The following is a 57,671-nucleotide window of genomic DNA, read 5'->3' on the forward strand; positions in this document are numbered from 1 at the left end:
CCTCGTACTGGACTGACCCGTTCAGAACGAGCCACCATGCACGACACTTTCGGCCATTGGTCACGACCCCGTGCTGAACGCGCCGTTCGCACAGATGTGTTCGAGCTCAACCGGGACCCGCTCATCAAAATCGGCCGCTCCGGACCACGAACGCCCTCTCGGTAACGACCGGTGGAACGTCCGCTTAACGAACATGACCTTTCTGGCAACGAACGAATTCCGGCCAACTTGTTGACGCGGTCCTGACAGGAACGTACATCGGCTGACACTCTTCCCACGTTCCGCGCACCGCCTGTTCTGCCCGGTCGGCTCACTCAGCCGCCGGTACCCCCCTCGCAGAAGGAGTCCGCGTGAGATCCACGCCCAGCCGTCGTGCCACCGCGACCGGCGCTCTGATAGCCGCAGCAGCCCTCCTCGCCGTCGGAGTCCAGGCCGGTACGGCCACGGCCACTCCCGGCAGCGCCACCGCGGCGGCGGCGACCGCCGACGCCAAACACGGCGCACTGGCCAAGCAGCTCACCCCGTCCAAGCGAGCCGAGCTGATCCGCGAGGCCAACGCGAGCAAGGCGGCCACGGCCAAGGAGCTCGGTCTCGGCTCTCAGGAGAAGCTCGTCGTCCGGGATGTCATCCAGGACAACGACGGCACCACGCACACCCGTTACGAGCGCACCTTCGCCGGCCTTCCGGTGCTCGGCGGCGACCTGGTCGTCCAGGAGACCAAGGCCGGCAGGACCGAGAGCGTCACCAAGGCGTCCAAGGTCACCTCTGCGCAGCTGAAGGCCGTCGACACCGCGGCCGACATCGCCCCGGCCAAGGCCGAGACGCAGGCTCTCGGCGCGGCCAAGGCCGCCGGTTCCAAGAAGACCGTCGCCGACCGGGCACCGCGCAAGGTGGTCTGGATGGCGCAGGGCAAGTCGCAGCTCGCCTACGAGACCGTCGTCGGCGGTCTCCAGGACGACGGCACCCCCAACGAACTGCACGTCGTCACTGACGCGTCCACCGGTGCGAAGCTCTACGAGTGGCAGGCCATCGAGACCGGTACCGGCAACACCCAGTACAACGGCCAGGTCACGCTCGGCACCGCGCCGTCGTACACGCTGACCGACACCGGACGCGGCAACCACAAGACGTACAACCTGAACCACGGCACCTCCGGCACCGGGACGCTGTTCTCCAACTCCACCGACGTGTGGGGCAACGGCACCCCGCAGAACGCCGAGACCGCGGCCGCGGACGCCCACTACGGCGCGGCCGAGACCTGGGACTACTACAAGAACGTGCAGGGGCGCGCCGGTATCCGGGGCGACGGCGTCGGCGCGTACTCCCGCGTGCACTACGGCAACGCCTACGTCAACGCGTTCTGGAGCGACAGCTGCTTCTGCATGACGTACGGCGACGGCAGCGGCAACGCCAAGCCGCTGACCTCCCTCGACGTGGCCGCGCACGAGATGACACACGGTGTCACCTCCACCACCGCCGGCCTGGTCTACAGCGGCGAGTCCGGCGGCCTCAACGAGGCGACCAGCGACATCATGGCCGCCGCAGTCGAGTTCTACTCCAACACCACCGCCGACCCGGGTGACTATCTGGTCGGCGAGAAGATCGACATCAACGGCAACGGCACCCCGCTGCGATACATGGACAAGCCGAGCAAGGACGGCGCGTCCAAGGACGCCTGGTACTCGGGCATCGGCAGCATCGACGTCCACTACTCCTCGGGCCCGGCGAACCACTTCTTCTACCTGCTCTCCGAGGGCAGCGGCGCGAAGACCATCAACGGCGTCAACTACGACTCGCCGACCTCCGACGGTCTGCCGGTGACCGGCATCGGTCGCGACAAGGCTGCCCTGATCTGGTTCAAGGCGCTCACCACCAAGTTCACCTCCACGACGAACTACGCGGCGGCTCGCACCGGTACCCTCGCCGCGGCCGGTGAGCTGTACGGCACGACCAGCGCCGAGTACAAGGCGGTCGCCGACGCCTGGGCCGCCATCAGCGTCGGTTCGCGTTCCGGCGGCACCGACCCCGGCGGCACGGTCTTCGAGAACACCACCCCCGTCGCCATCCCGGACCGCGGCGCGGCCGTCACCAGCTCGGTCAACGTCACCGGCATCACGGGCAACGCGCCCAGCACCCTCAAGGTCGGCGTGGACATCACCCACACCTGGCGTGGTGACCTGGTCATCGACCTCGTCGCCCCGGACGGTACGACCTACCGGCTGAAGAACTCCTCGATCAGCGACTCGGCGCCCAACGTCCAGACGACGTACACGGTCAACGCGTCGTCCGTGGCGGCCAACGGCACCTGGAAGCTGAAGGTCCAGGACGTCTACTCGGGTGACACCGGCAAGATCAACAGCTTCAAGCTGACCTTCTGAACCCAGCACCGCATTCCGAGAACGTGATGCGGCGAACCGCCCGGGAGGAGCTCTCATTCCTCCCGGGCGGTTCGCCGTGGGGTGGGCCGCATGATCAGGGTGCTGCTCGCCGACGACGAAAGCACGATACGCGCGGGTGTCCGGGCGATCCTCGCCACCGACCCCGCCATCGAGGTCGTCGAGGACGGGTGGTCAGCGCATCAGCAGGCCCGCACCGTCGCCCGTCGCCTCCGTCGGCAGTGCGACCAGGCCGAGTTCCGCGCTGGTTGCCAGCAACGGGTGAGCGGGAAGCACGCGGACCGTATAGCCGTAGGGGCCGGTGCGGTCGAGGGCGAGCGGGCCCTCGTACAGCCAGCGACCCTCCAGGTCCTGGCCTCCGGTCGGCTTCAGCGGGAAGAACTGGGCGTCCGAGATCGCGTCGGCGGAGTCGACCCGCCCGGCCACCGCCTGCACCTCCACATCGTCCGGCTCCAGTGCTCCGAGAGCGATCCGGACACGCAGCGCCAGCGTCGCCCCCAGCTCGGCCGAACCGCCGATCGTGCTGGGCGCCACGGCCTCCACATGGTCGACCGCGACCCGCGGCCAGGCAGCACGGACCCGGGCCTTCCAGTCCGCGAGCTCCCGCGCCGTGGCGGAGTCCAGGGAACGGTGGGCAAGCGCGGCAGGGGTGTACAGCCGCTCGACGTACTCGCGCACCATGCGTCCGGCGAGGACCTTGGGACCGAGCGTGCCCACGGTGCGGCGGACCATCTCGACCCAGCGCTCGGGAAGCCCGTCGTCGCCCCGGTCGTAGAAGCGCGGTGCCACCCGCTCCTCGATCAGCTCGTAGAGGGCATTCGCCTCCAGCTCGTCGCGCCGGTCCTCGTCCATCGCGGACCCGTCGGCGGTCGGGATCGCCCAGCCGAAGTCGGGTGCGAACCACTCGTCCCACCAGCCGTCGAGCACGGACAGGTTGAGACCTCCGTTGAGCGCGGCCTTCATGCCGCTCGTGCCGCAGGCCTCCAGGGGCCGCAGCGGGTTGTTGAGCCAGACGTCGCAGCCGGGGTAGAGCTTCTGCGCCATGGCCATCCCGTAATCGGGCAGGAAGACGATGCGGTGGCGGACCCTGGGGTCGTCGGAGAACCGGACCAATTCCCGGACCAGCCGTTTTCCGCTGTCGTCGGCGGGGTGCGCCTTGCCCGCGACAACGATCTGAATCGGCCGCGTCGGGTGCAGGAGCAGCTCCGTCAGCCGGTCGCGGTCACGGAGCATCAGGGTCAGCCGCTTGTAGGAGGGCACGCGGCGGGCAAAGCCGATCGTCAGCACATCCGGGTCCAGCACGCCGTCGATCCAACCCAGTTCGGCCGGCTCCGCACCACGCGTGCGCCAGGAGGCGGCAAGCCTCGTGCGGACCTCGGTCACCAGCTGTTCGCGCAGCGTCCGCCGCAGGTCCCAGATTTCGCGGTCAGGGATTCCGGCCGCCGCGTCCCAGCGTCCCGGCGTGCCACCGTACCGGGCTCGCAGCCCGAAGATCTCGGGGGCGACCCAGGTGGGCGCGTGAACGCCGTTGGTCACCGAGGTGATCGGCACCTCCGCGGCGTCGAAGCCCGGCCACAGCCCGGCGAACATCTGCCGGCTGACCGCCCCGTGCAGGGTGGAGACGCCGTTCGCCCGCTGAGCGAGCCGCAGGCCCATGACCGCCATGTTGAAGAGGGTGGGCTCGCCACCGGGGTACGTCTCCATACCGAGCTGCAGGATCCGCTCCACCCTGACACCCGGCAGTTCGCCGTCGTCGCCGAAGTGACGGGCGATGAGTTCCCGGTCGAAGCGATCGATTCCGGCAGGCACGGGGGTGTGGGTGGTGAACACCGTGCCGGCCCGCACCGCCTCGACCGAGGAGTCGAAATCCAGCCCGGTTCCGGAGAGTTCACGGATGCGTTCAAGACCGAGGAAACCGGCATGCCCCTCGTTGGTGTGGAAGACCTCTGGGTCCGCGTGCCCGGTGAGCCGGCAGTAGGTCCGCACGGCTCGTACGCCGCCGATGCCGAGCAGCATCTCCTGGAGCAGCCGGTGTTCGCTGCCACCGCCGTACAGCCGGTCGGTGACCTCGCGCTCGCCGGGTGCGTTCTCCTCCACATCGGAGTCGAGCAGGAGCAGAGGGACGCGGCCGACCTGGGCCTGCCAGATGTAGGCGTGGAGCGAGCGGCCCCCCGGAAGGGCCAGTACCACGCGGCTCGGTGTTCCGTCGGCCTCGCGCACCAGGGTGAGCGGCAGTTCGTTCGGATCGAGGAGCGGATAGTGCTCCTGCTGCCAGCCGTCGCGCGACAGGCTTTGCCGGAAGTAGCCGCGCCGGTAGAGCAGGCCGACCCCGACGAGAGGCACACCCAGGTCGCTGGCGGCCTTCAGATGGTCCCCGGCGAGGATGCCGAGTCCGCCGGAGTACTGCGGAAGGGCTGCTGTCACGCCGAACTCGGGCGAGAAGTACGCCACGGCGGCGGGCAGTTCCGCACCCTGCGCCAGCTGCTCCTGGTACCACCGCGGACCGTTGAGATACTCCTGGAGGGCGGCGGACGCCTCGGTCAGCCGGTGCAGAAACCGCTGGTCCTGGGCCAGCTCGGCAAGGCGCCCGGCAGAGACGGCGCCGAGCAGACGTACGGGATCGGAGTCCGCCGCGTGCCTGCCCTCCGGGTCGACTGCCTGGAAGAGCTCACGTGTCTCGGTGTGCCAGGACCAGCGCAGGTTGCGGGCGAGGTCGCTGAGCGGTTGAAGGGGATCGGGGAGGACAGGACGCACGGTGAATCGACGAATGGCCTTCACGCATTCCACCTTTACAGGCGACGTACGAATCCGAGGGGACGCACCACGGTGTGCGCCGCTGCGTCACCCTCGACGGTAACGGTGTGCCGTACTCCGCAGCCACGGCGCGCGACCGGCTCACAACGAATGGCGCCCGGCGATCCGCCCGCCCCCGGATCCGCCCCTGGCCCCGGCCCCGGCCCCGGCGCAGTCCCGGCGTCGGATCAGCGGCCCCCTGCGTCTCGTCCGCCCCATCGCCCCCTCTCCGTAGATCGGTACTCATCCGCCCCAGGCGTTATGGCCGATTCCACCCCCTCGGGCAGCCTTGTGGCCCTTCACGGCACAGGGAAGGCTGCCCAGTGGCGTGTACGGGGGCCGGGTCGAGGCGGACCGGCCGGCCTTCGACGCGACTCCGTGCGACGCGCACCACGTCGAGGAGGAGGTTTCGGTTCATGGGACTGACACGACGACACCCACGACCGGCACAGGACGATGCGGACAGGCGTGGCCGAAGCCCCTGGCGCTGCCTCGGCGACGGCTGAGGACGGTCTTCGCGAGCCTCCGCACACCGGGCGGAGCCGGCGTAGTCAGACCTTCACCGCTACGCCCGAGTAGTTAACAAACCACCGGATTGGCCCCCCGACAACCGCGGGAAGGCTTCTGCGGTACACATCCCGAATACAGCCCGAATGCGGTTCATCTGCGGTGCGGCAGCGGTTCGTATGCAGTCCTTACGCGTCCGGTGCGCATCCGGTACTCACCCGCGCACCACACCCGCGCCCCAGCCATTCGAGTGCCATTCGAGTGAATGCGGAGAGGAGCGGCCATGCTCACACCCCATCAGCCGTCAACGGAGCAGCTAGAAAGGACGGACCCCCACAGTCGCGGCGTACGCACTCGTCTCTCCACGCCCGCCCCGCGTCCCGTGCAGCCCGAGTTCCAGTCCCCAGGTGATTCCATGATCGGTCGCATTCCCGTCCTCGACGTCCGTCCTCTCGTCGATTGCGGCAGAAGGCCCGCCAAGGCCGTTGCCGGTGAGACCTTCCAGGTCACGGCCACCGTCTTCCGTGAGGGGCACGAGGCGGTCGCCGCCAATGCCGTGCTGCGGGATCCGAGCGGCCGTCCGGGTCCGTGGACGCCGATGCGGGAGCTCGCTCCCGGCACCGACCGCTGGGGCGCCGATGTCACTCCGGACTCCGAAGGGCACTGGACGTACACGGTCGAGGCCTGGAGCGATCCGGTGACCACCTGGCGCCAGCATGCGCAGATCAAGATTCCTGCGGGAATCGACACCGCGCTCGTCCTGGCGGAGGGCGCCGAGCTGTACGAGCGGGCCGCCGGGGGTGTACCGAAACAGGACGGGCGTGAGGCGGTGCTGGCCGCGGCCGATGCGTTGCGCGACGCGTCACGGCCGGCCGCCGCGCGGCTCGCTGCCGCGCTCGCCCCCGAGGCCACCGCCGCGCTCGCCCGCCATCCTCTGCGCGAACTGGTGACCGCGGCCCGGCCGCTCCCCCTCGTCGTCGAGCGCCGACGGGCCCTGTTCGGTTCCTGGTACGAGCTGTTCCCGCGGTCGGAGGGTGCCAGGTTCGAGCCGGCCGAGCCGGCGAAGGCGAGCAAGGGCAGGACGGGGAAGGCTGCGGACCATCTGCAGAAACACCGGGGAAGGGTTGTCAGCGGCACGTTCCGTACTGCTGCCGAGCGGCTTCCCGCAGTCGCCGCCATGGGGTTCGACGTCGTCTATCTGCCGCCCATCCACCCCATCGGGACCACCCATCGCAAGGGCCCGAACAACTCGTTGTCAGCCGGTGCCCACGACGTGGGGGTGCCGTGGGCGATCGGTTCGGCCGAGGGCGGTCACGATGCCGTCCACCCCGAACTCGGCACGCTCGACGACTTCGACCACTTCGTCGAAACCGCCCGCGCCCTCCGCATGGAGATCGCGCTGGACTTCGCGCTCCAGTGCTCTCCCGACCATCCGTGGGTGGAGAAGCATCCCGAGTGGTTCCACCACCGCCCGGACGGCACCATTGCGCACGCGGAGAACCCGCCCAAGAAGTACCAGGACATCTATCCGATCGCCTTCGACAAGGATCTGCGGGGGCTGGTCGCGGAGACCGTCCGCATCCTGCGGTTCTGGATGGACCACGGGGTACGGATCTTCCGCGTCGACAATCCGCACACCAAGCCGGTGATCTTCTGGGAGAAGGTGATCGCCGACATCAACCGCACCGACCCCGATGTGATCTTCCTGGCCGAGGCATTCACCCGCCCCGCGATGATGCATGCGCTCGCCACGGTCGGTTTCCAGCAGTCGTACACGTACTTCACCTGGCGCAATACCAGGCAGGAGCTCACGGAGTACGTCACCGAGCTGGCCGGTGAAACGGCCTCCTCCATGCGGCCCAACTTCTTCGTGAACACCCCGGACATCCTGCCGGGCTATCTCCAGGACGGCGGACGCCCGGCCTTCGAGGTGCGGGCCGTGCTCGCCGCGACGCTCTCGCCGTCCTGGGGCGTGTACGCGGGGTACGAGCTGTGCGAGAACACCCCGGTGCGGGCCGGCAGCGAGGAGTACCTCGACTCGGAGAAGTACGAAATCCGGCCCAGGGACTGGGAGTCGGCGGAGCGCGAGGGCCGCTCCCTGGCTCCCCTCATCACCTCGCTCAACCGGATCAGGCGCCGTCATCCCGCACTGCAGCAGCTGCGCGACGTGCACTTCCACGCCGCCGACAACGACGCGCTGATCGTGTACAGCAAGCGCTCGGGTTCGAACATCGTTCTGGTGGTCGTCAACCTCGACCCTCACCACACCCAGGAGGCCACGGTCTCGTTGGACATGCCGCACCTCGGCCTCGACTGGCACGAGACCGTGCCGGTGCGCGACGAGCTCACCGGCCACACCTATCACTGGGGCAGGACCTGCTATGTGCGTCTGGAGCCGGGCGTCACGCCCGCGCACATCGTCGTCCTGCGACCGTCCCCGCCGACCGGAGGGTCACCCACACCATGATTGTCAATGAGCCCGTCCACGACACGTTCGAGGACACCCCGGCCAAGGACCGCGATCCCGACTGGTTCAAGCGCGCCGTCTTCTACGAGGTCCTCGTCCGGTCCTTCCACGACTCCAACGGCGACGGCATCGGCGATCTCAAAGGCCTCACCGCCAAGTTGGACTACCTGCAGTGGCTCGGCGTCGACTGCCTCTGGCTGCCGCCGTTCTTCACGTCGCCTTTGCGCGACGGCGGATACGACGTCTCCGACTACACGGCCGTACTGCCGGAGTTCGGCGATCTCGCCGACTTCGTGGAGTTCGTCGATGCCGCGCACCATCGCGGGATGCGCGTGATCATCGACTTCGTCATGAACCACACGAGCGATCAGCACGAGTGGTTCCAGCAGTCGCGCAGCGATCCCGACGGGCCGTACGGCGACTACTACGTCTGGGCCGACGACGACAAGCAGTTCCCGGACGCGCGGATCATCTTCGTCGACACGGAGACGTCCAACTGGACCTTCGACCCGGTGCGCAAGCAGTACTACTGGCACCGGTTCTTCTCCCACCAGCCGGATCTCAACTACGAGAACCCGGCAGTGCAGGAGGAGATCGTCTCCGCCCTCCGGTTCTGGCTGGATCTCGGTATCGACGGCTTCCGCTTGGACGCCGTGCCGTATCTGTACCAGCGAGAGGACACGAACTGCGAGAACCTGCCGGAGACCCACGAGTTCCTCAAGCGGGTGCGCAAGGAGATCGACGCGAACTACCCGGACACCGTGCTGCTCGCCGAGGCCAATCAATGGCCGGAAGACGTCGTCGACTACTTCGGTGACTTCCGGGCCGGCGGCGACGAGTGCCACATGGCGTTCCATTTCCCGGTGATGCCGCGCATCTTCATGGCCGTGCGCCGCGAGAGCCGCTATCCGGTCTCGGAAGTCCTGGCGAAGACCCCGGCGATTCCCTCCGGTTGCCAGTGGGGCATCTTCCTGCGCAACCACGACGAGCTCACGCTCGAGATGGTCACGGACGAAGAGCGCGACTACATGTACGCGGAGTACGCCAAGGATCCGCGGATGCGGGCCAACATCGGCATCCGGCGGCGGCTCGCATCCCTCCTGGACAACGACCGCAACCAGATCGAGCTGTTCACAGCCCTGCTCCTGTCGCTGCCGGGTTCCCCGATTCTGTACTACGGGGACGAGATCGGGATGGGCGACAACATCTGGCTGGGCGACCGGGATGCCGTACGCACCCCGATGCAGTGGACGCCCGACCGGAACGCGGGATTCTCCTCCAGCGATCCGGGGCGGCTCTACCTCCCCACGATCATGGACCCGGTCTACGGCTACCAGGTGACCAACGTCGAGGCGGCGATGGCCTCGCCGTCGTCGCTGCTGCACTGGACACGGCGGATGATCGAGATCCGTAAGCAGAATCGGGCCTTCGGTCTCGGGTCGTACAACGAACTGCCGTCCTCGAACCCCGCGGTGCTCGCCTTCACCCGTGAGTACAAGGACGATCTCGTGCTGTGCGTGCACAACTTCTCGCGGTTCGCGCAGCCGACGGAGCTCGATCTGCGAACGTTCAACAGGCGTCATCCGGTGGAGCTGATCGGCGGGGTGCGCTTCCCCGCCATCGGTCAGTGGCCTTACCTGCTGACTCTCGCCGGGCACGGGTTCTACTGGTTCAGGTTGCGGAAGGACGCGCCGCAGATCTGATGCGGCGCCACTTTCGCGCATGCCCAGCGGGGCGGTTTCCGCCGCCCCGCACGGGGCAGTCTCTCCCCATATCGAGCTCTTCAGGGCCTTTCTCCCCGAATTCGCCCAAGTCCTTCGGAGTTCGGCGGAGTCGCCTTTGCCGGTCTTGGTCCGTCGGGGACCTCAGGGGGCTCCCGGGGTTCCTGGAGCCCTGCGCGTCGAGTCCGTACGGACCATCCTGACCCGACACGTCCCGCACAGCCGGACAGCTATTGCCGCAATCCGGGACACTTTTCGCATCCTGTGGTGTGCCCGGGGAAAGGACGCGATGCCATGTCGAAGGCTGCATCCACTCGGGTCGCCCTCGCCAACAGCACAGCACTACTCCCGTCACTCGCCCCACTGCTGCATGAGTGGCTGCCTCGGCAGCGGTGGTTCGCAGGCAAGGGACAGCCGGTCACAGCCTTCTCCCTTGTCTCAGCGACCGAAATACTGCCGGTGGATGCCGAATCCGCAGGGAACGACGCCGACAACGGGCCCGGGCTGCTCCATCTGCTGGTCCGGGTCCATCAGCCGTCCATGCCGGCCTCGCCCGACGACTGCTACCAGATGCTGCTCGGAGTCCGGGCCACGCTGCCACCGTGGCTCGCCCCCGCCCTCATCGGCCATGTGAAGGGGGGTCCACTGGCCGGTCTGGCGGTCTACGAGGGGTTGCACGATCCGCGGCTCGCCGAACTTCTGCTGGAACGGTTGCGCACCCCCGGCACCCTCGGCCCCCTCCGTTTCGACCGGGGCGCCGCCCCCGTCCCCGCCGGGCTCGCCCCGCGGGTGCTCGACACGGAGCAGTCCAACTCCTCGCTCGTCTACGGCGACGCCTACATCCTGAAGATCTTCCGCAGGGTCTTCCCGGGGACCAATCCCGATCTGGAACTGCCGCTCGCCCTCTCGCGGGAGGGCTGCGGTCGGGTGCCGGAACCCGTCGCCTGGTTCGAGGCGACGGCATCGGAGCCGCTCACCCTCGGCGTTCTCCAGCCCTTCCTGCGGGGCGCGGAGGACGGCTGGCAGCTTGCGCTACGGGCACTGGCCACGGGCCATGACTTCACCCGTGAGGCCCACGCACTCGGACGCGCCACCGCCGAGGTGCACACGGCACTCGCCGCCGCGCTGCCGACGCCCGTGCTGCGCCGCTCCCAGACCGAGAATCTCGCCGCCGGGATGATGGAGCGGCTGGAGGCGGCTGCCCACGCGGTACCGGCGCTGGTGCCGTATGTTCCCGGGCTGCGTACCGCGTTCGACGCCGTTGCCGCACTGGGTCACAGGGGCCGGAGCTGGGCCGCGCAGCGCGTGCACGGCGATCTGCATCTCGGCCAGACCCTGCGCGCGGCCGACGGCTTCTGGTCACTGATCGACTTCGAGGGCGAACCGGCGCGGCCCCTTCTGGAACGCCGCCGTCCGCAGCCTCCGGTGCGCGACATCGCGGGCATGCTCCGTTCCTTCGACTACGCGGCCCGCTCCCACCGGCCCTGGGACGCCGAGTGGGCGGCACGCTGCCGGACTGCCTACTGCGACGGGTACGCGCAGACCGCAGGCGTCGATCCGCGCAGCGAACCGGAATTGTTGCGGGCCCATGAGACGGACAAGGCGGTGTACGAGGTGGTGTACGAGGCCCGGCACCGGCCCGACTGGCTGCCGGTGCCGATGGCCGCCATCCAACGTCTGGCCGCCGCCGTCGACTGATGCGCCGCACACCGCTCGGTTTCGGCCACGGCGGCGTTCCCCCGCCCGTCACGCCCCGCCCGCCCCGATTCACCCACACCCCCGAGGAGGCAGTCCCTGTGACCGCCCGCAACCCGTCCAGCAACGCGCCCGATCCCACCGTGGCCGCGTCGCCACCGCCGACGCCCGTCGAGCCCGCGCCCACGGAGCCCGCCGCGACACCCGCAACCGCCGCGCCTCCAGTCGCCGCCGCGACACCCGCAACGCAAGAAGCGACTCCGGCCCCCGCGGCACCGTCAGCACCTGCGGGCCCCTCGGCCTCAACGGCTTCCCCCGCCAAGCCGAAGAAGGGGACGGAGAAGCAGACCACTGCCGCACCGTCCCGTCCCCGGCGCACCGGCGGCGGTGGCCGCGGGGTCCGGCCGGTGCGTGCCCTCGACAACGGCGACCGCGGGCGGCTGCTCGCCGGTGAGCACCACGCACCACACGATCTGCTCGGCGCGCACATGGTCCGCGGCGGTGTGGCGCTCCGGGTGCTGCGTCCGTACGCGCGTTCCGTGACCGTCCTCGCCAAGGGGCTGCGGACGGAGCTTCACGACGACGGCGACGGGCTGTTCTCCGGGCTGCTGCCGATGCCCGCCGTCCCCGAGTACCAGCTCCTGGTCGGCTACGAGGACAACGAGATCGAGGTCCAGGATCCGTACCGATTCCTGCCCGCGCTCGGCGAACTCGATCTGCATCTGATCGGTGAGGGGCGGCACGAGGAGCTGTGGACGGCCCTCGGCGCGCAGCCCATGGAACACCAGGGGGTCAGGGGAACACGGTTCACCGTCTGGGCACCCAATGCCCGCGGGGTCCGGGTCGTCGGGGATTTCAACTACTGGGACGGCACGGGCTTCCCGATGCGCTCGCTCGGTTCGACCGGGGTCTGGGAGTTGTTCCTTCCCGCGATCGGGGAGGGCGCGCTCTACAAGTTCGACATCTGCCGGCCGGACGGTTCCCACACGGTGCGCGCCGACCCGATGGCCCGCCATGCCGAGGTCCCACCCGCCACCGCCTCGATCGTGACGGCCTCGCACCATCAGTGGCGGGATCAGGAGTGGATGGCGCACCGCGGGGACGTACCCGTGCACGAGGCGCCGTTCTCGGTGTACGAGGTGCATCTTCCGTCCTGGCGCCCCGGTCTCACCTACCGCCGGCTCGCCGAGCAACTCCCTTCATATGTAAAGGATCTGGGGTTCACACATGTGGAGCTGATGCCAGTCTCCGAGCATCCGTTCGGCGGTTCCTGGGGCTATCAGGTCACCGGTTTCTTCGCCCCGACCTCGCGGATGGGATCGCCGGACGACTTCCGGTATCTCGTCGACGCACTGCACCGGGCCGGCATCGGCGTCATCATCGACTGGGTGCCCGCGCACTTCCCACGGGACGACTGGGCGCTTGCCGAGTTCGACGGCCGTCCGCTGTACGAGCACTCGGACCCGTCCCGGGCCGCGCACCCCGACTGGGGCACGCTCGAATTCGACTTCGGCCGCAGGGAGGTGCGCAACTTCCTGGTCGCCAACGCCACGTACTGGTGCGAGGAGTTCCACATCGATGGGCTGCGGGTCGATGCCGTCGCCTCGATGCTCTACCTGGACTACTCGCGCGAGAACGGGGACTGGGCTCCGAACGAACACGGTGGCCGGGAGAATCTGGATGCCGTCTCCTTCCTCCAGGAGATGAACGCCACGGTCTACCGTCGCAACCCGGGCGTCGTCACCATCGCCGAGGAGTCCACGGCCTGGGACGGCGTCACGCGCGCCACGCATCATGCCGGCCCCGGCGGTTTCGGCGGACTCGGTTTCGGGCTGAAGTGGAACATGGGCTGGATGCACGACTCCCTGGAGTACATGACGAAAGAGCCCGTTCACCGCAAGTACCACCACAACGAGATGACGTTCTCGATGGTGTACGCGTACAGCGAGAACTACGTGCTGCCGATCTCGCACGACGAGGTCGTGCACGGCAAGCGGGCTCTGGTCAGCAAGATGCCCGGCGACTGGTGGCAGCAGCGCGCCAATCACCGCGCGTACCTCGGCTTCATGTGGGCCCACCCGGGCAAGCAACTCCTCTTCATGGGACAGGAGTTCGCCCAGGGCGCGGAATGGTCCGAGGGACACGGTCCCGACTGGTGGCTGCTCGACCCGTCGTACGCGGCGGAGGCGGACCACCGGGGTGTACGGGACCTGGTGCGTGAGCTGAATGCGGTGTACGCGGCGACACCGGCGCTGTGGCAGCGGGACACCGTCCCCGAGGGCTTCGCCTGGGTCGACGGCGGAGCCGCCGAGGACAATGTCTTCGCCTTCCTGCGTTTCGACGCGGACGGTGCGCCGCTGCTCGCGGTGTCGAACTTCTCGCCGGTGGTCCGCCACAAGTACCGGCTGGGCGTGCCGCCGTCCGTGTCCGCCTGGGCAGAGGTGCTCAACACGGACGCGGCACGGTACGGCGGCGGTGACGTCCTCAACCCGGATCCGCGGAAGCCGGAGTCCGTCGCCGCCCACGGTCACCGCACGAGCGTCCAGCTCACTCTGCCGCCGCTGGCGACGCTGTGGCTGAAGCCGGTGTGATGATCCCGAGCCGCTGGGTGGCCCGGGTCAGCGCCACATAGAGATCGTTGGCGGTCATCAGCGCGGGCGCGACGACGAGAACCGTGTCGAACTCCAGGCCCTTGGCCTGGCGCGGGTCGAGCAGGACGACGGGCCGGTGCAGATCCAGCGGCCCGTCGTCGAGTCCTGTGAGTTCCGCGTGGAGCTCGCGCGGGGCGATGACGGCGAGCCTGCCCTCCGCCGGGGTCTCGGCCTCGGCGAGCCCGGCCACGTCGGCGAGCGGCAGGGTGCGCTCCCAGGGCCGTGCACCGGTGGAGCGGATGGAGCGCGGGGGTTCGAAGGCGGGATCGGCGGCCCGGCGCCGCACGGCCGCGTACTCCATGATCTCGGCGGGCGTACGGTAGTTGACCCCGAGCCGGGCCAGCTGCCAGCGGTCCTGGACGTACGGCGCGAGGATCTCCTGCCAGGAGTCGCAGCCTGCCAGGTCGCCGGTCTGGGCCGGGTCGCCGACCAGGGTCATCGAGCGGGTCGGGCTGCGGCGCATCAGCAGCCGCCAGGCCATGGCCGACAGCTCCTGCGCCTCGTCGACGATGATGTGTCCGAACGCCCAGGTCCGGTCGGCGGCGGCGCGCTCGGCGGCGCTGCGGTGGTCGGCCTCCTCCTGACGCTCGGCGAACCGTTCGGCGTCGATGATGTCGTGCGCCGCGAGGACCTCGGAGGCGTCCTCGTCGATGTCCTCCTTGTCCTCGAACTCGTAGGTACGGGAGGCGTACGAGACGTCGAGGACGCCCTGCGCGTAGGCGATCTGGCGGGCCCGCTCGGCCTCGGCGGCGGCCCGGGCGGCGGAGTCGTCCGCACCGAGGAGCTCGGCGGCCTCGTCGAGGAGGGGCACGTCGGCAGGTGTCCAGGCGGCCTTCTCCGCGCGCCGGAGCAGCTCGGCGTCGTCCTCGGCCAGATGCGTGGGCTCCTCCAGATAGCCGGCGAGGAACTCCTGCGGGGTGAGCGGGGGCCACAGGGAGGTGATGGCGGCGTGCACCTCCGTGCTGGCGGCGATGCCCTTGCCGAGCTGGGCGATGTCGTCGGGGCCGAGGAAGTTCGGGCCACCGTAGGGGTCGGCACCGATGCGGTCGGCGAGTTGCATGGTGAGATCGTCGATGATCCGGAAGGCGAAGGTGGGCAGGGCGAGATTGTGCGGCAGCCCGGTCTCGCGGGCCTTGTGCCGCGCTTCGACCGCCATGTCCCAGTCGAGGATCAGCTCCCCGTCGTCGTGCGCGATGACGATCGGCTCGCCCTTCTCGGGCACCTGCTGCCGGTCCCGTACGGCCTCGGCCAGTACGCCGGCCATGTCCGCCCGTCCCTTGACGGCGGCGGCCGCGGGGCTGTCGGTGCCGGTGGCGTGCACGCCGGGGAACAGTTCACCGACCGTCGACAGCAGCACGCCGGTCTCACCGAGCGAGGGCAGCACGTCGCCGATGTAGCCGAGGAAGGCCGGGTTGGGCCCGACGATCAGCACGGCCCGTTTGGCGAGCTGCTCCCGGTGCGCGTACAGGAGATACGCGGCCCGGTGCAGCGCGACCGCGGTCTTCCCGGTGCCCGGCCCTCCCTCGACGACGAGCACCCCGCGCTGCGGGGCGCGGATGATGTGGTCCTGCTCGGCCTGGATCGTCGAGACGATGTCGCCCATCCGGCCCGTGCGGGCGCTGTTCAGCGCGGCGAGCAGCACCTCGTCGGCGTCGTGCGACTCGTATCCGGTGCGGGTGGTGTCGGCGAGATCCATGATCTCGTCGTGCAACCCGGTGACCGTGCGCCCCTGCGTGGTGATGTGCCTCCTGCGGCGCAGCCCCATCGGTTCATACCCGGTCGCGAGATAGAAAGGCCGCGCGACGGGAGCCCTCCAGTCGATCAGCAACGGGGTCCGCTCGGCGTCGTCCCGCCGGATTCCGGTGCGCCCGATGTGGTACGTGACTCCGTCGCGCCTGTCGATCCGTCCGAAACAGAGTCCCGTGACGGCGGCATTCAGCGAGGCGAGCGAGGCGGAGTACTCGGCGACGCTGACATCGCGCTCCACCCGCGCCTGTCGATCGGTGCTGAGCTGCGCAATCGTGGCGTGCATGGCGGCTTCGGCCGCTACCCGGAGCTGGTCGAGCCGCTTGTGCGCGAGGGAGACGAATTGCTGTTCCTGCCGCATTTCCTCGGTTGACAATTCAGTTCCTGACGCGATAGAGTATGTTTATTGAAAGTTTTCCGCATATTGCGCTCCATGCGCACACGGAACTATTCAATATAGGCGAAGAAATACCCCGGCCGTCAATTCGGACCGGGGTTTTTGTTTGCGTCCGATGGCCCGCCCGCGAGCACGGGGAAGTCCGACGGCAGCGCCGGCACGGGCTCCTCCGGTGCGTGGACGGGATCGACCGGATCGCCGCCCAGCAGCCCGGCCGCGACGGCGCGAGGCACCCAGCAGCTCGGAACAAGCTCAGAAAAAGCTCTGAAATCAGGCCTGTTCGGATTGACCGTGCTTCACACGGAGATACCCCTCGCATACGCACATTCATCCGGAGCACGTCCGGATCGGGGGCTGCCATGTGGACCACACTCGCACTCATCGACGCCGCGACCGCACTGGTCGCTGCCACCGCCTGCCTGACCCTCTCCGGTCGGCGACTGCTGCCGTGGCGGCGCCAGGAGCGCGCGCCCGAACTGGGTCCGTATGATGCGGCGTTTCTGGCGGGCGGACCAAAGCGGGTGGTGGAGGCGGCGCTCCATACCCTGTGGGGCAGTGACAACAACGTCGTGATCGGGTCGGGTGGGCGGCTGCGGTTGCCCGAGCCCTGGACGGAACCCGAGCATCCGGTGGAACGAGCCGTGGTCGAAAAATGGCGGACAGCGGGCTCCACGACGCCGACGCTGCTGCGGGTACGGGCGGTGCGGGCCGGGGCCGTACAAGAGCTCGGCGACCGGCTCGTCTCGTCCGGTCTCCTCATGGCCCCGCCCCGCGCCCGGGCCCGGCTGTTCGCCGCGCGAGCGCTGGTCGCCGTGGTGTGCGGCACGGCGGTCCTGACCGCCTTCGCCGTCCCGCAGGGGCTGCGGCAGACGACACCGTTCATCGCGGTGGGCGCCTGCTGTCTGGCCGTGCGGGTGCTGTGCCCGGCGCGGGGTCCGCTGACCCCGGCGGGCCGTCGCCGCCTCGCAGCGATACGTACCGGCGAGCTGTGGGCATCGGCTGCGCTCGGGGCCGTGGTCTTCGACGGGCGGGGCGGATTGCCGGGTGAGCACCGACGCTCTCGGCGCCGGGGCGGGGGCCGTCTGCCGTCGGTGGGCCGGATGCTGATCAAGTACGGAAAGGCACTGGATTCGGACGACGCCGACCGGAGCCCGGACAGCGGCGGCACCGGCAGCGACCACAGCTCCTATGGATCCGGCAGCTCCCACGACTCGTACGGCTCGCACGGCTCCTCGTACGACGGAGAAGGTCACCACCACAGCTGCGGCGGTGGCGGGAACTACTGAGCGTTGCGGCTCACACCTTCTCCGCGTACGAACTCGCCCAGTGGCCTACAGGCATCGCCAAGTCCGCCGCACGCTCCCGGCCGAGATGTGGAAACGGACACGCTCTCCTGCACGGATGGTTCGCAACCCTTCAGCCACGACCTGCCGGTGATCGAGGCCGTATGCTGATCCTCGTCGTCTCGGACGATGATGCCTACTTGAAGATCATACCGAATGCCCGCAATGCGGACAAGCTTTCCAGGCTGCCTGAATCTGCTCGCCGCAAGCGTTGCATTCTCGTCGCCGCAACTGGCCACAGTACGGACAAGCAACCCAATTGCTGTCCTCGATGACCTTGACGCATCGCGTACATCGGGGCCGCTGCAAGGGGCGCTCACGTTGCACCCACTCGAGTATGTCCAGGCCAACGCACAACGTGATGGGCACTGATGCCTACCGGGCCGAGTGCAAGCGACTGGCTGCTGTCGACCCTGCCCGCCGGGCAAAGACCAGAGCAGGATCTGCGGCGGGGAATGGCGCGCCGCGCGAGGTCGTCGAGGCGATCCTGCGGGGAGATCTCAAGTCCTACAGCCGCCGGACCGGGCCGTTCGCCTTCGAGTGATGGAGGCGGCCGAGCGGCGTGGACGGCCGCCCGGCCCGGGATCTCACGCCCGCATTTCGGACGAGAGGGTACAGGTTGACGGCTGCGGCCTCGTAGGCAGGCCCGGGCAGCCGGTGCGGGCACAAACCGGTCTGGGGCATCGAGGCGGGGAAGCTCGACACCGACCGCCCCTGGGGTGCCCTTGTCCTGGCCCTCTGCCGCTGTGACGGCAGAAGGCTGCCGTACGCGGATCCCCGACCACCGCACCGGCACCTCCACGCACAGCTTCTGTGCAGCAGAACCCGTGCCACCCGCGACGGCGGGAAGCCTCGGTTGTCCGAGGCTTGCCGCCGGTCAGCGCTTCGCCACGGCAGGCAACGAGAGGCTTGCGGCGTAGAGGATCAAGGCAACGCTCCATGCTGTGACGCTGTCCGACGGCTGAAGTGGCAACGCCCACCAGCGCGCAGAGACAAGACCGCTGGGGTCGTAGGACCGACCGGTGTTCGCAACGCCCAGCAACAGCATGAGACAGACAGCACCCGCTGCCGCCTCGTTGCTCAGCGCCTGCACCACAAGCGCGATGGCGAGCAGCAGCATGGTGTTGCGCGCAACCTCCATGCCGACCAATGGACCGAGTAGGTGAAGCGCTATGACGAGGGTCGTGATCGCGAGGCGATCCCACAGCATGATGCGAGCAACGGCCGTGCGTTCTACTGCTGTGAGGCGTCGTTCGAAGCAGTACATGACTGCGATCACCAGCAGGAGAGGCGCGAAATATCGGACGGGGACGCCGCCAATTCCGCCCAGAATCGTCGGTAGCGGAACCTCTGCGCTGCCCACTTTCAGACACACGGCACAGAGCAGAGCCAGGGCTGTGAGGGCTACCCACCAGCGCCTTACCGGAGTGAGGTAGATCCTCACGATGCCACCGACTGGCAGTAGTCCTGGCTCTGGACGTGTCTGGTAAACCATTGCACTTGCTCGGCCGACGGAGTTGCCAGAACGTTCTGCAGCTCCTTCCACCCTGAATCGGTCATCGCAGCGCGTATAGATTTCTGTGGGACACCCGCAGCCACCAGGGCCCAGGCTTCCTGAAGCGATGGTTGGTGGCAGTCGCGCACGCCAGCGAGTGCGGCGATGCCTCCAACTGCCGAGTCCGCGATGGTCGACTCGACATGTTGAGGCGACCAACTGGTGTCCCAGTTGAGAGGCCAGACGCCCGGCTTGGTTGGTTGCTTGTCCGATTCCATCCGCAGTGTCTCAGGCGCCGGAAGTCCTGCCGCATGCAGAGAGCGTAGGACGGGCAGAACATCCTCGCGTATCGCGGCGGCCTGGTTCGCATATTCATCGGGAAGACACAAGGCAGGCGATGAGCCGACGCATGTGGTGTGCCCGGTTCGGACCGTCGTGGCCAGCGAGTAGCTCCAGCTGACGACGAGGAGCCTTCCGAGGATGAAGGTGCAGGCCACGATCACTGCGCTCACGGCCAGTATCCATGGACGACGACGCACTTGAATGAGTAGGGCAGCAGCACCCGCGAGTCCGAAGGAGACCATCCACGGTATCCAGTAGACACTGGGATCAAGCACGTCGGTGAGGGTGGAGCCTTCGCTGATGAAGCCCCCCAGGTGGCGCCAGAACGGGGTCTGCATCGCCTGGGTCATGGCGAGCAGGAACCAGCAGAAGACTGCAGCGGTCGGTGCTGCAACCCCGCGGGGGAGGAGCTGTCCCAGCCCCCATCCCACCACCATCCATCCACAGGGCAGAACGACAAGATGCGCTATCGGGAGTAGTCCAGGAACATCCGGACTCGGCCAGACACCCGTCGCCGACCTGGCGACAATCAGCGCGCCGACGACGAGCAGAGTCTGAAGTACGAGGACCGGGGCAAGCGCTCGGAGGATCTGGGAAATCATGCTGCGGGTCGCGACGGTTCGAAGTGCCCCCAGCTGTCGCTGCCGACCAGACTCCCATGCCGCCGCACCGGCCGCGGCAGGGGCGATCACGACTATGGCCCAGGAGGAGAGCTCTCCGGAGGATATTCCGTATCCGGGAACAGCGCTGCCGCCTGATACGAACATGGCCATGTAGATCAGAGCGGGCAGTGCAAGCCACGGTGTTGCGGATCCCCGCAGATTCCCGAAGAAGATCACAGCTCCACCGCATCCAGCAATGTTGAGTAGGCACTTTCGAGTTGGCGCCCTGGGGCGCAATCAGGAGAGGCGTGCGACTGGAACTCGCTCACAGGGCCGTGGAATTTTGGTACACCGTTTTCGAAGACCACAACTTCGTCGAATGTTTGATCAAGGTCCACTATTTCATGAGTGGATACGATGACGGAAACATTTTCGGGAAGCTTGTCGAGTACGTCATGGAACCTGCGGCGTTGAGCAGGGTCCAAGCCCACGGTAGGCTCATCGAGCAGTAGAAGTTCCGCCTCATGAACGAGTGCTTGCGCAATCGCAAGGCGCTGCTGCTGACCCCCTGAAAGCGTAGACACCTTGTCGTTTGATTTCTTTTCCAGCCCTACACGCTCAATTGCTGTCGGTGCAGCCTTCCAAGCCTCTCGCTCACTCAATCCCTTAAGCCAGCCGACATATGCTACGTGTTCCCGGCATGTCATTCCGGGCAGGAAACTGGGGCGCTGGGGAAGCCAGGAGACCTTCCTGCGATATTCGCGCCGTTCGCTACGTTTTATGGCGCACAGATCGTTAAGGGTGATTTCCCCCGAATGTGGCACAAGGGCGCTGGCGCCGAGTGAGAGAAGTGTGCTTTTTCCGGCTCCGTTAGGGCCGAGCAGGACGGTGCGCGGTGCGGCAAATTGCAGGTCGAGCCTGTCGATTACCGGATTCTCTCTCCGCTTGTAGCGGAACGAGCAGGACTGGAAGTGCAGTGCCATGAAGGCGACCTCGTAAAAGGAAGGGCCCCGGCCGACGGGAGGCCGGCCGGGGAAGGTGGGATTAGTACGAGACCGTTAGGGACTTAACGGTGGTATACGAAGCTCCGCTGATGTACTCGTTCACGGCGAAGTAGTAGTCACCATTGCCGTGAGCGTTCCAGTTCCCGGTGGACGTGTAGGTGGAGCCGTTCAGGCAGTTTGTGAATGCGGCAGTTGTGTAGTACGTGTCGGGGCTCAGGGAGATATCCTTCGCCAGGGTGACGTGAACTGCAGTGAGGTCGGTCGAGCATCCGGTGAACTTGATGGTGGTCGCGGTGTTCGGCTCGTACCAACGGCGTGATTCGAACCCAGTGGGCACGCCAGTAAGGCTGCTGCTCCAGCTAGCGGCTTGGGCGGGTACCGCGAGTATCCCCAGGCCGGCTGTAACGACGCCGAGCAGGACGATAATGGCTCTGCGGGCAGAATCGCGCATCGAATCGATGCGGGCAGAAAGAGATCGCAATTTATGCGGCTTCCACTATGCGAGATGGAAACGGGGCATGCGGAGACAGGATCCCCCTAGTCCCCCCCCCGTGGCACGGAATTCTCGCAGGCGGGGAATTAGCCCCCTACCGTTCCGGCGAAAGTAACCGTATGACAATGATCGAAAGTGATCAAGGCATCACGATGTTCGATTAAAGGGGTTGACTTGAAGCTGCCTGTCCGATTTGCGTGATTCTCCCGAGCTTTCCTAATCGGGGATGCCCTCGTTAGGCGGATAATGCCTCCGCATTCCCCTCATATTTGGCGACCTTGACGCTGCGTCACCTGCCCTCGCCATATGCGCCTGGTGGCTGATTCTTTACGTACGACTACCCGGCCGTAAGAGCGGCGGCGGATGCGCGGGCCCTGGTTGCACTGGGCGCGCTTGGTGATCTGCTAAGGGCTTGCCGATCATCAACGTGTCGTCTTGATCTTGCCGTTGGGGCACGACCCCGGCGTTGTTCCACTATGTCCGGTTTAGCGATGGTTGATCAGATGCCGTAGGTGGTGAAGGCGTCGTCGTGGTGGTGGGGGTCGCGGCGGGCGTGGGCGATGTTGGCGCGGTCTGCGAGGCGGAAGGCGTTGATCCCCAGGTTGCGGAAGCTGGCCAGTGCTCGGGGTGCGGTACCAGTCCTGACCTGTGAGTTGTCTTCGTGGAAGGTCACGTCGCGGACCCAGTGGAGCCGGTTCTCGACTGTCCAGTGTTGCCTCTCGTGGTAGTTGAGGTGAGCGGGGCTGGCGAGGTCGGTGGGCAGGCTGGTGACACCGAGGACGACTTCCTTGGAGGTCCAGTCGCCGTCGAGGTCGCCGGTGTCCCTTCGTAGGCGCGCGAACAGCCCTGTGCCGCAACCGATATCGGCGATGCGGTCGTTGGCGGTGAGCCTCAGCGCTTCGGCGATGCGGGCCGACATCCAGGGGATGTAGTCCGGCCCGTACACCCAGTGCTCGTCGTACTCGGCTGCCAGCTCCTCATAGTGCCCTTGTACCTCGCGCCGCTCCACGATCCCCCTCGCGCATCGCAGGTCTTGATGTGCTGGACAGCGGCAGGCTATCGCGCCGTACAGGACCGGCAATACCGTGTAATGCGCCGCTCCTCCACCGCCGGTTCGGCGACGTCCGGCGGCGCAGCGAGCAGGACGGTGATCCTCGTCAGGAGTTCATCCACGTTCGCCAGGGCCTGGTGATCAGCGCACGGTACGTGTGATGGGACGGATTGCGCCCTGAGTGCGAAAGAGCCCAGCCTTGCGGAGCGTCCCAGTCCTCCGCCGCAGAGGAGGACTCTCCGCAGACGACACACAGCATGGCGTACGTCTGAGAGCCTGTCGGGTGACCTTCGATCGGAGAGCGGACGCGGCGTGGTGCGTGCGATTCCAAGGCGCCGGGATGGCCTCGTAGCGGAGCTACTAGGGCATTTCGGCAACGCCGGAAGCGTGCGTGCCACGCCGCGTCCGCCCGATCAGAGGTCGCCCGACAGGCTCTGAGGCTCGGCATCCGGCTCCTGGTTCGGCGCGAGGGTCCAGTGGACGTGCCTCACGATGGCGCGGAGCCCGCTCATGCTTCGCGCCTGGACTCGGCGTTCAGAGCAGCGAGGCGAACGGTCAGCTCCTGGCGCGAGGAAAGCGCCTCGATGCCGTCCGGCTCGGCCTCCCACGACAGTCCGCCGCCGATCGGACGGAGTTGGATGCGCCCGCCGATGGTAGCCATCACCACCCCGAAGTGGTCGGTCTTCGTGTCCTTGACTACCGCCCCGATCCGGGGGCCGGTCTGCTGGTTGTTCGCCATGACCAAGACGGTACGTAGACCCTGAGTAACCAGCCAGATGCGAAGCGATGCACTCCGGGTCACCATTCGTCAGAAGTCCATCGAAGTAATGCAGTTATCCAAACACGCCTAGATGAGCGCCTACCGTGCGCATGTCGGCAGTAAGGGTCCGACGCTTCTTCGTGATCTCTTCGAAGGTGATTGCGGCGGCCCTCTGGTGGCGGAACCATTCGGGTGCGACGTGATCCAGACGGGACAGCTCTTCCATGGCGGCCGAAGGGTCGCCCGTTCGGACGCGGGCCCGAGCCAAATCGAGGTAGTACCGGTTCCCGTCGTTCGTGCTCGGCTTCCCCAACTGCTTCCACGCCTTCGGCTGGAGCTCTTCCACCTCGCCGGACTTCCGAACCACGGTCCGTGCATCGCCGGTGACCATTGCGTCCTCCAGCTCCTTCATTGCGGCGGTGACGGGCCCGAACTGAGACCAGTGGCGCAGGAGGTTGCGGTGCGACACACCCACGGCCTTCGCAGCCGTACCGGCCGCCCTTCGGAGTGCCTTGGCCTCCTCCGGGCGGTTGTTCCGCGCCGCCGCGGCAGCGGCCTCCATCGCGAGACCACCCCAGGTCGCGTACGCATCCACCGTGGCCCCCTTGATCTTCGGCTCGACGATGTCCATGGTCGCGACGGCAATGTCCTCAGCCTCGTCGAACCGTTCGGTCCGAATGAGTACGAAGCACATGCCGCCCACTCCTGACGCCGCAGTCAGCTCGTTGCCGGCCAGTCGGGCATCGCTGATGGCTCCTTTAATGGCCCCGTGGGCAAGGTCGTACTGCCTGATCTGGGTCAAGTACCGCCCGGCCAGCTGCAGGGCCTCGGAGCGGGCGCGCAGGGCGTCCAGGCGCTCGCTCCCGTGGTCGTAGTAGGCCACTGCGTCGTTCGCGGCACGGATGAGAGCCGGAAGATCAGCGGCAATGCTCTGATAGCTGTCCCCGTAGTAGAGGAGCGCGCTGTCGTGGGTCATGCGGCGCAGGCGACGGATGTCGGGCGCATCGCCGGTCGGCGCTTCAGGCGGGGCCAGGCTGACGGCCGGGGTCAGGGCGATTCGGAGTCCGCGGAGATTCAAGGTGTTGAGGTTGTCGTGAGGCACGGGCTTCGGAGCTCCAGCCGCCATCAGGTTGGAGGTCTTCACTCCAAGCGCGCGGGCAAGAGCGTGAAGTGTCTCCATTCGCACACCGTCGTCGCCCTGCTCGATCTTCCTGACGGGGCCGACTGACAGCCCCGCTCGGTGCGCAAGCTGCTCTTGGCTGAGTCCGGCAGCGCGACGGCATTTCCTGAGGCTGTCAGCGAGTTCGTCCGACATGCGACACCACCCTTCCCGATTCAGCGTACGCCGATTGAGAGACAGGAAAGGGCCCTCGCCAAAGGCAGTGCCGCCCTGCGACTCGGAACCTGAGTTCCGGGCTTCGAGGGTCGAGGTTCGAGCTCCGGGACCGGCCGGTTCACTCCTTCGTGGGTACGGGGAGGGGGCCGGTCCCGGCGCTTGAGCTTCGGGATCCGGGCGTCGGGATGCGGGCTCCGGGATTCGAGCGCTCCTGGTCAACCGGTAGTTGAAAGAAGGGGGTTGGGGAAACTTCCCTGCCCTCCCCGACCCGTCACGGCCAGCAAGTACGACTAATCGTGACTGGCTTGCGGCGTGTGATCGCGGCCGCTTACGGTGCCCCCAACGAAACGACCCCGACACGGTGTTAGCGCACCGGGCCGGGGTCTCACCCCAAGATCGGAAAAGGCGATCTCGTGGCTACCGAGAACTTTAGCCCCGCCCTGCGTACACCCGCATCCTCGCGGCCGTACGCGAAGGCCAACCGCGGCTACGGCAAGCGGTCCGCACCAGACCAACGTCCGTCCCATGCAGATGACTTCATTCTGCTACCCGAGCGCGAGCGCTACATCGCCGGGTACGTCGACCATCTGCCCGATGGTGCGGCCATGGACATCAAGTCGCTGGCCAGGAGCATCCCCCTGTACGGGCAGATGGCCGTCGGCAGCGCCCTCAGGGCACTGGGAGTGGCCGGTCACCTGCGGCACGTCCAGTGCCGGGTCGAAGAACGCGGCCAGGTCCGTTGGGTCACCCGTACGTTCTGGTCCCGCACCGCCCGCGACAACGAATGGTGGGGTGCCTTCCTGGACGCCGAGAACGACCAGGCCGCCCAGGAAGCAGCCGCAACAACCGCTCCCCAGCCGCCACTCCGGGTACCCACGGAGGCGCCTGCTCCCCAGGCCGACGCAGAATCACCAGCCCCCATGACACCGGTCGAGCCCGCAGCGCAGCCCAGCTCGCCCGCTCCCGCACCCGTCATACCGCAACAGCGGAACCCTGACCCGACCCCGGGGCACCCCTCGCCCGCGTACCTCGTCCTGGCCCAACTGGGCCGAATCGAACCGCGCCTGGCCCTCTCCGCCACCGACTGCACCGCCCTGGAGCCACTGGCCGCCCAGTGGTTCGCCCGGGGCGTGGACGCCGACTACCTCACCCATGCCCTCACCTCCGGCCTCCCCACCCAGGTAGGCTCCCCCATCGGCCTCGTACGCCGCCGCCTCACCGACAAGATCCCACCCCACCTGCCCACCACCCCGGCACCGGCCACATCAGGCACCCCCGTCCGCCGCCTGATGGTGGAATGCACCGAATGCGGCACACCCGGCCCGTCCGAGGCACTCCCCGACGGCCTCTGCCGCCCCTGCCGCACACCCGCCCTGGGTCAAGCCCCGACAGCCCCCGCCGACCCGCCCGTCGCACGTGACATCCACGCACTGGTCGGCGCCCTCCGCGACCTGATGAAAACTCCCTGAACGCGTCGAGCTGCACAGGCGGTGCGCAGACGGCCGCCTGGAGATGCGTACGTCCCGCGTCACACCGTCTCGAACACGTCCTCCAGCTCCTGGAGGAGCCTGCGCTTGGGCCTGGCGCCCACCATCGACTTCACCGGTTCGCCGGACCGGAACACCATCAGGGTCGGCATCGACAGCACCCCGTACCGGCTCGCGATCCCGGGGTTGTGGTCGACATCGAGCTGGACGACCTTGATGCGGCCGGCTTCCTCGGCGGCGATCGAGCTGAGCACGGGGGCGAGCTGGCGGCACGGTCCGCACCAGTCAGCGGTGAACTCGACCAGGACGGGGAGTTCGGCCCCCAGCACCTCCCCGTCGAAGGTGGTGTCGGTGACCTCGGCCACGCCCTCTGCATGAATCATCTGTCATCCTCCCAGTTCACAACGTGGTTCCGGGCCGCCAGGAAGCTCGGCCTCGGCCTCCAGCTCGGCCCTCGCGAGTTCGGCGCCCACCTGGGCGCGGACCGACTGGAGCTGCTTGATGAGCGAGTCGAGCTCGCCGAGCTTGCGCCGGTAGACGGCGAGCGAGGCGGGGCAGGCGTCACCGGCCGGATGGCCGGCACGCAGGCAGTCGACGAACGGCCGGGTCTCCTCCAGGTCGAACCCGAAGTCCTGCAGGGTCCGGATCTGCTGCAGCAGCCGCAGATCGTCCTCGTCGTACGTGCGGTACCCGTTCACGGCCCGCCGCGCAGGCAGCAGTCCGCGTGACTCGTAGTAACGCAGAGTCCGCGTCGTCGTCCCGGCCCGCGCGGCCAGCTCCCCGATTCGCATGTGCCGACGGTAATCCTTGACGCGGACGTCAAGGCAAGCTCGGAACTCCCCGTCTCCGCCGCGCAGGTGACGGACGGGGCTCGCCGCCGCGTTCGTCCTGCTCGCCGCCGGCTGCGCCGTGCCGTCGGCAACGCGGGAGCGGAAAAGGGGCGGGGCCGGTACGGAAGTTCCCGTACCGGCCCCGCCCCGCGCGCGTGACTAGACCTTCGCCGTCACGTCCGCTGTCACGCCGTCCCTGGGCTCGGGAACATCCGTCGCGCCGTGCGGATCGTTCTGGGTGAGCGTCTTCTCGTCGAACGGGATGGCTCCGGCCAGCACCTGGCCGACCCTTTCCCTGTCGATCTCCTTGGTCCAGGTGCCGATGAGCACCGTGGCGACGGCGTTGCCCGCGAAGTTGGTGAGGGCGCGGGCCTCGCTCATGAAGCGGTCGATGCCGATGATCAGGCCGACGCCGTCGACCAGGGCGGGCTTGTGGGACTGGAGCCCGCTCGCCAGCACGGCGATGCCGGAACCGGAGACACCGGCCGCGCCCTTGGAGGCGATCATCATGAAGAGGAGGAGCGAGATCTGCTGGCCCAGCGCCAGCGGCTGGCCCATCGCGTCTGCGATGAACAGCGACGCCATGGTCAGGTAGATCATCGTGCCGTCGAGGTTGAACGAGTACCCGGTGGGCACGGTGATGCCGACGACCGGGCGGCTGACACCCAGGTGTTCCATCTTCGCGATGAGGCGCGGCAGCGCCGACTCGGAGGAGGACGTGGAGAGGATCAGCAGGAACTCGCGGCCCAGGTACTTGAAGAGCTGGAAGAGGTTCACCCCGGTCACCAGGCGGAGCAGGGTGCCGAGCACCAGGACCACGAACAGGATGCAGGTGATGTAGAAGCCCAGCATGATCGTGGCGAGCGCCTTGAGCGCGTCCACGCCGGTCTCGCCGATGACGGCGGCCATCGCGCCGAACGCGCCCACCGGGGCCGCCCACATGATCATGGACAGGACGCGGAAGACCAGCTTCTGGATGTGCTCGATCCCGCGCAGCACCGGCTCACCGGACGTGCCCATGGCCTGCAGCGCGAAGCCGACGAGCAGCGCGACCAGCAGGGTCTGGAGCACCGAGCCACCGGTGAAGGCCGACACGAAGGTGGTCGGGATGATGCCGAGCAGGAAGTCGACCGGCCCTTCGGCGGCGTCGCTCGCCGCCGTGTGGCCGACATCCTTCACCGACTGCGTGAGGTGCATGCCTTCGCCGGGGTGCAGCACATTGCCGACGACCAGGCCGATCGCGAGCGCGACCACCGACATGGCGAGGAAGTAGCCGAGCGCGAGGCCGCCCACCTTGCCGATCTTGGCGGCCTTGCGGACCGAGCCGACGCCCAGCACGATCGTGCAGAAGATGATCGGCGAGATCATCATCTTGATGAGGTTCACGAAGCCGGTACCGATCGGCTTGAGCTCCACGGCGACCCCGGGGGCCACGAAGCCCACCAGGATGCCGAGTGCCACAGCGCCGATCACGGCGAGATACAGATAATGCGTGCGGTCCCGCCTGGCGGCTGCCACTCCCACGGGGTTTCTCCTCGGCTCGTCCCGATCCGTCCCCCGTCCCTGGGGGTCTCGGCGAATATCCCGCCCCCCGTGATGACGGTCACCCTTACGTGCATTTCGTTCATATGTTTTCGGACAGGCACACTGTGGCCATGCGTCTCCCCCGTACCCGTCCGCGCAGCCTGGCCGGTCAGCTCTTCGCCATGCAGGTGGTGCTGGTGGCGGCCGTGGTGGCCGGATGCGCCTTCTTCACGTACGTCTCCGGCAGCGCACAGGCGGATAGGACCGCAGCCCGGCAGGTCCGGGCGGTGGCGCTGGCGGTGGCCGATTCTCCGTCGGTACGGGAAGCGATCCGCACCCCGGACCCGTCCGCCGTGCTGCAGCCGTACGCGGAGAAGGTCCGCAGGGACACCGGGATCGCCTTTGTCACGATCATGGACCCGCGCCGGGTCCGCTGGACGCACCCCGACACCGGCCAGATCGGCGAGAAGTTCCTCGGGCACACCGCGCAGGCGCTGCACGGTGAGACGTTCACGGAGACGTACACCGGCACGCTCGGACCGTCGATCCGGGTCGTCACCCCGATCCGGGACGGTGGCAGGATCACGGGTCTGGTCAGCGCGGGCATCACGGTCGAGCGGGTCTCCTCGCAGGTGCGGGCTCAGCTCGGTGCGCTGGGGCTGGCGGCGGGCGGGGCGCTCGCGCTCGGCGGCGTCGGAACGTATGTGATCAACGCCCGGCTGCGGCGCCACACGCACGGCATGAACGCCGCCGAGCTGAGCCGGATGCACGACTACCACCAGGCCACGCTGCACGCGGTGCGCGAGGGGCTGCTGATGCTCGACGGACAGCGCAGGATCGCGCTGATCAACGACGCGGGTCGGGAGCTGCTCGGGCTGCCGCCGGGTGCGGTCGGGCGCCGGGTCGCCGATCTGGAGCTCCCGCCGCCGCTGACCGGGGCGCTGCTCGCCTCCGAGGAGCGGGTCGACGAGCTGCATCTGACGGCGGACCGGGTGATCGTGGTCAACACCCGTCCGGTGGTGGGCGGCGAGCAGCGCGGCACGGTCGTGACCCTGCGCGACCACACGGAACTTCAGGCACTGTCCGGTGAGTTGGACTCGGAGCGGGGCTTCACCCAGGCGCTGCGCTCGCAGGCGCACGAGGCGGCGAACCGGTTGCACACGGTCGTCTCGCTGATCGAGCTGGGCCGGGCGGAGGAAGCGGTCGGCTTCGCCACGGCGGAGCTGGAGCTGGCCCAGGCCCTCACCGACCGGGTCGTCGGCGCCGTCGCCGAGCCGGTGCTGGCGGCCCTGCTGCTGGGCAAGGCTGCGCAGGCGAACGAGCGGGGGGTGGAGCTGGTGCTCGCGGACGACAGCCTGATCGACGACGGGGCGCTTCCCGAGACGTTGTCGCCGCGCGATCTGGTGACGATCCTCGGCAATCTGATCGACAACGCGGTGGATGCGGCGTCCGAGGCGGCGACGGGCCCGTCCCCCTCCGGGGGCGTTCCCGGTCAGCGGGGTCCCGCGGCGGGCCGCCCGGTCCGTGCCCGGGTCACCGTGACCGCGCTCGCCGATGACGGCGAGCTGCTGCTGCGGGTCGCCGACACCGGGGCCGGGGTCGATCCCGGCGACGCCGCCCAGGTGTTCCACCGCGGCTGGTCGACGCGCGGCGCCGGCCGCGGGCTCGGTCTGGCGCTCGTGCAGCAGGCCGTACACCGGGGCGGTGGGACGGTCACCCTGAGCGGAGGCCCGGACGGCGGTGCGGAGTTCACCGTACGGCTGCCGCTGTCGCCCGCGCCCACGCACGCCTCCAAGGAGCCCACCCCATGATCCAGGTGCTGGTCGTCGAGGACGATCCCGTGGCCGCCGACGCTCATCAGCTGTACGTGGGCCGGGTCCCCGGCTTCACCGTGGCCGCGGTCGCTCATTCGCGTGCGGAGGCGGTACGGGCGCTGGACCGTACCCCCATCGATCTGCTGCTCCTGGATCTGTATCTGCCCGACGGGCACGGCCTGCAGCTGCTGCGTTCGCTGCGCGCCGCCGGGCACGCGGCGGATGTCATCGCCGTGACGTCGGCGCGCGATCTGGCGGTGGTCCGGGAGGGGGTGTCGCTCGGTGTCGTCCAGTACGTACTGAAGCCGTTCACCTTCGCCACCCTGCGCGACCGCCTCGTCCGCTACGCCGAGTTCCGTGCGGCGGCCGGCGAGGCGAGCGGGCAGGCCGAGGTGGACCGGGCGCTCGGCGTGCTGCGGGCGCCGCAGCCGGTCCGGCTGCCCAAGGGGCTGAGCGGCCCGACGCTGGAAGCGGTGACGCGTGCGCTGCGGGCCTCCCCGGACGGGGTGACGGCAGCGGCCGCCGGGGTGGAGCTGGGCATCTCGCGGATCACCGCCCGCCGCTATCTGGAGCACCTGGTGTCGACGGGGCGCGCCGTTCGCAGCCCCCAGTACGGGCAGATCGGACGGCCGGAGCTGCACTACCGGTGGGTGGCCGAGACTCGCTGACGGTTCCTGAGTCCGTACCCGTGCCCCTCACGGGGCAGACATTGCCGGTCACGGCACTCGCTGGGCAGCGCGAGCCCGGCTCCCAGGCAGCGACGCTGTCCGCGCGGGTCTGCCTTTCGGGTCGTGCCGGGCCTGCGGGGTCCGGCACGCGCCCTGATCCGGCCTGATGCGAAAGAAAGCGGCGCCGGGGGCAGCCTCCGCGCCCTCGAACGCCGGACGGGCCGGACGTCACCGGCCCGACCGGTGCCCTGAACCGGTCAGAACACCGACTCGGCCTCGTCCATCCGGTCCTTCGGCACCCTCTTCAGCTGCGTGATCGCGTCCGCGAGCGGGACCATCGTGACGCTGTTGCCGCGCAGCGCCGTCATCCGGCCGAAGTCGCCCCGGTGCGCCGCCTCGACCGCGTGCCAGCCGAAGCGGGTGGCGAGCACCCGGTCGTACGCGGTCGGCGTGCCGCCGCGCTGGACGTGGCCGAGGATGACCGGCCTGGCTTCCTTGCCGAGCCTGGTCTCCAGCTCGACCGCGAGCCGGTTGCCGATGCCCTGGAAGCGCTCGTGGCCGTACTGGTCGATCTCGCCCTTGGCGTACGGCATCGACCCCTCGGCCGGGTGCGCGCCCTCGGCCACGCAGATGACCGCGAACTTCTTGCCGCGTGCGAAGCGCTCCTCGACCATCTTGACCAGGTCCGCGACCTCGAACGGCCTCTCGGGCAGACAGATGCCGTGCGCACCGCCCGCCATACCGGACTCCAGTGCGATCCAGCCCGCGTGCCTGCCCATCACCTCGACGACCATGACCCGCTGGTGCGATTCGGCCGTGGTCTTGAGGCGGTCTATGGCTTCGGTGGCGACGCCCACCGCCGTGTCGAAGCCGAACGTGCGGTCGGTGGCCGAGATGTCGTTGTCGATGGTCTTCGGGACGCCGACGACGGGCATTCCGGCGTCCGACAGCATCCGGGCCGCGGTGAGGGTACCCTCGCCGCCGATCGGGATCAGCACGTCGATGCCGTAACGGCGGTTCAGCTCCTCACAGTTCTCGGCCGCTTCGCGGAGCCGGTCGCGCTCCAGCCGGGCCGAGCCGAGGATGGTGCCGCCGCGGGCGAGGATGCCGCTGACCGCGTTGAGGTCGAGAGGGCGGAAGTGACCGTCGAGGAGTCCCTTGAACCCGTCCTCGAAGCCGATGACTTCATCGCCATGACCCACCACGGCGCGGTGCACGACCGACCGGATCACTGCGTTCAGGCCCGGGCAATCGCCACCTGCGGTGAGAACTCCGATGCGCATCGTGCCGTATCTCCTGCTCGCTAGTGCCGTGCATTCCGGGGGCGACTGCAGAATCCCCGTACCGTGAGCCACAACGATTGTCCCACGTCAGGTCTGGACCTCGCGCTACCGACTCTTCCACCGGCACCGCACCGGACCCGGAGCCGGGCGCGACGGAGGCCTTCCGGCACCTGATCAGGGCCTTTCGGCCGGCGGGCGGCATATCCGCCCCCACAGGTATCGTCAACAGGGCGATATCGCTCCAACCGGACAGAACGACGGGAGAGCACGCGTGACGCGCAGCGTGTACGTGACAGGAATCGACCGGGGAGACGGCCGCCAAGTCGTCGATCTGGGAGTCATGGAGCTCCTGACGCGTCAGGTGGACCGGGTCGGGGTGTTCCGGCCGCTGGTCCACGACGGCCCCGACCGGCTGTTCGAGCTGCTGCGGGCCCGCTACCGGCTCTCCCAGGACCCGTCGACGGTCTACGGCCTGGACTACCCGGAGGCGTCCGCGCTGCAGGCGGAGAAGGGTACCGACGAGCTGGTCTCGCGGCTCGTCGACCGCTTCCATCAGGTGGCCCGCTCGTACGAGGTGGTGCTGGTCCTCGGCACGGACTTCGCGGACACCCAGCTCCCCGACGAGCTGGCGCTCAACGCCCGGCTGGCCAATGAGTTCGGCGCCTCCGTGATCGCGGTGGTCGGCGGGAAGGGGCAGGACGCCGAGTCCGTACGGGCCGAGACGCGCAATGCCTACCGGGCCTACGCCGGGCTGGGCTGCGACGTCCTCGCGATGGTGGTGAACCGGGTGGCGGCCGAGGACCGCGAGGTCATCGCCGAGCGGCTGGCGGCGCGGCTGCCCGTCCCCTGTTCGGTGCTGCCGGACGACGCGGCGCTCTCCGCGCCGACGGTCGCCCAGATCACCACGGCGCTCGGCGGAACGGTCCTGCTCGGCGACGACGCGGGGCTGGCCAGGGACGCGCTGGACTTCGTCTTCGGCGGAGCGATGCTGCCGAATCTGCTGAACGCGCTGACACCGGGCTGCCTCGTGGTCACGCCCGGGGACCGGGCGGACCTGGTGGTCGGCTCACTGGCGGCGCACAGCGCCGGGACCCCGCCGATCGCCGGCGTGCTGCTGACCCTGAACGAGCACCCCGGCGAGGAGATACTCAAGCTGGCCGCACGCCTCGCACCGGGCACCCCGGTCGTGTCGGTGGCCGGCGGATCCTTCCCCACCGCGGGCGAACTCTTCGCGCTGGAGGGAAAGTTGAACGCGGCGACGCCCCGCAAGGCGGAGACCGCACTCGGCCTCTTCGAGCGCCACGTCGACACCGCAGCCCTGCTGGAGCGGATCTCGGTGGCCCGCAGCGGCCGCGTCACGCCGATGATGTTCGAACACGAGCTGCTGGAACAGGCCCGCTCGGACCGGCGCCGCGTGGTGCTGCCGGAGGGCACGGAGGAGCGGGTGCTGCGCGCCGCCGATGTGCTGCTGCGCCGCGACGTCTGCGAGCTCACCCTGCTCGGCGACCTCGACACCATCCGCAAGAAGGCCGCCGACCTGGGCATCGACCTCGCCGATACACAGCTGATCGACCCGCAGACCTCGGAGCTGCGTCAGGCGTTCGCGGAGCGGTACGCACAGCTGCGCGCGCACCGCGGGGTCACGGTGGAGCTGGCGTACGACGTCGTCTCGGACGTGAACTACTTCGGCACGCTGATGGTCCAGGAGGGCCTGGCCGACGGCATGGTCTCCGGGACCGTGCACTCCACCGCGGCGACGATCCGCCCGGCCTTCGAGATCATCAAGACGCGGGCGGACGCGTCGATCGTCTCCTCGGTCTTCTTCATGTGCCTCTCCGACAAGGTGCTGGTGTACGGGGACTGCGCGGTCAACCCGGACCCGGACGCCGAGCAGCTCGCGGACATCGCCGTCCAGTCCGCCGCCACCGCCGCCCGCTTCGGTGTCGAGCCGCGGATCGCGATGCTCTCGTACTCGACGGGCACCTCGGGCACGGGCGCCGATGTCGACAAGGTGCGGCAGGCGACCGACCGGGTGCGCGCGAGCCGGCCGGATCTCAGGATCGAGGGTCCGATCCAGTACGACGCGGCGGTCGAGCCGAGCGTCGCCGCGACCAAGCTGCCCGGGTCGGAGGTGGCGGGGCAGGCCACCGTGCTGATCTTCCCGGACCTGAACACCGGCAACAACACGTACAAGGCCGTGCAGCGCTCGGCCGGCGCAGTCGCCGTCGGCCCGGTGCTCCAGGGGCTGCGCAAGCCCGTCAACGACCTCTCCCGCGGTGCGCTCGTCCAGGACATCGTCAATACCGTGGCGATCACGGCGATCCAGGCGCAGGGCGAGGAGTGATCCGCATGACCACCCCCACGAAGAAAGGTTTCGCCGCCGTGCAGGCCCGTCGCGTCCTCGTCCTCAACTCCGGCTCCTCATCGGTGAAGTACCAGCTTCTCGACATGGACGACCGCTCCCGGCTGGCGGTCGGTCTGGTCGAGCGGATCGGCGAGGGCACCTCCCGTCTGCTGCACACCCCGCTGACCGAATCAGAAGAGGCGGCCCGAAGGGCCTCCGTTGAGGGTGGTGGTGGGCGACGGGCGGGAGGCGCCGGGACACGCGAGCGCACGGGCAGGATCGCCGACCACGAGGCGGCGCTGAAGGCGGCGGCCGAGGAGCTGGCCGCGGACGGGCTGGGGCTGGACTCGCCCGAGCTGGCGGCGATCGGCCACCGGGTGGTGCACGGCGGCCTGCGTTTCACCGAGCCGACCGTGATCACCGACGAGGTGCTGGCGGAGATCGAGCGGCTCGTCCCGGTGGCGCCGCTGCACAACCCGGCGAACATCATCGGGATCCGTACCGCCCAGGCGCTCCGCCCCGACCTGCCCCAGGTCGCCGTCTTCGACACCGCGTTCCACACGACGATGCCCGAGTACGCCGCGCGCTACGCGATCGACGTGGAGACCGCGGACGCCCATCGCATCCGCCGCTACGGTTTCCACGGCACCTCGCACGCGTACGTCTCCCGCAAGGCCGCCGAGCTGCTGGGACGTACCCCCGAGGAGGTCAATGTCATCGTGCTGCACCTGGGCAACGGCGCCTCGGCATCGGCGGTGGCGGGCGGCCGGTGCGTGGAGACGTCGATGGGACTGACCCCGCTGGAGGGGCTGGTGATGGGAACCCGGTCCGGGGACATCGACCCGGCGGTCACCTTCCATCTGAAGCGGGTGGCCGGGATGTCGGTCGACGAGATCGATGTCCTGCTCAACAAGAGGAGCGGCCTGGTCGGGCTCTGCGGGGACAACGACATGCGGGAGATCCGACGCCGGATCGACGAGGGCGACGAGCGGGCGGCGCTGGCTTTCGACATCTATGTGCACCGGCTGAAGAAGTACATCGGCGCCTATTCGGCGGTCCTCGGGCGGGTGGATGCCGTCGTGTTCACGGCGGGGGTCGGAGAGAACTCGGCGCCCGTACGGGAGGCTGCGATCGCCGGTCTCGAAGGGTTCGGCCTCGCGGTGGACGCCGGTCTCAACGCCGTGCGGTCCGGTGAACCGAGGCTGATCTCGCCGGACTACGCGCGGGTCGCGGTCGCCGTGGTGCCGACGGACGAGGAACTGGAGATCGCCGGCCAGACCTTTGCGCTGGTCGAACGGCTCGGACGGACCGTGCCCGGGCAGGCCGAACTGCTCGGACAGGTCGACAACTGAGCACCCCCGCGCCCCTTTGTATCTTCCACCAGCCGGAATATTCCGCAGCGAAACAAACCGATAGGATCCGCCTCATGCGCCGTTCCAAAATCGTCTGCACCCTCGGTCCCGCCGTCGACTCGCACGAGCAGCTCGTCGCTCTGATCGAGGCCGGCATGAGCGTGGCCCGATTCAACTTCAGCCACGGCTCCCACGAGGAACACCAGGGCCGTTACGACCGCGTCCGCCGGGCCGCCGCCGAGACCGGCCGGGCGGTCGGCGTACTCGCCGACCTCCAGGGCCCGAAGATCCGCCTGGCGAAGTTCGCCGAGGGCCCCGTCGAACTGGTCCGCGGGGACGAGTTCACCATCACCACCGAGGACGTCCCCGGTGACAAGTCGATCTGCGGTACGACCTACAAGGGGCTGCCGGGCGACGTCGACAAGGGCGACCCGATCCTGATCAACGACGGAAACGTCGAGCTGAAGGTCGTCGAGGTCGAGGGCTCCCGGGTGAAGACCATCGTCATCGAGGGCGGGGTGATCTCCGACCACAAGGGGATCAACCTGCCGGGCGCCGCGGTCAACGTCCCGGCCCTGTCCGAGAAGGACGTCGAGGACCTCCGCTTCGCCCTGCGGATGGGCTGCGACCTGGTCGCCCTCTCCTTCGTGCGCGACGCCGACGACGTCAAGGACGTCCACAAGATCATGGACGAGGAGGGCCGCCGGGTCCCCGTCATCGCCAAGGTCGAGAAGCCGCAGGCCGTCGAGCACATGGAAGGCGTCGTCATGGCGTTCGACGGTGTGATGGTCGCCCGTGGCGACCTGGCCGTCGAGTACCCCCTGGAGAAGGTCCCGATGGTGCAGAAGCGCCTCGTGGAGCTCTGTCGGCGGAACGCCAAGCCGGTGATCGTGGCGACCCAGATGATGGAGTCGATGATCACCAACTCGCGGCCGACCCGCGCCGAGGCGTCCGACGTCGCCAACGCGATCCTGGACGGGGCCGACGCGGTCATGCTGTCCGCCGAGTCCAGCGTGGGCGCGTACCCGATCGAGACGGTCAAGACGATGTCGAAGATCGTCGTCGCCGCCGAGGAGGAGCTGCTCTCCAAGGGCCTGCAGCCGCTGGTCCCGGGCAAGAAGCCCCGTACCCAGGGTGGTTCGGTGGCCCGCGCGGCCTGCGAGATCGCGGACTTCCTGAACGGCAAGGCGCTGGTCGCCTTCACCAAGTCCGGTGACACGGCCCGCCGGCTCTCCCGCTACCGCGCCGCGCAGCCCATCCTGGCCTTCACCACCGACGAGTCCACCCGTAACCAGCTCGCGCTGAGCTGGGGCGTCGAGGCCCACGTCGTGCCGCACGTGGACAACACCGACGCCATGGTGGACCTGGTCGACGCGGAGCTGCTGAAGCTGAGCCGCTACAACGCGGGCGACACGATGGTCATCACGGCCGGTTCGCCCCCCGGCGTCCCGGGCACGACGAACATGGTGCGGGTGCACCATGTGGGGGGCGGGACGCGCGACTGACGCGTCGCCCCGCACCGGCATACGGCTGTGGCCCGCGCCCCCCTTCGACGGGGGTGCGGGCCACAGCCTTGTGCGGCTCCCTGACGGGTCCACCAGTCACTTCATCAACTGGTGCCGCCGGTGAAGTAGTTGTGCAGCCCGGGCACCGTGAGCGTGCCGCCGAACTGGCCGGCCTGGGTGACCTTCACCTGGGTGAAGAACGCGAACGGCACGTTCAACGGCGGCGGGGTCTCGGGGCTGAACGTGATCGGGATGAGGCCGAAGAGGTTGCCCTTCAGCTCCTCCGTGTACATCGTCACCGTGCCGTTGCGGATGGTGGACGTCGAGCCCGTCCGCGCCTGGACGTGGCCGGTGGTGCCGCCCGGCCCCTCGGTCAGCTGGTGCAGGTCCTTGATGTCGACGGACGACGCGGTGAACTTCAGCACCTTCTTCGTGGTGCCGTCGCCCTTCTCCACCTCGACGATGCCCTTGTAGTCGAGCCCGTTGAGGGTGAGCAGCGAACTCTCCAGGATCCACGGCTGGTTCGGAAGCCTGGGAATGCCCTGCTCCAGGTCCGCAGCGGCCAGCGCCTTGGGGTCGGCTGTGGGGCACGGGAACGGCTGCTTGGCGCCGTCCGGGATGTCGTCGTCCTTCTTGGGGTCGAGTCCCTTGGCGCTCTCGTCGAGCTCCTTGACCGACGTGCCCGCCTTGTCGGCCGCGTCGCGGATGGCGTCGGCGGTCTTGCCGGCCGTGTCCTTCGCCGCGTCCGTCACCTCGGCCACGAGCTTCTCGTTGACCACCGGCTTCTCGGTGGACTCGCTCGTCGCGGAGGCCGACGGCTCCGGGGACGCGGTGGTGGCGCTCGGGGACGGGCTCGCCGTCTCCTGGTCCGGTCCGCCCAAGAGGTCCTTGAGCGCGTCGCCGACGCCCAGCGGGTCGAGCGGGTTGTTCGTCGCCGTGGGCGACGGGGAGGCGCTCGGCGCCGCGGCGGGCGCCATGCTCCGCGGGTTCGCCGCTCCGTTCGCCGACGGGGTCGCCGACGGCTTCGGTGTCGCCTCGGCGCTCCGGTCCGCACCGCTGCCGCCGGCACCGGTGGACGCGCTGGCGGACGGGGACGGTGTCTTCGTCTCCGACGCGGACGCCGAGGGTTCCGGCGACTGGCTCGGCTCGTCCGAACGCGTCACACAGGGGCCCGGCGCGAACGGGATGTCCGTCGCGTCGTCGGCCAGCGCGAGCTTGGGGGTGAGTCCCATCCCGACGAAGACAGCCGTCGGCATCGCGGCGAGCGCGAAGGCCTTGCCCGCGGGTATGTGAAGCTTCGTCAGCAGCGACTTCCTGGGCGCCGCGTGACGCGGTCCGCTTCTCGTCGGGAGGTCCTCACCGGTCGAGTTCAGCCGCGTCTCGTCACTCCGCACGATGCCTCCCGCCGTCGACCTCGGCTGTCGTGTCGTACTGCTCCGGCTGCTGGGGCACCGATGCCACGCTCTGGAACTCGGGCTCGGGCTCCTGCGTACCGGAACCGGCGTCCTTGAACGCCACGCCCTGAGCACCGGCATCTGCCGCGGCCGGCTTCGGCTCGCCCGGGGCCCAGGAGATGGAGAGCGCTCCACCGAGCAGGGAGAACAGGAAACCGATCAGGAACCCGCCGATGTTGGCGACGGGTATGGAGATCAGTGCCAGCAGGATCGCGGCGACTCCGGCGAACACTCTCACGATGTGGTGGAACCACATGGTGAGGCCCAGCGTGATCAGCAGGATCCCGATGATCAGCGATCCCGCACCGGCCGTCGTGGACATCGCCAGCGTGATGTTGCCGAGGTGCATGTTGGCGTACGGGAAGTACGCGATGGGTAGACCACCCACCATCGTGAACAGGCCCGCCCAGAACGGCCGGTTACCCCGCCAGGTGCGGAATCCCCGCCGGAAGACGCGGAGGTAGTGCTCGTTCTGCCCTGTGGACTCGGGGCTCATGGAAAACAGCTCCCTGGAACCGGTACTGCGGTGAGAAGAGAACGGGGTGGGTGGCCGGAGACGCCGAAGGGCGCTCCGGCCACCCGGCGAGTGCTAGTAGCACTCCTTGCCGGGGCCGCTGTACAGCCGCAGGCTCAGGTTGCTGAGCTTGAAGGTGCCGGCGGTGGTGGCCCACGCCTCCTGCTTCACGTCCTTCAGCACGGCCGTCTTGGCGCGCTGCGCGAAGCCGTTCGGGTTGACGGCCCCCTCGGTGCCGGACTGGATGCCGGGCTTGCCGACGGAGCCGGCCGCCACACCGATGTCGATGTTCTCGAAGTACGCGTCGGTGTCGAGCTCGGCGACGTCCAGGTACAGGTTGGTCGCCCTGACCGGCTTCTTCGGGTTCGTACCCGCGTTCAGCTGCAGCGTGACAGTGCCGAGGCCGAACGGAAGGTTCGGAGTGACCACCGACTGGCACATGTTGGTGATCGTGGCGTCACTGAAGCCGGACACGGCCACGGCGTGCGCCCCGTTCTTGCCCTCGGGGTTCGTGCCGGTGGCCACGCTGCCGTACTGCACGAAGTTGTGGCCGACGAGCTTGTCCGCATGCACCTTGAAGCTCTGGCCGGACACGCTGAACGACGCCGCGAGGGCGCCCTGCGCGAGACCGATGCCCACCGCGGCGGTCGCGACGACGCTCGGCACCATGACCAGAGCGAAGCGCTTCCATCTGGTGCCGCCACGAACTTGGGAACTCATAATTTTCCTCCTTCTCGGACGTACATCTCCGGTCCGGGCCTGGGCCCGTCCTGGGATGGGAGAAGTGCTACGTCCTCGGGAAGGAGAGCGCCGGAACCGGAGGCGTGAACCGCGTCCGAATCACTGGCGATCACCCCCGAGCGACAACCACCGGCCGCGCGTTCGCGCAACCTGTTCGGACAGGCCCTGCCGGACGGCAGGAACCCCCCTGTCCGCGGTCGGCGCCACTGCCGCCGACCCACTCGGTGGGGACCCGAATCGGCCGCCGCGCCGACTGGCGGTCGGGCTGGCGTCGTCGGACCGAGCGTGGCCGATCGTGGTGCATTAGCGCCCGCCGCACAAGGGGGTTCGTTACTCGCTAGTAACGCCCCGATAACCAAGGCGCGACAGGGCGGCGCCGCCCGGCCACACAGGGTGGCGTCTCTCGCAAGGAGGAAAGGGAGAATTGGGGTTCTTAAGCGGACAGAATCTCACGCACGATTTACTGGCAGTAACAGAACGTGCTTTTATCAAGATTTGGTAAAGCGAGGGCGACTGTTGTCGCCCGATCACGAAAACGGCCGTGACGCCCTCGGGACGCCACGGCCGCGTTGTCACATCAGAACAAGACGCGCGCCAGCGCCGTACGGGCCGCGACGACACGTGGATCGTCGGGGCCGATGACCTCGAAAAGCTCCAGCAGCCGCAGCCGCGCCACGTCCCGGTCCTCACCGAAATTCCGGCGCACGGTCTCGACGAGGCGCCCGAAGGCATCCTCGACATGACCGCCGACCAGATCCAGATCGGCGGCGGCGATCTGCGCCGCCACATCGGTCGGCTTCTCGGCGGCGTCGTTGCGGACCTGCTGCGGGTCCATGTCCTGCACCCGGCCGAGGAGTTCGGCCTGGGCGAGGCCGAGCTTGGCCTCGGTGTTGGCCGGGTCGTCGACGAGCACGTTCTTGTACGCCTGGACGGCGCCGCCGAAGTCATTGGCGTCCAGTGCCCGTACGGCCGCTTCGAGCAGTGCGTCGTACGGTCCCGCGGGCACCTCGGCCGGAGCCTGCCCGGCGTCCTCCGGGCCGGCGGCCTCCTGGTTGACCGTGATCCCGGTGAGCCCGAACCGCTCCTCGCCGACCTGGATCAGCTGGTCCAGCGTCTGCCGGATCTGGGTCTCGGGGGCCGCGCCCTGGAAGAGCGGGAGGGCCTGCCCGGCAACGACGGCGAAGACCGCCGGGATCCCCTGGATGCCGAACTGCTGCATCAGCATCTGGTTGGCGTCGACATCGACCTTGGCCAGCACGAAGCGGCCGTTGTACTCGTGGGCCAGGCGCTCCAGGAGGGGGCCCAGCTGCTTGCACGGCTCGCACCACTCGGCCCAGAAGTCGATGACGACGGGGACCTCGACGGAGCGCTGGAGGACATCGCGCTCGAAGCCCGCCTCATCGACATCGATCACCAGGGAGGACGGGGGGACGGCGCCGCCACCTTGCCGGGCGGCCTCGGCGCGGGCCTGCTCCGCCTTCACCTTGGCCTCGCCGGCCGCCTTCACTGCGGCGAGGTCGACGACGCCGCTCATGGACATGTTCCTAGGCTGCATACGTACATCCTCCCCCCTCGGCACACTGTTCCGGAAAGCGATCCGGGAACCGCATCCGTCCGTGGTACCCGCCGGTGTGCGGGACGCGCGGACCGCCGCGGTCCCATGGCCCTCGAGGGGCCTGTTCTCGACGCCGGGTCCCCACCCGGCACATGTGGCTGTCGTTCGCTCGTGGCGTGACGACGGCCTGACCGTCGCCCTTACGCTACGACCCGTAGCGTAACTGTCCCGCACCCCTCGCGCACAGGAGTGTCCAGTGATCTCTCTCACGGCAAACGCGACCGGCCGGTTCTCCTTACTGGCGGGTATGGTCACGGCATGCTGAGCCACGGCCACGCCAAACCCGCGCGAACGGGACGACCGCGCAGCGCCGCGGCCGATGAGGCGATCCTGGAGGCCTGCCGGGCGTCCCTGGTCGACCTCGGCTGGTCGAAGCTGACGATGGGCGATGTGGCGACACGGGCCGGGGTCGCCAAGACGACGCTCTACCGGCGCTGGGCAGGCAAGAACGAACTGGTCGTGGACGCCGTCGCGGCCCTCTTCGACGAGCTGGAACTGCCGGACCTGGGCAGCCTGTCGGCCGATGTGCAGAACGTGGTGCTGCAGTTCGCGGCGCTGCTGGACCGCCCGGAGACCAGAACGGCGCTGATGGCCGTGGTCGCCGAGTCGACCCGTGACGACGCGCTGCGGGCCCGGATCCGCGATTCGATCGTGGACCGGCAGAAGCGGCTCGTGCTGCTGGGACGACAACGGGCGCAGCAGCGCGGCGAGCTGCCCGTCGAACCGGACGAGGCGTCGGCGGCCTCGACCGCCGACCTGATCTTCGATGTGATCGCCGGTGCGGTCGTGCACCGGACGCTGGTGAGCGCCGAGCCCGTCGACGAGGACTGGGCCCGGCGCTTCACCGTTCTGCTGCTTGCGGGGCTGGGCGCGGCAGCCGCCACGTAGCGGACGGCCGTTTTGTGAGCTCCTCCAAGACCCTCAGAAGCCGGGCGGCTCGGTGTACGTGCCCCACTCGTCCCGCAGGACCCCGCAGATCTCACCGAGCGTCGCCTCGGCCCTGACGGCGTCCAGCATCGGTCCGATCATGTTCGAGCCGTCACGGGCGGCGGCCAGCATCGCGTCCAGCGAGGCACGGACCCTGGCGTCGTCGCGGGCGGCCTTGCGGACGGCGAGCTCGCGGACCTGCTCGCGCTCGACCTCGTGGCTGACCCGCAGGATCTCCAGATCGCCGGTGACCGAGCCGTGGTGGACGTTGACGCCGACGACGCGCTTGTCCCCCTTCTCCAGCGACTGCTGGTACCGGAACGCGGACTCGGCGATCTCGCCGGTGAACCAGCCGTCCTCGATGCCGCGCAGGATGCCGGAGGTCATGGGCCCGATGGGGTGCTGACCGTCCGGGTGGGCCCTGGTGCCGCGCTCCTTGATCTGGTCGAAGATCTTCTCGGCGTCCGCCTCGATCCGGTCGGTCAGCTGCTCGACGTACCACGAACCGCCCAGCGGGTCGGCGACGTTGGCGACGCCGGTCTCCTCCATCAGCACTTGCTGGGTGCGCAGGGCGATCTCCGCCGCCTGCTCGGACGGGAGCGCGAGGGTCTCGTCGAGGGCGTTGGTGTGCAGCGAGTTGGTGCCGCCGAGGACGGCGGAGAGTGCCTCGACCGCGGTCCGTACGACGTTGTTGTACGGCTGCTGGGCGGTCAGGGAGACCCCGGCGGTCTGGGTGTGGAAGCGGAGCCACTGCGCCTTGTCGGTCTTCGCGCCGTACACCTCCTTCATCCAGCGGGCCCAGATCCGGCGGGCGGCGCGGAACTTGGCGATCTCCTCGAAGAAGTCGAGGTGCGCATCGAAGAAGAAGGAGAGACCGGGGGCGAAGGTGTCGACGTCGAGTCCCCGGGAGAGGCCGAGCTCCACGTAGCCGAAGCCGTCGGCGAGGGTGTAGGCGAGCTCCTGCGCGGCCGTCGCCCCGGCCTCGCGGATGTGGTAGCCGGAGACCGAGAGCGGCTTGTACGCGGGGATGTCGCGCGCGCAGTGCTCCATCAGGTCACCGATGAGGCGCAGATGGGGTTCGGGCTGGAAGAGCCACTCCTTCTGCGCGATGTACTCCTTGAAGATGTCGGTCTGGAGCGTGCCGTTGAGCACCCCCGGGTCGACGCCCTGACGCTCGGCGGCGACCAGGTACATGCAGAAGACGGGGACGGCGGGTCCGCTGATCGTCATGGATGTCGTGACGTCGCCGAGCGGGATGTCCTTGAAGAGGACCTCCATGTCGGCGGCGGAGTCGATGGCGACACCGCAGTGCCCGACCTCGCCGAGCGAGCGCGGGTCGTCGGAGTCGCGGCCCATCAGCGTCGGCATGTCGAAGGCGACACTGAGCCCGCCGCCGCCCGCGGCGAGGATCATCTTGTACCGCTCATTGGTCTGCTCGGCGTTGCCGAAGCCGGCGAACTGGCGGATGGTCCAGGTGCGGCCGCGGTAGCCGGTCGGGTAGAGACCCCGGGTGAAGGGGTATTCACCGGGCCAGCCGATCCGCTCGAACCCCTCGTACGTGTCCCCGGGACGGGGCCCGTACGCGGGCTCCACCGGGTCCCCGGAGAGCGTGGTGAAGTCCGCGTCACGCTTGCGGGCCTTGTCGTAACGGGCCTGCCAGCGTCGGCGGCCTTCCTCGATCGCGTCAGCGTCCATGGACCCCAATTTACTAGGACGTCCTAGTAAATGTCGATGACAAACCGCCCGGTGCTTCGCACGGGGCGGTTCGGGTCAGGCTTTGACGGTCACCGGGGAGCCGTCCGCGATCAGCGGCTCGACCTCCTTGACGACCTTGCGCTCGACGAAGAACGCGGCCGTCGGGATCGTGCCGGAGACCAGCACCCAGAGGAGCTTGCCGAGCGGCATCTTCGCCTTGGAGCCCAGGTCGAAGGCGAAGATCAGGTAGATGATGTACAGCACACCGTGGATCTGGGAGACGACGAGCGTCAGCCCCGCACCGGTGTCGAAGCCGTATTTGAAGACCATGCAGGTGCAGAGCACCAGCAACATGACGGCGGTGACGTAGGCCATCACCCGGTACCGGGTCAGCACACTGCGTTTCATGACGCCGAGCGTAACCGGGCGCCGGGGGCGATCTTGCAGCGGGCCGGGGGCGCGCGGCGCTACTTCTCCTCGAAGTCCTTGGCCGCGATCCGCAGGGGGCGCAGCAGTGCGAAGATCTCCGCGCACTCCTCGGCGTCGTACACCCCGAGCCCGAACTCCATGTCCACCAGGTCCCGGGTGGCCGCCTCGACGACCTCTCGGCCCTTGTCGGTGATCGAGGCGAGGGTGCCCCGGCCGTCGTTCGGGTTGGGACGCTTGTCGACCAGACCTGACCTGACCAGCCGGTCCACGGTGTTCGTGACCGAGGTGGGGTGGACCATCAGCCGCTCGCCGATCTTGGACATCGGCAGCTCACCGGCCTTGGAGAAGGTGAGCAGCACCAGTGCCTCGTACCGCGCGAAGGTCAGTCCGTACGGTTTGACGACCGCGTCGACCTCGGCGAGCAGGATCTGCTGCGCACGCATGATCGAGGTGATCGCCGCCATCGAGGGGACAGGACCCCAGCGCTGCTGCCAGAGTTCGTCGGCGCGGGCGATGGGGTCGAACGGGAGACTGAGCGGCTTCGGCACGGCATCGACCTTACCCACTGGTCATATGCTGGCCGGCCCCGTCTCGAACTTCGGTCCGATGACCGTGCACGGGTTGCGTGCTCCTGACCTCGCGGACGAGGACGAGCGTGCACACCGTACCGATCACAGCGGCCCCGGCGACCGCCTGATGTACGGGGACGAATTCGGCGGCGAGCCCGGCGAGGGCCATGCCGATGCCCTGGACCGTCATCAGCCCGGCGGTGAGCAGGGTCATGGCCCGGCCCCGCAGCTGCTCCGGAACGGCGTCGACGAACCACTGGTCGAGGCCGATGACGTACGCCGCCCCCACCCCTGCCAGCACGAGCGCGACGACGCTCAGCACCATGCCGGGACGGAACCCGTACAGCACGAGGGGCAGCAGCCCCACGGCGGCGACCGGCAGCACGATCCTGGAGCGCAGGCGCGGGCTGAGCGCCGCGCCCACGTACAGCTCGGCACCGATGTGACCGACCGGCATCGCGCACATGAGGAGTCCGAGCGCGGCTGGGCCGACACCGATCTCGTCCGCGTACGGTGCGGCGAGCGCCTCCGGTGCCACGACGAACATCGTCGGCAGCCAGAAAAGCAGCATCAGCGCGCGGATCCTGCGGTCGGCGAGGACGGTACGGGCTCCGGCGAGCGAGTCCCCCAGCAGGGCACCGCCTCCGTCACGGGCGCTCCGGGCGGGCCGGTTGCGGGTGCCGAAGCGGAGCAGCGCCGCCGAGCTGAGGAAGGTCCCGACGGTGATCGTGATCGCCCCGCGCGCGGAGACCGCGGCGAGCAGCACACCGCCCACCCCGAAGCCGATCAGCAGTGCGCTCTGCGAGACGATCCGCAGCAGGGAGCGGCCCAGTACGTAGAGATCGCCCTCGCCGAGGATGTCGGTGAGCGCGGCCATACGCGTCCCGGTGAAGACGGGCGACACGGAGGCGACGAGACAGCGCAGCGCGAGGAGCCCGCCGACGGGGGTACCGGGCAGCACCATGACGGCGACACAGCCCGCGCAGATCAGATCGCAGGTGACGAGGACCCGGCGGGCGGGGTAGCGGTCGGCGACCCCGGCGAAGAGCGTGCCGCCGACGAGGTACGGGAGGAAGCCGAGCGCGAAGGTGAGGGCGCTGAGCAGGGGCGAGCCGGTGAGGTCGTAGACGAGGACGGTGAGCGCGAGCTCGCTGACGACGACGCCGAGAAGGGAGAGCATGTGTGCGGCGAAGACGGCACGGAACTCCCGTACGGCGAAGACGGCGCGGTAGCCGCGGGGGGTGCCGGGGTCCGGGGCGGAAGCCGGAGCCCGGAGCGCGGGCGATGGGTTCGGGTCGATGGGGTCGGCGCGCTTCGGGGACGGGGCCGGGGACGGCGCCGCTCCTGCGGGGCGGACGTTCGCGGCGCGGCATGCGGCTGACGGGTCCTGGGGTGAGGGGCCCGTCGGGCCGCTCGGGAGGTCCACCGTGTCGCGGGGGCCGCCCGCCGGGGCGGGGCTGTTGTTCGGCATGGACGCAGCGTGGAGGAGCATGGCCCGCACTCCATAAACTTTCGGCTGACACCGAATCTTCGCGAGGTGCGCCGATGCCGTTCCATCTGCATTTCGACGAGAGCGATCTGCTGCGCTGCAGGTTCGCCCTCTCCCCGCTCTGGGAGACACAACAGGCGGTACGCACCCTTCTGCGCCCCGGGAACCACGGCTACCACGAGCCGTGGCTGCGGCGCATCCGGAGCGCCGCCGAGGGGCTGGACCTCGGGCCGCTGTGGTCGTTGATGCCGGAGGCCGGGCACAATCCGGATTTTCTCAGCCCGCCACCGCTCGGGCCCTATGCCTCGTTCGAGGAGGAGATCGCCGGGGTACGCGCCCTCGACCCCGAGCTCGTCCGTGAGGATCTGGCGCTGACGCTCGCGTGTGTGCCGGGGGCGCTGGACTCCCCCGCCGGACGGGCGGTGCTCGACGACCCCGCCCGCGCGCAACGGGAGCTGTCCGCGCTTCTGGAACAGGCGTGGCGGGTCCTGGTCGAGCCGGACTGGCCGCGGCTGCGCGCGTTGCTGGAGGCGGACATCGCGTACCACTCGCGCCGACTCGCGGCGGTCGGCTTCGCGCGGCTGCTCGGCGAGTTGAGTCCCCAGCTGAGCTGGGCGGACTCGACGCTCACGCTCGTCGGGATGCGGGGCCGCCACTCCCGGGTGCTCGGCGGGCAGGGTCTCGTCCTGATGCCGAGCGTCTTCGCCTGGCCAGATGTGGTCAGCGGGTACGAGCCGCCCTACCAGCCCGCAGTGATCTATCCGGCGCGCGGGATCGGTGGTCTGTGGACGGAACCCGCCGACCGTACCCCGCAAACGCTCGCGCGGCTGCTCGGGCGGGCGCGGGCCGACATCCTGTGCACGCTCGACGAACCGGCGGGGACGAGCGCCCTCGCCCACCGGCTCGGCCTCGCGCCGTCCTCCGTGTCGGAGCATCTGTCCGTGCTGCGGGCGGCCGGGCTACTGACCTCGCGGCGGTACGGGCATCAGGTGCTGTACGAGCGGACGCCGCTCGGGATCGCGCTGGCGGTGGAGCCCGAAACGCACCCCGGGTGACGGAGACCCCCCTCGCCGTGCGGCGCGGGGGGTCTCCGGATGATGCGAGAGGCGTCAGCCGGCGAGGTACCGCTCGACCGTCTCGACCTTGGAGGTCAGACCGTCGGTGACACCGGGCCGGATATCGGCCTTCAGTACGAGGGAGACACGTCCGGCACGGGCCTCGACGGCTGCGACGGCGCGCTTGACGACGTCCATGACCTCGTCCCACTCGCCCTCGATGGAGGTGAACATGGCGTCCGTGCGGTTGGGCAGCCCCGACTCGCGGACGACCCGGACGGCGTCGGCGACATATTCGCCGACGTCCTCGCCGACCCCCAGCGGGCTGACGGAGAAGGCGACGATCACGCTTCGACCACGCCTTCCCGGCGGGCTCGGGCGGCGATGACGCCGTCGGCCTCGTAGCGCTTCAGCACCTTGTCGCCGTACAGCCCGCCGAACGGCAGCAGCGCCAGCAGGAAGAAGAACGCGACGCGCTTGAACGGCCACTTGGTCTTGGACCAGACGTCCAGCAGCAGGACGGCGTAGGTCACGAAGAGGACGCCGTGCAGCATGCCGAGCGGCATCATCAGGAAGTCGATGTCCGAGACGCGGCTGAGGATCGAGCCAAAGATGATCAGCGCCGGAAAGGAGAGCGCCTCGGGGATCGAGATGAGGCGCAGCCGGTGCAGGGCGGTAGCGGTCTTGATGTCCACGAGGGCACCTTCGGTGGGAGGGTCGTCACAGCTTGTGAATACAGGCACAAGCGTGTCCCATTGTGGCATCGGCCCCCACCGGGCCCAGGGGCGGGGGCCGGTTGACACTCCGGGGAACGTATCGGCGCAAATCAGGGTCGACTCAGGGTCCGGATAGGCCCACGGACCCTGTCGTGCTGGGCCCCCTCCCGCTACCGTCACCCGGGTGGCAATGTTCCGACTCCAAGGCAGCAGGACGCTCGCCGTCGATCTGACCGGCGACGCCGTCAAGGCGAAGAACGGCTCGATGGTCGCGTACGACGGCCGGATGGCGTTCAAGAAGATGTCCGGCGGCGGTGAGGGCATCCGCGGCATGGTGACCCGCCGGCTGACCGGCGAGCAGATGACTGTGATGGAGGTGAGCGGGCAGGGCACCTGCTACTTCGCCGACCGCGCGAGCGAGATCAACCTCGTCTCGCTGCGCGGCGAGAAGCTCTACGTGGAGGCGAGCAACCTGCTCTGCGTCGATGCCGGGCTGCGCACCGGCACCACCTTCACCGGACTGCGCGGCGGGGCGTCCGGCAACGGTCTGTTCACCACCACCGTCGAGGGCACCGGCCAGGCGGCGATCATGTCGGACGGTTCGGCCGTGGTGCTGCGGGTGACCGCCCAGTACCCATTGTCCGTCGATCCCGGCGCGTACATCGCCCACCAGGGCAATCTGCAGCAGCACTTCCAGTCCGGGGTCACCTTCCGGACGCTGATGGGCGAGGGCTCGGGCGAGTCGTTCCAGATCAGATTCGAGGGCGAGGGACTCGTCTACGTGCAGCCGAGCGAGCGGAACACCATCGGGGGCGATGTCTGATGCCGTTCCGTGAGATCAACTCGAAGATGGTCGAGGCGACGGTGGTCCCCGGCCAGAAGATGTTCAGCCAGCGCGGCGCGATGCTCGCGTACCGCGGCGAGGTGTCGTTCACCCCGAACATCCAGGGCGGCCAAGGCGGCGTGATGTCGATGATCGGCCGTCGGATGGCCAATGAGGCGACGCCGCTGATGACCGTCGAAGTTCCCCTCGGGCCTGGCGGCCCTGGGGAGACCCCATGCGGCACGGTGATGTTCGGCCACGGCGGCCACCACATCCAGGTCATCAACCTGGCCGGCGACACCCTGTACGTGGAGGCCGACCGGCTGCTCGCCTTCGACGGGACGCTGCAGCAGGGCACGATGTTCATGGGGTCGCAGGGCGGGGTCATGGGCATGGTGCGCGGCCAGGTGACCGGGCAGGGCCTGTTCACCACGACGCTGAAGGGTCATGGCGCGGTCGCGGTGATGGCTCACGGCGGGGTGATCGAGCTGCCCATCACGCCGGGCCGCGAGGTGCATGTGGACCCGCAGGCCTATGTCGCCCACCACGGCGACGTACGCAACAAGCTCTCCACCGCGCTCGGCTGGCGCGACATGGTGGGGCGCGGCTCCGGCGAGGCGTTCCAGCTGGAGCTGAGCGGCAGTGGCGCGGTGTACGTCCAGGCGTCGGAGGAGAAGCTGTGAGCACGCCCGTGATCTTTGACCCGATGACGCTGCCGTCGGACGACAACGTCAATGCGTACACCTTCTGCGTGGAGCTCAAGGGGAGCCAGTGGTTCCTGCAGAAGGGCAAGATGATCGCCTACTACGGGCGGATCGAGTTCAACGGCATCGGCCACGGACGCTTCGAACGGCTGATCCGGACGAGCTTCCACTCGCCGCTCCACGCGAGCGACTGGGTAGTGGCCGAGGGCAGCGGCAAGATGCTGCTCGCCGACCGGGCCTTCGACGTCAACTCGTACGACCTGGACGACGGGAACCTGACGATCCGGTCCGGCAACCTCCTCGCGTACCAGCCGACGCTGGCACTCAAGCAGTCGATCGTGCCGGGCTTCCTGACCTTGATCGGCACGGGCAAGTTCGTGGCCGCGTCCAACGGCCCGGTGGTCTTCATGGAACCGCCGCTGCGGGTCGATCCGCAGGCCCTGGTGGGCTGGGCGGACTGCCCCTCGCCGTGCCACCACTACGACCACGGCTATATGACGGGCGTGCTGGGCGGTCTCCGGTCGCTGACCGGGATCGGCGGGACCTCGGGTGAGGAACACCAGTTCGAGTTCGTCGGCGCGGGTACGGTGCTGCTCCAGTCGACCGAGGTCCTGATGGAAGAGCAGCCGACGGGGGCGACGCCGCAGCAGCCAGGGGTCCCGGGTGGCGGTGCGGGTCAACCTGGCGCCACCCCCCGTCTGCCCGGCCAGCTGGGGGACCTCCAGCGTCGCTTCGGTTTGTGAACGGTAGTCTGCGGAGTGTGACGTCGAACGCCTGCGCCCAGCGCTGGAGCCGGTTCCGGAACCGGCGCCCCGGGCCGGTTCTGAGCGTTGCACCACTTTACTTCGTCCGTCTTTCAACTTCTTAGGTAGAATCCACATATGGAGACCGAGACGGCCACCCGGTGGCTGAGCGACGCGGAGCAGTGCGCCTGGCGAACCCATCTGGACGTCAGCAGGCTGCTGATGCACCAGCTGGAGAAGGACCTCCAGCCGTTCGGCCTGACCAACAACGACTACGAGATCCTGGTGAACCTCTCGGAGTCGGAAGACCAGCGCATGCGGATGAGCGACCTGGCCACGGCCACACTGCAGTCCAAGAGCAGGCTCTCGCACCAGATCACCCGCATGGAAACGGCGGGGCTCGTCCGCCGGGAGAACTGCGAATCCGACCGGCGCGGTCTGTACGCGGTGCTCACGGAGACGGGCGCGGAGACGATGCAGAAGGTCGCGCCGCACCATGTCGCATCGGTACGCAAGCACTTCATGGACCTTTTGACGCCGGAGGCACTGGCGAACCTGCACGCGGCGCTGACGCCGGTCGCTGAGCACTTGCGGGGGCGGCGGGGCAAGCTGTAGCGCGCCCTGGGCGTGCGTGTGCGGGGCAAGCCGTTGCACGCGGCGCGGCTTGCGGCGAGCGCGCCGGGCAGGTCCTGCGGATCCGGGCGGGGCCGCGCCCACTTCCAGCCGCGTGGGCAGCGAGGCGATCGGGCTGCGCAGCCGCGGTCACCGCGGACCGCCCGCACGACGACCGCCACGGGGCCGACCACGGCGACGACCGATCAGAGCCCGTACCCCGAGACCACCTGCCCTGTGGCAAAGATCAGAAAGTTCATGTCGGCGCTCGCGATCAGCACCGGCTCGGTCTTCTTCCCGGGCCAGCCGGTGTAGCGCTTCCCGCTCCTGCTGTCGTTGTTCCCCTCCGCGTGCAGGTCGTACGCCTCCATCGACGTCTGTGTGGTGACAACGACCTGGTCACCCACCACATGGGGCGTGCCGTCGAAGCTGAGTGTGTCACCGCTGGTCCACTTCAGCCCGCCGTCGGCGAGACCGTACGCGTACATCTGATTCTCGGCGGTCACGACGACCGTGCCGTCGGCCGAGACGGCGGGCCGCCTGATGGCATGGATCCCTTCGGCGATCGTCCGCCCAACCCGCTGCGGGGAGTTCACATCGATGACGTTCAGGCCGGCGTCGGCCGTGCAGAGCAGCTCGTGCCCGGCGAGCACCGGTGAGCCGCACCGGTCTCCAGCGCTCTCGACGTGTCCGGTCGGCCGGCCGCTCGCGGCGTCCAGAACATCGAGGGAGCGGCCCACCACGACGACCCGGTCCCCGGCGGCGGCCAGCGTGATGTCGCCGCCGTCGACCGGGCGCGCCCACAGCTGCGCATGGTCGCCGGTGAGTCGACGGGCGTACAGCTTCCCCGCCGATGCGCCTTCGTCCTGGGTGACGTACAGCAGGACGCCGTCCTTCTCGATGGCGGTGGTGGTGCGCTGCCCGGCGGGAAGCGGCAGGCTCCACGCCTCGTGACCGTCCCGGACGCGGAACGCGACGAGGCGGTCACCCACGAAGGCATAGGCGGTGTCCTTCACGGCCCCACCCATCAGCGCCGTCCCCGCACGCGTCTTCCACAGCTGTGAGCCGTCCGCGGCATTCAGCGCGGTGACGCCTCCGGTTCCGGCGCAGACCAGCGCCGCACCGGTCAGCACACATCCCACTTCGCCGTCCGCAACTTTCGCGCTCCAGGGCTGCCAGTCAGCCGGCCGGAGCGAGCGGTCCGCGCCCGCGCTCCCGAAGTCTCCGGTGTGCCCCGCGTCCGCGGCGGGAACGACAACCGGTCCGGTCGGCCGATTCGCAGTGGGCGTGGCCGCGGACGCGCTCGGGCTCGTGCCGGTCGCCGCACCACCGCCGCTTCCGTCCGGCTTGAACAGACCGGGCAGGAGCACGATGCCCAGCACGAGGCATACGGCGACAGCGGCGACCGCCGCTCCCCTGCGCAGCCGCTTGCTCCGGGATGCACCCCCCGCCACGGTCGTGACCTCTGCGGGGGCGTATCCGGGGAAGGTCGGCGTGTGGGAAGGGGGCGCGGGCATCGGCCGGTCCGCCCACGCCGGTGGAGCCGCGTCGGCACAGGCGCGGGCATCCGCCTCGTGCGAGGCGAGCTGCGCCCGCACCCCGTCCGTCCACACGAAGGCCCCGGGCGTCGCTTCCCCCGGCTGCAACAGGGCGATCAGTTCCTGCGGAGTCGGCCGGTCGGCAGGACCGCTGCTGAGGCATCGCTCGATCACCGCACGCAACTGCGGTGGCACACCGGCCAGTTCGGCATCTCCCTGTGAGATCCGGAAGACCACGGCCGCCATGTCGGAGTCGTCGAACGGCCCCCGTCCGCTCGCCGCGAAGGCGAGGACCGCGCCGAGGCAGAACACATCGGACGCCGGTACGAGCGCCCGTGAGCCGTTGACGTGCTCGGGCGAGATGTAGCCCGGGCTGCCCACCACGACGCCGGTCCGGGTCAGCTGAGTGGCGTCGAAGGCCTGGGCGATCCCGAAGTCGATCACCTTCGGCCCGTGGGCGCCCAGCAGCACATTGCCGGGCTTGAGATCGCGGTGGAGTACGCGCACGGCGTGCATGTCGGCGAGCGCATGGGCAAGACCGGCGCCCAGCGCCCGTACCACCGGCTCCGGCAGCGGACCGCTGCGCGTGACCGCTTCGGCGAGCGAGGGACCGGGGACATATTCCGTCGCCAGCCAGGGCAGCCGGTCACCCGGGTCGCCGCCGACGAGGGCCGCGGTGTGCGGACTGCATACGAGCCCGGCGGCATCGATCTCGCGACGGAAACGGATGCGGAAGCCGTCGTCGAGGTCCAGATCGGCGCGGATGGTCTTCAGCGCGACCAGACGCCCGTCCTCGGGCACGACCGGCCTGGCCAGATACACCTCGCCCATGCCGCCAGCGCCCAGCAGCCCGAGCAGCTGGTACGGGCCGATCACCCGGCGTTGTCCGGCCGGAAGCGGCTCGATCACCGCGCACTCCACTTCACCCGGGGACGGCTCATTCGGGCAGCGGCACGGAGACCGCCACGCCCTGGTCGTAGATCACGTGCACCACGCCGCCGACCGGCAGGAGGACCGGGTCGAGCAGCTCCTTCTCGAAGTCCACGCCGTTCGTGACGGCGTCGTACGCCGACGCGACCGTCGGGCCCGGCGCCCCGTCGAGCACCGTCCGGCGGACCGCGCCCGGCCTGCCGTCCCTGCCGAGCGGCACGGTGTACAGCGCGGAGCTGTCCGCCCACACCACGCGGCCCGCCACGATCATGAGGTCGGAGGTGGGGTTCGAGCGGCCGCCCGGCGCCGACAGTTTCAGCGGGTACCGGCCGACGGCGCTCCCGTCCGCCCCGCCGACCACGATCATCTGCGGCTGGGTGGCACCGGCTTTGTCGGTGGCTTCGAGCGACTGCCGCCGCAAGGTCACGACGTTGTCGGCGACCGCGCCCAACAGTGTGTCGGCGACGGATTCCTTGGGCAGCCGGTATGCGTCAGGCTCGCCCAGCCCCGGTCCCTTCAAACGCAGAAGGGTCAGGTCGTCCCGGAAGTCGCCGCGTTCGCCGGCGGACACGTAGGTCGGGCAGAAGACCACGGATCCGCGCACTCTGACGGAGCCGCACCCGCTGTCGGGAATCCCGTCACCTGTGGTCTGCATCGTCCGTCCGGCGGCCGTGCCGAGCACTGTGCCGTCCTTGATCCGATAGGCCCTCACACCATCCGATGTCATGGCGTAGAGCGCCCCGCCCTGGGCGGCGAGCGGCCAGTAGTTGCGCTTCTCGAAAGAGGCCAGCTCCTTCTTGGCCAGCGGTGCGCGCCACTTCTCGGTCCCGGTCCGCAGGTCGTACGCCAGGAGCTCTGTGCCTTCGGGCAGTTGCAGCGACGCGACGAAGACCATGCCGTCGGCGACCAGCGGTTTGCTCTCCGGCGTATAGGCCCCACCGGCCCGCGCGTCCCAGCGGACCTTGCCGGTCCCGGCGTCCAGGACCTGCACCCGCTGCGCCGCGACGATCACGACGGTGTCGCCGGAAACGGCGGGACGGGTGGCGCCCGCGGGCATGAAGAACTGCCCGCGCGGCCCGTAGCCGGCGGACCGTCCGGTCTCCCCCGTGTCCCGGGACCACAAGTGCCTGCCGTCGGCCGCCGACAGCGCCTCATAGGTGCCGTCCACCATCCGGCACACGACCACGCGATTGCCCGCCGCGCAGCCCAGCGGAGCCTTGGTGAACTTCCCCCGCCAGGGCTTCCATCCCGCGGGACGGACCTGTCGGCCGTACGGAACCGTGCCCGAGCCGTCCAGTCCACCGTCCTCGTCCACTCCGGCGACCATGGTGACGGGCGCGGGCGAACTCCCCCCGGGAGACGCAATGTTGTTGTCACCGTCGTTGTTGCGCAGGGCCAGGATCGCACCTGTCGCCGCACCCGCGAGGACCAGTGCCACCAGAGCGGCCACCAGGGCGCGCCGCCGGGGCGGACCTCCGGCCCGGGGGAGCCCGGGGCCCTGGGTATGCGCGACATGCAGGCCGGGGGCGAAGTCGGTTCCCTGGGTGGGAAGTTGATGGATCATCGCCCGACTGCCCGTGGCCGCCTCGGTCGGCGTGTAGCCGGGCAGCAGCGGTCCGTCGAGGGCGCGGACCCGGGCCAGTTCCCTGCCGTACTCGGCGATGTGCTGGCGCACCGGCTCGGGCCACTGCCGCGCCGCGCCAGGGGCGAGCCGCTCGGCGAGTACGGCGGCGGTGGGGCGGTCGGCGGGGTCGGCGGCCAGGCAGTCGGCGAGTACGGCGCGCAGCGCGTCCGGTACGCCTTCGAGATCGGCCTCGACGTACTTGACCCGGTAGAGCACGGCGGCGACCGGCCCGTCGCCGAAGGGATCGCGGCCGGTGGCGGCGAAGCAGAGCACGGATGCGAGACAGAAGACGTCGGAGGCGAAGGTGACGCGCCCGCTGCCCGCCACGTGTTCCGGGGACATGAAGGAGGGGCTGCCGACCATCCGGCCGGTGGTGGTCAGCGGGGTGGCGTTGCCGTCCCGCGCGATCCCGAAGTCGATGACCCGCGGACCGTCCTCGGCGAGCATCACATTGCCGGGCTTCACGTCCCGGTGCACGACCCCGGCCGCATGGACGGCCGCGAGCGCGCGGGCGAGCCCGGCGCCGAGCATCCGCACCTCGCCCTCGTCCATCGCGCCGGCCCGGCGGACCGCGGCGGACAGGGTCGGCCCGGCCACGTATCCGGTGGCCAGCCAGGGCACTTCGGAGTCCGCGTCCCCGTCGAGCAGCGGGGCGAGGAAGGGGCTGGTGACGGATCGGGCGACCGCGATCTCGCGGCGGAAACGGTGACGGAAGCCGGGGTCCTGCGCCACGTCGCGGCGCACCGTCTTGAGGGCGACGGGATCCCGGCCGTCGCCCGCGTCTGCGAGGAAGACCTCTCCCATGCCGCCCGCGCCGAGCCGGGCCCGTATCTCGTACGGTCCGATCCGTCTGGGCGAGTCCTCACGCAGCGGCCCCAGCATGTGTCGCGTCCCCCCGGTGTGCATGACACGTGTGGTTCGTCATCCTGCCATGCGCCAGCCACGGCCCGCGCAGGGAGCAGCGGTGCGGACGCCTCACCCGAACGGCTGACGAGGGCGAGCGGGTGAGGGGCGGCCCGCACGCCGCCCCTCACCCCCCGGTACCTGCCTGTCAGGACTCGCCCGTGATCCCCGCCACCAGTTCGTCCGCCGCCGCGTACGGGTCCAGGCGGCCCGCCACGATGCGTTCGGCCAGGGCGCCGAGGCGGCGGTCGCCGTGCAGGTCGCCGATGCGTTCGCGGAGTCTGGTGACCGCGATCGTCTCGACCTCGCCGGCCGCGCGCGCCGTGCGGCGCTCGGTCAGGACGCCGTGCTCCTCCATCCACGCCCGGTGCTTCTCCAGTGCCTCGACGACCTCGTCGATGCCCTCACCCCGGGCGGCGACCGTCTTCACGATCGGCGGCCGCCAGTCGGCGGGGCCGCGGGACTCCCCGAGACCCAGCATGTGGTTGAGCTCCCGGGCGGTGGCGTCCGCGCCGTCCCGGTCGGCCTTGTTGACGACGTACACGTCGCCGATCTCCAGGATTCCGGCCTTCGCCGCCTGGATGCCGTCGCCCATGCCGGGCGCGAGGAGGACCACCGAGGTGTCGGCCTGGGAGGCGATCTCCACCTCCGACTGGCCGACGCCGACCGTCTCCACCAGGATCACGTCGCAGCCCGCCGCGTCCAGCACCCGGATCGCCTGCGGCGCCGACCAGGCGAGGCCGCCCAGATGGCCGCGGGTGGCCATGGAGCGGATGTAGACGCCGGGGTCGGAGGCGTGCTCCGACATCCGGACCCGGTCGCCGAGGAGCGCGCCGCCGGAGAACGGCGACGACGGGTCGACGGCGAGGACGCCGACCCGCTTTCCGGCCCGCCGGTACGCCGAGACGAGCGCCGAGGTCGAGGTCGACTTGCCGACACCCGGTGAACCGGTGAGCCCGACGACGTACGCGTTCCCGGCCAGCG

At 69.1% G+C, this 57,671-nt stretch carries 46 protein-coding genes and 1 pseudogene (1 of these 47 only partly in view); 20 read left to right on the plus strand and 27 right to left on the minus strand.

The genetic code is table 11. The annotated features are described in order from the left end of the window. The first annotated feature begins 350 nt into the window (after positions 1-350). Complete coding sequence (locus tag AB0N06_RS05375) at positions 351-2,378, plus strand: M4 family metallopeptidase (RefSeq protein WP_366133375.1); 2,028 nt, start codon at positions 351-353, stop codon at positions 2,376-2,378. 90 nt (positions 2,379-2,468) lie between these two features. Then, positions 2,469-2,564 (plus strand): annotated as a pseudogene (locus tag AB0N06_RS05380) (DNA-binding response regulator); the annotation flags it as partial. A 6-nt stretch (positions 2,565-2,570) separates the two neighbouring features. Here the strand turns inward: AB0N06_RS05380 and glgP are convergent. Further along, the gene (glgP, locus tag AB0N06_RS05385; protein ID WP_366133376.1) at positions 2,571-5,174 is read right to left on the minus strand and encodes an alpha-glucan family phosphorylase; all 2,604 of its coding nucleotides are present in this window, start codon (positions 5,172-5,174) and stop codon (positions 2,571-2,573) included. A gap of 937 nt (positions 5,175-6,111) precedes the next feature. Here glgP and AB0N06_RS05390 point away from each other — a divergent pair. The 4 genes from AB0N06_RS05390 to glgB all read left to right on the plus strand — a co-directional run bounded on the left by AB0N06_RS05390 (position 6,112) and on the right by glgB (position 14,170). Further along, positions 6,112-8,163: an alpha-1,4-glucan--maltose-1-phosphate maltosyltransferase gene (locus AB0N06_RS05390; protein ID WP_366133377.1), complete on the plus strand. Its 2,052-nt coding sequence runs from the start codon at positions 6,112-6,114 to the stop codon at positions 8,161-8,163. Then, on the plus strand, positions 8,160-9,866 hold the full coding sequence (gene treS / locus AB0N06_RS05395; RefSeq protein WP_366133378.1) for a maltose alpha-D-glucosyltransferase: 1,707 nt from the start codon (positions 8,160-8,162) through the stop codon (positions 9,864-9,866). Before AB0N06_RS05390 ends, treS begins: the two co-directional genes overlap by 4 nt. 312 nt (positions 9,867-10,178) lie before the next feature. Then, positions 10,179-11,582, plus strand: coding sequence for a maltokinase (locus AB0N06_RS05400; RefSeq protein WP_366133379.1), 1,404 nt, complete (start codon positions 10,179-10,181; stop codon positions 11,580-11,582). 98 nt (positions 11,583-11,680) lie between these two features. Then, a complete protein-coding gene (glgB, locus tag AB0N06_RS05405) occupies positions 11,681-14,170 on the plus strand; it encodes a 1,4-alpha-glucan branching enzyme (RefSeq protein WP_366133380.1) in 2,490 nt (829 codons plus the stop codon). On the opposite strand, the gene AB0N06_RS05410 is transcribed toward glgB, so the two are convergent. Further along, positions 14,127-16,337: a UvrD-helicase domain-containing protein gene (locus AB0N06_RS05410; protein WP_366133461.1), complete on the minus strand. Its 2,211-nt coding sequence runs from the start codon at positions 16,335-16,337 to the stop codon at positions 14,127-14,129. The two genes, glgB and AB0N06_RS05410, sit on opposite strands and share 44 nt — an antisense overlap. A 395-nt stretch (positions 16,338-16,732) precedes the next feature. Between AB0N06_RS05410 and AB0N06_RS05415 the strand changes: the two genes are divergently transcribed. Further along, the gene (locus AB0N06_RS05415; RefSeq protein ID WP_366133381.1) at positions 16,733-17,659 is read left to right on the plus strand and encodes a TIGR04222 domain-containing membrane protein; all 927 of its coding nucleotides are present in this window, start codon (positions 16,733-16,735) and stop codon (positions 17,657-17,659) included. A gap of 204 nt (positions 17,660-17,863) precedes the next feature. Here the strand turns inward: AB0N06_RS05415 and AB0N06_RS05420 are convergent, their stop codons facing one another. Beyond that, positions 17,864-18,085 (minus strand): zinc ribbon domain-containing protein, encoded by a 222-nt coding sequence (locus AB0N06_RS05420; RefSeq protein WP_366133382.1) that lies wholly within the window; start codon positions 18,083-18,085, stop codon positions 17,864-17,866. On the opposite strand from AB0N06_RS05420, the gene AB0N06_RS05425 reads away from it, so the two are divergent. Next, positions 18,078-18,260, plus strand: a complete 183-nt coding sequence (locus AB0N06_RS05425; protein ID WP_366133383.1) for a hypothetical protein — start codon at positions 18,078-18,080, stop codon at positions 18,258-18,260. The genes AB0N06_RS05420 and AB0N06_RS05425 overlap by 8 nt on opposite strands. A 333-nt stretch (positions 18,261-18,593) precedes the next feature. On the opposite strand, the gene AB0N06_RS05430 is transcribed toward AB0N06_RS05425, so the two are convergent. The 7 genes from AB0N06_RS05430 to AB0N06_RS05460 form a co-directional block, all read right to left on the minus strand. Continuing rightward, positions 18,594-19,091, minus strand: a complete 498-nt coding sequence (locus tag AB0N06_RS05430) for a hypothetical protein (protein WP_366133384.1) — start codon at positions 19,089-19,091, stop codon at positions 18,594-18,596. A 65-nt stretch (positions 19,092-19,156) separates the two neighbouring features. Beyond that, a complete protein-coding gene (locus AB0N06_RS05435) occupies positions 19,157-20,392 on the minus strand; it encodes a hypothetical protein (protein ID WP_366133385.1) in 1,236 nt (411 codons plus the stop codon). Continuing rightward, positions 20,389-21,138 (minus strand): ATP-binding cassette domain-containing protein, encoded by a 750-nt coding sequence (locus tag AB0N06_RS05440; protein ID WP_366133386.1) that lies wholly within the window; start codon positions 21,136-21,138, stop codon positions 20,389-20,391. The genes AB0N06_RS05435 and AB0N06_RS05440 overlap by 4 nt, the downstream gene beginning before the upstream one ends. Before the next feature lie 61 nt (positions 21,139-21,199). After that, positions 21,200-21,496, minus strand: a complete 297-nt coding sequence (locus tag AB0N06_RS05445) for a hypothetical protein (protein ID WP_366133387.1) — start codon at positions 21,494-21,496, stop codon at positions 21,200-21,202. A 655-nt stretch (positions 21,497-22,151) separates the two neighbouring features. After that, on the minus strand, positions 22,152-22,661 hold the full coding sequence (locus AB0N06_RS05450) for a transposase (protein ID WP_366133388.1): 510 nt from the start codon (positions 22,659-22,661) through the stop codon (positions 22,152-22,154). A gap of 550 nt (positions 22,662-23,211) precedes the next feature. Next, complete coding sequence (locus tag AB0N06_RS05455) at positions 23,212-23,442, minus strand: hypothetical protein (protein ID WP_366133389.1); 231 nt, start codon at positions 23,440-23,442, stop codon at positions 23,212-23,214. Positions 23,443-23,536: 94 nt separating this feature from the next. Next, on the minus strand, positions 23,537-24,778 hold the full coding sequence (locus AB0N06_RS05460; protein ID WP_366133390.1) for a helix-turn-helix domain-containing protein: 1,242 nt from the start codon (positions 24,776-24,778) through the stop codon (positions 23,537-23,539). 434 nt (positions 24,779-25,212) lie between these two features. Between AB0N06_RS05460 and AB0N06_RS05465 the strand changes: the two genes are divergently transcribed. Beyond that, entirely contained in the window at positions 25,213-26,268 is a 1,056-nt protein-coding gene (locus AB0N06_RS05465) for a MarR family transcriptional regulator (RefSeq protein WP_366133391.1), read from the plus strand. A 59-nt stretch (positions 26,269-26,327) separates the two neighbouring features. On the opposite strand, the gene trxA is transcribed toward AB0N06_RS05465, so the two are convergent. The 3 genes from trxA to AB0N06_RS05480 form a co-directional block, all read right to left on the minus strand. Beyond that, the gene (trxA, locus tag AB0N06_RS05470) at positions 26,328-26,669 is read right to left on the minus strand and encodes a thioredoxin (RefSeq protein ID WP_366133392.1); all 342 of its coding nucleotides are present in this window, start codon (positions 26,667-26,669) and stop codon (positions 26,328-26,330) included. Positions 26,670-26,672: 3 nt separating this feature from the next. Then, the gene (locus tag AB0N06_RS05475) at positions 26,673-27,077 is read right to left on the minus strand and encodes a MerR family transcriptional regulator (RefSeq protein WP_366133393.1); all 405 of its coding nucleotides are present in this window, start codon (positions 27,075-27,077) and stop codon (positions 26,673-26,675) included. A gap of 198 nt (positions 27,078-27,275) precedes the next feature. Next, complete coding sequence (locus tag AB0N06_RS05480; RefSeq protein WP_366133394.1) at positions 27,276-28,640, minus strand: cation:dicarboxylase symporter family transporter; 1,365 nt, start codon at positions 28,638-28,640, stop codon at positions 27,276-27,278. Between the two features lie 131 nt (positions 28,641-28,771). On the opposite strand from AB0N06_RS05480, the gene AB0N06_RS05485 reads away from it, so the two are divergent. Together AB0N06_RS05485 and AB0N06_RS05490 are read left to right on the plus strand one after the other, a co-directional pair. Beyond that, complete coding sequence (locus AB0N06_RS05485) at positions 28,772-30,451, plus strand: sensor histidine kinase (protein WP_366133395.1); 1,680 nt, start codon at positions 28,772-28,774, stop codon at positions 30,449-30,451. Next, positions 30,448-31,122 carry a response regulator gene (locus AB0N06_RS05490; RefSeq protein WP_366133396.1) on the plus strand — a complete coding sequence of 225 codons (675 nt, stop codon included), beginning with the start codon at positions 30,448-30,450 and terminating at the stop codon, positions 31,120-31,122. Before AB0N06_RS05485 ends, AB0N06_RS05490 begins: the two co-directional genes overlap by 4 nt. A gap of 257 nt (positions 31,123-31,379) precedes the next feature. Here the strand turns inward: AB0N06_RS05490 and AB0N06_RS05495 are convergent, their stop codons facing one another. Continuing rightward, positions 31,380-32,405 carry an ATP-dependent 6-phosphofructokinase gene (locus AB0N06_RS05495; protein ID WP_366133397.1) on the minus strand — a complete coding sequence of 342 codons (1,026 nt, stop codon included), beginning with the start codon at positions 32,403-32,405 and terminating at the stop codon, positions 31,380-31,382. Between the two features lie 271 nt (positions 32,406-32,676). Between AB0N06_RS05495 and pta the strand changes: the two genes are divergently transcribed. The 3 genes from pta (at position 32,677) to pyk (ending at position 37,606) form a co-directional block, all read left to right on the plus strand. Continuing rightward, positions 32,677-34,749 (plus strand): phosphate acetyltransferase, encoded by a 2,073-nt coding sequence (pta, locus tag AB0N06_RS05500; RefSeq protein ID WP_366133398.1) that lies wholly within the window; start codon positions 32,677-32,679, stop codon positions 34,747-34,749. 5 nt (positions 34,750-34,754) lie between these two features. Then, a complete protein-coding gene (locus AB0N06_RS05505; protein ID WP_366133399.1) occupies positions 34,755-36,101 on the plus strand; it encodes an acetate kinase in 1,347 nt (448 codons plus the stop codon). 74 nt (positions 36,102-36,175) lie between these two features. Next, positions 36,176-37,606 (plus strand): pyruvate kinase, encoded by a 1,431-nt coding sequence (pyk, locus tag AB0N06_RS05510; protein ID WP_366133400.1) that lies wholly within the window; start codon positions 36,176-36,178, stop codon positions 37,604-37,606. 104 nt (positions 37,607-37,710) lie between these two features. On the opposite strand, the gene AB0N06_RS05515 is transcribed toward pyk, so the two are convergent. The 4 genes from AB0N06_RS05515 to AB0N06_RS05530 form a co-directional block, all read right to left on the minus strand. Then, entirely contained in the window at positions 37,711-39,000 is a 1,290-nt protein-coding gene (locus AB0N06_RS05515; RefSeq protein WP_366133401.1) for a hypothetical protein, read from the minus strand. Next, positions 38,990-39,556, minus strand: a complete 567-nt coding sequence (locus AB0N06_RS05520) for a DUF6114 domain-containing protein (RefSeq protein ID WP_366133402.1) — start codon at positions 39,554-39,556, stop codon at positions 38,990-38,992. Before AB0N06_RS05520 ends, AB0N06_RS05515 begins: the two co-directional genes overlap by 11 nt. Before the next feature lie 93 nt (positions 39,557-39,649). Further along, complete coding sequence (locus AB0N06_RS05525) at positions 39,650-40,294, minus strand: DUF6230 family protein (protein WP_366133403.1); 645 nt, start codon at positions 40,292-40,294, stop codon at positions 39,650-39,652. 598 nt (positions 40,295-40,892) lie between these two features. Next, positions 40,893-41,870 (minus strand): tetratricopeptide repeat protein, encoded by a 978-nt coding sequence (locus AB0N06_RS05530; RefSeq protein ID WP_366133404.1) that lies wholly within the window; start codon positions 41,868-41,870, stop codon positions 40,893-40,895. Between the two features lie 318 nt (positions 41,871-42,188). On the opposite strand from AB0N06_RS05530, the gene AB0N06_RS05535 reads away from it, so the two are divergent. Then, positions 42,189-42,818: a TetR/AcrR family transcriptional regulator gene (locus AB0N06_RS05535; protein WP_366133405.1), complete on the plus strand. Its 630-nt coding sequence runs from the start codon at positions 42,189-42,191 to the stop codon at positions 42,816-42,818. A 33-nt stretch (positions 42,819-42,851) separates the two neighbouring features. On the opposite strand, the gene AB0N06_RS05540 is transcribed toward AB0N06_RS05535, so the two are convergent. The 4 genes from AB0N06_RS05540 to AB0N06_RS05555 all read right to left on the minus strand — a co-directional run bounded on the left by AB0N06_RS05540 (position 42,852) and on the right by AB0N06_RS05555 (position 47,021). After that, a complete protein-coding gene (locus tag AB0N06_RS05540) occupies positions 42,852-44,552 on the minus strand; it encodes a methylmalonyl-CoA mutase family protein (RefSeq protein WP_366133406.1) in 1,701 nt (566 codons plus the stop codon). 75 nt (positions 44,553-44,627) lie between these two features. After that, positions 44,628-44,960, minus strand: coding sequence for a DUF3817 domain-containing protein (locus AB0N06_RS05545; protein ID WP_366133407.1), 333 nt, complete (start codon positions 44,958-44,960; stop codon positions 44,628-44,630). 59 nt (positions 44,961-45,019) lie between these two features. Further along, entirely contained in the window at positions 45,020-45,529 is a 510-nt protein-coding gene (locus tag AB0N06_RS05550; RefSeq protein ID WP_366133408.1) for a MarR family transcriptional regulator, read from the minus strand. A gap of 10 nt (positions 45,530-45,539) precedes the next feature. After that, a complete protein-coding gene (locus tag AB0N06_RS05555) occupies positions 45,540-47,021 on the minus strand; it encodes an MFS transporter (RefSeq protein ID WP_366133409.1) in 1,482 nt (493 codons plus the stop codon). 74 nt (positions 47,022-47,095) lie between these two features. Here AB0N06_RS05555 and AB0N06_RS05560 point away from each other — a divergent pair, with 74 nt between their 5' ends. Then, on the plus strand, positions 47,096-48,094 hold the full coding sequence (locus tag AB0N06_RS05560; RefSeq protein ID WP_366133410.1) for a DUF5937 family protein: 999 nt from the start codon (positions 47,096-47,098) through the stop codon (positions 48,092-48,094). A gap of 54 nt (positions 48,095-48,148) precedes the next feature. On the opposite strand, the gene AB0N06_RS05565 is transcribed toward AB0N06_RS05560, so the two are convergent. Together AB0N06_RS05565 and AB0N06_RS05570 are read right to left on the minus strand one after the other, a co-directional pair. Beyond that, complete coding sequence (locus AB0N06_RS05565) at positions 48,149-48,442, minus strand: MTH1187 family thiamine-binding protein (protein ID WP_030916057.1); 294 nt, start codon at positions 48,440-48,442, stop codon at positions 48,149-48,151. Beyond that, positions 48,439-48,789, minus strand: coding sequence for a DUF3817 domain-containing protein (locus tag AB0N06_RS05570; RefSeq protein WP_366133411.1), 351 nt, complete (start codon positions 48,787-48,789; stop codon positions 48,439-48,441). Before AB0N06_RS05570 ends, AB0N06_RS05565 begins: the two co-directional genes overlap by 4 nt. A 211-nt stretch (positions 48,790-49,000) precedes the next feature. Here AB0N06_RS05570 and AB0N06_RS05575 point away from each other — a divergent pair, with 211 nt between their 5' ends. From AB0N06_RS05575 to AB0N06_RS05590, 4 genes are all read left to right on the plus strand, one after another. Continuing rightward, positions 49,001-49,633, plus strand: a complete 633-nt coding sequence (locus tag AB0N06_RS05575) for an AIM24 family protein (protein WP_366133462.1) — start codon at positions 49,001-49,003, stop codon at positions 49,631-49,633. Then, positions 49,633-50,316 carry an AIM24 family protein gene (locus AB0N06_RS05580; protein ID WP_366133412.1) on the plus strand — a complete coding sequence of 228 codons (684 nt, stop codon included), beginning with the start codon at positions 49,633-49,635 and terminating at the stop codon, positions 50,314-50,316. Before AB0N06_RS05575 ends, AB0N06_RS05580 begins: the two co-directional genes overlap by 1 nt. Further along, a complete protein-coding gene (locus tag AB0N06_RS05585) occupies positions 50,313-51,080 on the plus strand; it encodes an AIM24 family protein (RefSeq protein WP_366133413.1) in 768 nt (255 codons plus the stop codon). The genes AB0N06_RS05580 and AB0N06_RS05585 overlap by 4 nt, the downstream gene beginning before the upstream one ends. Positions 51,081-51,218: 138 nt before the next feature. After that, positions 51,219-51,695 carry a MarR family transcriptional regulator gene (locus AB0N06_RS05590; protein WP_366133414.1) on the plus strand — a complete coding sequence of 159 codons (477 nt, stop codon included), beginning with the start codon at positions 51,219-51,221 and terminating at the stop codon, positions 51,693-51,695. A gap of 203 nt (positions 51,696-51,898) precedes the next feature. Here the strand turns inward: AB0N06_RS05590 and AB0N06_RS05595 are convergent, their stop codons facing one another. From AB0N06_RS05595 to meaB, 3 genes are all read right to left on the minus strand, one after another. Next, positions 51,899-54,139 (minus strand): protein kinase, encoded by a 2,241-nt coding sequence (locus tag AB0N06_RS05595; protein ID WP_366133415.1) that lies wholly within the window; start codon positions 54,137-54,139, stop codon positions 51,899-51,901. Between the two features lie 28 nt (positions 54,140-54,167). Continuing rightward, entirely contained in the window at positions 54,168-56,666 is a 2,499-nt protein-coding gene (locus AB0N06_RS05600) for a protein kinase (RefSeq protein ID WP_366133416.1), read from the minus strand. A 169-nt stretch (positions 56,667-56,835) separates the two neighbouring features. Further along, a protein-coding gene (gene meaB / locus AB0N06_RS05605; protein WP_366133417.1) for a methylmalonyl Co-A mutase-associated GTPase MeaB crosses the window boundary here: on the minus strand, positions 56,836-57,671 show its 3' portion. The gene runs 124 nt beyond the window's last position; 836 of the gene's 960 nt are visible here — the last part of the coding sequence; its start codon lies beyond the right edge, outside the window; it ends in the stop codon at positions 56,836-56,838.

The sequence above is a fragment of the Streptomyces sp. NPDC051020 genome (assembly GCF_040683105.1).
Lineage (GTDB): Bacteria > Actinomycetota > Actinomycetes > Streptomycetales > Streptomycetaceae > Streptomyces.

Excerpts from the sequence above, each read along its gene's own strand:
- AB0N06_RS05390 (WP_366133377.1), top strand. The coding sequence starts at position 6,112 with ATGATCGGTCGCATTCCCGTCCTCGACGTCCGTCCTCTCGTCGATTGC.
- treS (WP_366133378.1), top strand. The coding sequence starts at position 8,160 with ATGATTGTCAATGAGCCCGTCCACGACACGTTCGAGGACACCCCGGCC.
- AB0N06_RS05400 (WP_366133379.1), top strand. The coding sequence starts at position 10,179 with ATGTCGAAGGCTGCATCCACTCGGGTCGCCCTCGCCAACAGCACAGCA.
- AB0N06_RS05410 (WP_366133461.1), bottom strand. The coding sequence starts at position 16,337 with ATGCGGCAGGAACAGCAATTCGTCTCCCTCGCGCACAAGCGGCTCGAC.
- AB0N06_RS05415 (WP_366133381.1), top strand. The coding sequence starts at position 16,733 with ATGTGGACCACACTCGCACTCATCGACGCCGCGACCGCACTGGTCGCT.
- AB0N06_RS05425 (WP_366133383.1), top strand. The coding sequence starts at position 18,078 with ATGGGCACTGATGCCTACCGGGCCGAGTGCAAGCGACTGGCTGCTGTC.
- AB0N06_RS05440 (WP_366133386.1), bottom strand. The coding sequence starts at position 21,138 with ATGGCACTGCACTTCCAGTCCTGCTCGTTCCGCTACAAGCGGAGAGAG.
- AB0N06_RS05455 (WP_366133389.1), bottom strand. The coding sequence starts at position 23,442 with ATGGCGAACAACCAGCAGACCGGCCCCCGGATCGGGGCGGTAGTCAAG.
- AB0N06_RS05460 (WP_366133390.1), bottom strand. The coding sequence starts at position 24,778 with ATGTCGGACGAACTCGCTGACAGCCTCAGGAAATGCCGTCGCGCTGCC.
- trxA (WP_366133392.1), bottom strand. The coding sequence starts at position 26,669 with ATGATTCATGCAGAGGGCGTGGCCGAGGTCACCGACACCACCTTCGAC.
- AB0N06_RS05475 (WP_366133393.1), bottom strand. The coding sequence starts at position 27,077 with ATGCGAATCGGGGAGCTGGCCGCGCGGGCCGGGACGACGACGCGGACT.
- AB0N06_RS05485 (WP_366133395.1), top strand. The coding sequence starts at position 28,772 with ATGCGTCTCCCCCGTACCCGTCCGCGCAGCCTGGCCGGTCAGCTCTTC.
- AB0N06_RS05490 (WP_366133396.1), top strand. The coding sequence starts at position 30,448 with ATGATCCAGGTGCTGGTCGTCGAGGACGATCCCGTGGCCGCCGACGCT.
- AB0N06_RS05495 (WP_366133397.1), bottom strand. The coding sequence starts at position 32,405 with ATGCGCATCGGAGTTCTCACCGCAGGTGGCGATTGCCCGGGCCTGAAC.
- AB0N06_RS05505 (WP_366133399.1), top strand. The coding sequence starts at position 34,755 with ATGACCACCCCCACGAAGAAAGGTTTCGCCGCCGTGCAGGCCCGTCGC.
- pyk (WP_366133400.1), top strand. The coding sequence starts at position 36,176 with ATGCGCCGTTCCAAAATCGTCTGCACCCTCGGTCCCGCCGTCGACTCG.
- AB0N06_RS05520 (WP_366133402.1), bottom strand. The coding sequence starts at position 39,556 with ATGAGCCCCGAGTCCACAGGGCAGAACGAGCACTACCTCCGCGTCTTC.
- AB0N06_RS05525 (WP_366133403.1), bottom strand. The coding sequence starts at position 40,294 with ATGAGTTCCCAAGTTCGTGGCGGCACCAGATGGAAGCGCTTCGCTCTG.
- AB0N06_RS05530 (WP_366133404.1), bottom strand. The coding sequence starts at position 41,870 with ATGCAGCCTAGGAACATGTCCATGAGCGGCGTCGTCGACCTCGCCGCA.
- AB0N06_RS05535 (WP_366133405.1), top strand. The coding sequence starts at position 42,189 with ATGCTGAGCCACGGCCACGCCAAACCCGCGCGAACGGGACGACCGCGC.
- AB0N06_RS05540 (WP_366133406.1), bottom strand. The coding sequence starts at position 44,552 with ATGGACGCTGACGCGATCGAGGAAGGCCGCCGACGCTGGCAGGCCCGT.
- AB0N06_RS05545 (WP_366133407.1), bottom strand. The coding sequence starts at position 44,960 with ATGAAACGCAGTGTGCTGACCCGGTACCGGGTGATGGCCTACGTCACC.
- AB0N06_RS05555 (WP_366133409.1), bottom strand. The coding sequence starts at position 47,021 with ATGCCGAACAACAGCCCCGCCCCGGCGGGCGGCCCCCGCGACACGGTG.
- AB0N06_RS05560 (WP_366133410.1), top strand. The coding sequence starts at position 47,096 with ATGCCGTTCCATCTGCATTTCGACGAGAGCGATCTGCTGCGCTGCAGG.
- AB0N06_RS05575 (WP_366133462.1), top strand. The coding sequence starts at position 49,001 with ATGTTCCGACTCCAAGGCAGCAGGACGCTCGCCGTCGATCTGACCGGC.
- AB0N06_RS05580 (WP_366133412.1), top strand. The coding sequence starts at position 49,633 with ATGCCGTTCCGTGAGATCAACTCGAAGATGGTCGAGGCGACGGTGGTC.
- AB0N06_RS05590 (WP_366133414.1), top strand. The coding sequence starts at position 51,219 with ATGGAGACCGAGACGGCCACCCGGTGGCTGAGCGACGCGGAGCAGTGC.
- AB0N06_RS05600 (WP_366133416.1), bottom strand. The coding sequence starts at position 56,666 with ATGCTGGGGCCGCTGCGTGAGGACTCGCCCAGACGGATCGGACCGTAC.